The 43402-nt window shown below is 52.0% G+C and carries 21 protein-coding genes; 12 read left to right on the top strand and 9 right to left on the bottom strand.

The window, feature by feature from the left end; all coding sequences use genetic code 11:
* The first annotated feature begins 330 nt into the window (after positions 1-330).
* The gene (locus MXE39_RS06475) at positions 331-1236 is read left to right on the top strand and encodes a DUF1963 domain-containing protein (RefSeq protein ID WP_246977840.1); all 906 of its coding nucleotides are present in this window, start codon (positions 331-333) and stop codon (positions 1234-1236) included.
* 340 nt (positions 1237-1576) lie between these two features.
* Here MXE39_RS06475 and MXE39_RS06470 read toward each other — a convergent pair whose 3' ends face one another.
* The 5 genes from MXE39_RS06470 to MXE39_RS06450 all read right to left on the bottom strand — a co-directional run bounded on the left by MXE39_RS06470 (position 1577) and on the right by MXE39_RS06450 (position 19658).
* On the bottom strand, positions 1577-3313 hold the full coding sequence (locus MXE39_RS06470) for an alpha-glucosidase (protein WP_246977841.1): 1737 nt from the start codon (positions 3311-3313) through the stop codon (positions 1577-1579).
* Between the two features lie 1208 nt (positions 3314-4521).
* A complete protein-coding gene (locus tag MXE39_RS06465; RefSeq protein WP_246977842.1) occupies positions 4522-5976 on the bottom strand; it encodes an MFS transporter in 1455 nt (484 codons plus the stop codon).
* 1279 nt (positions 5977-7255) lie between these two features.
* Positions 7256-8938, bottom strand: coding sequence for an alpha-glucosidase (locus MXE39_RS06460; protein ID WP_246977843.1), 1683 nt, complete (start codon positions 8936-8938; stop codon positions 7256-7258).
* A 5584-nt stretch (positions 8939-14522) separates the two neighbouring features.
* Positions 14523-16196: an alpha-glucosidase gene (locus MXE39_RS06455; RefSeq protein ID WP_246977844.1), complete on the bottom strand. Its 1674-nt coding sequence runs from the start codon at positions 16194-16196 to the stop codon at positions 14523-14525.
* 969 nt (positions 16197-17165) lie between these two features.
* Positions 17166-19658: an AraC family transcriptional regulator gene (locus MXE39_RS06450; protein WP_247073878.1), complete on the bottom strand. Its 2493-nt coding sequence runs from the start codon at positions 19656-19658 to the stop codon at positions 17166-17168.
* Positions 19659-20700: 1042 nt separating this feature from the next.
* On the opposite strand from MXE39_RS06450, the gene MXE39_RS06445 reads away from it, so the two are divergent.
* Positions 20701-22032, top strand: a complete 1332-nt coding sequence (locus MXE39_RS06445; protein ID WP_246977846.1) for an ATP-binding protein — start codon at positions 20701-20703, stop codon at positions 22030-22032.
* Between the two features lie 675 nt (positions 22033-22707).
* The gene (locus tag MXE39_RS06440; RefSeq protein WP_246977847.1) at positions 22708-24012 is read left to right on the top strand and encodes an ATP-binding protein; all 1305 of its coding nucleotides are present in this window, start codon (positions 22708-22710) and stop codon (positions 24010-24012) included.
* 367 nt (positions 24013-24379) lie between these two features.
* On the opposite strand, the gene MXE39_RS06435 is transcribed toward MXE39_RS06440, so the two are convergent.
* Positions 24380-25321 carry a flagellin gene (locus MXE39_RS06435; RefSeq protein ID WP_246977848.1) on the bottom strand — a complete coding sequence of 314 codons (942 nt, stop codon included), beginning with the start codon at positions 25319-25321 and terminating at the stop codon, positions 24380-24382.
* 584 nt (positions 25322-25905) lie between these two features.
* Between MXE39_RS06435 and MXE39_RS06430 the strand changes: the two genes are divergently transcribed.
* The 3 genes from MXE39_RS06430 to MXE39_RS06420 all read left to right on the top strand — a co-directional run bounded on the left by MXE39_RS06430 (position 25906) and on the right by MXE39_RS06420 (position 30678).
* Positions 25906-26877 carry a flagellin gene (locus MXE39_RS06430; protein WP_247073876.1) on the top strand — a complete coding sequence of 324 codons (972 nt, stop codon included), beginning with the start codon at positions 25906-25908 and terminating at the stop codon, positions 26875-26877.
* 335 nt (positions 26878-27212) lie between these two features.
* Positions 27213-28184 carry a flagellin gene (locus MXE39_RS06425; RefSeq protein ID WP_246977850.1) on the top strand — a complete coding sequence of 324 codons (972 nt, stop codon included), beginning with the start codon at positions 27213-27215 and terminating at the stop codon, positions 28182-28184.
* A gap of 529 nt (positions 28185-28713) precedes the next feature.
* The gene (locus tag MXE39_RS06420; protein ID WP_246977851.1) at positions 28714-30678 is read left to right on the top strand and encodes a hypothetical protein; all 1965 of its coding nucleotides are present in this window, start codon (positions 28714-28716) and stop codon (positions 30676-30678) included.
* A 651-nt stretch (positions 30679-31329) separates the two neighbouring features.
* On the opposite strand, the gene MXE39_RS06415 is transcribed toward MXE39_RS06420, so the two are convergent.
* Entirely contained in the window at positions 31330-31506 is a 177-nt protein-coding gene (locus tag MXE39_RS06415) for a hypothetical protein (protein ID WP_246977852.1), read from the bottom strand.
* A 132-nt stretch (positions 31507-31638) separates the two neighbouring features.
* On the opposite strand from MXE39_RS06415, the gene MXE39_RS06410 reads away from it, so the two are divergent.
* From MXE39_RS06410 to MXE39_RS06385, 6 genes are all read left to right on the top strand, one after another.
* Positions 31639-31938: an HMA2 domain-containing protein gene (locus MXE39_RS06410; protein WP_246977853.1), complete on the top strand. Its 300-nt coding sequence runs from the start codon at positions 31639-31641 to the stop codon at positions 31936-31938.
* 4 nt (positions 31939-31942) lie between these two features.
* Positions 31943-32548, top strand: coding sequence for a heavy-metal-associated domain-containing protein (locus MXE39_RS06405; RefSeq protein ID WP_246977854.1), 606 nt, complete (start codon positions 31943-31945; stop codon positions 32546-32548).
* Between the two features lie 353 nt (positions 32549-32901).
* Positions 32902-35547, top strand: a complete 2646-nt coding sequence (locus MXE39_RS06400) for a cation-translocating P-type ATPase (protein WP_246977855.1) — start codon at positions 32902-32904, stop codon at positions 35545-35547.
* Between the two features lie 692 nt (positions 35548-36239).
* Positions 36240-36530 (top strand): hypothetical protein, encoded by a 291-nt coding sequence (locus tag MXE39_RS06395; protein ID WP_246977856.1) that lies wholly within the window; start codon positions 36240-36242, stop codon positions 36528-36530.
* A 484-nt stretch (positions 36531-37014) separates the two neighbouring features.
* A complete protein-coding gene (locus MXE39_RS06390; protein ID WP_246977857.1) occupies positions 37015-37230 on the top strand; it encodes a hypothetical protein in 216 nt (71 codons plus the stop codon).
* Positions 37231-37912: 682 nt separating this feature from the next.
* A complete protein-coding gene (locus MXE39_RS06385; protein ID WP_246977858.1) occupies positions 37913-39139 on the top strand; it encodes a hypothetical protein in 1227 nt (408 codons plus the stop codon).
* Between the two features lie 640 nt (positions 39140-39779).
* Here the strand turns inward: MXE39_RS06385 and MXE39_RS06380 are convergent.
* Together MXE39_RS06380 and MXE39_RS06375 are read right to left on the bottom strand one after the other, a co-directional pair.
* Positions 39780-40265, bottom strand: coding sequence for a hypothetical protein (locus tag MXE39_RS06380; protein WP_246977859.1), 486 nt, complete (start codon positions 40263-40265; stop codon positions 39780-39782).
* 1797 nt (positions 40266-42062) lie between these two features.
* Positions 42063-43028, bottom strand: a complete 966-nt coding sequence (locus tag MXE39_RS06375; protein WP_246977860.1) for a flagellin — start codon at positions 43026-43028, stop codon at positions 42063-42065.
* Positions 43029-43402: the final 374 nt, after the last annotated feature.

The raw sequence follows: 43402 nt of genomic DNA, 5'->3' as shown, positions 1-43402 counted from the left end.
CTGGCTGCAAAGATCCCTGCCTATAAAACTACACTATTTTATCCTCCCTCAATTTCTTATATAAATTTAAATCTATGGCATTGATGGTTTGTTTTTAAACAGACTAATCAAATTGTCGGTCTACATGAATTTTGGGTGCAGCAGCTGCTGCCGCTGCCGCAACTGCTGCCGCTGCCTGGTATGGCAGATCCAGTCCCTGGCACAGGTCCTGGCTGGGCTCTTGTGGGGGCTGCTGTGCCTGGGGGCCATGCAGAGCCGTCGGCACGGCCTGGCACAGGGCGCAGTCTGTGGGCGGGACGGCGGCTCTGTGGTGCGCCTTTGGAGGATACTATGGATAAGGTTAAGCTCAAGGATCTTAAATGCAGCAATGCTCTGGCTGCGCTGGCCCGCAAGGCGATTTTCTGTGACTTTGTTAATCCTGAGGAGGTCGCTAAGAAGGGGGAGCCTGCATTTGCCCGTCCGGCTCATGCCCAGTACTCTGAGGGCGCCATGCTCTCTGCACTGTCTCATCTGGGCGGTCAGCCTCACCTGCCTGAGGGCTTTGTCTGGCCCGAGGCTGAGTATGGCTACAAGGAAAAGGGCATGCGTCCACTGGTCTTTATGGCCCAGTATGACCTGAGGGAGCTCAGCCGCTATGACCTTGAAGGGCTGCTGCCTGATCACGGACTGATGGTCATTTTCGGCTGCGGAGAAGCCTTTGGCTTTGATGGAGAGCACAGTCGTATTTATGTTTTTGACGATGTGTACAGCCTGAAAGTAACACAGCGCCCTGCAGATCCTCCTTGTGAAAAGGTTCTTGAGACTGACAGAATGGAGATTCCTCTGCACCGCATTGTGGTCCGTGCCGGCTGGCAGGTCCCTCATGAGTGGTCCTCCATGTTCGATACTGAAGAAGGTGATGACTGCGATGCAGACTGGGGCATGAGCAGAGAGCAGCTTGAGCAGATCAATGACAGTTATGAGGAGCTCTTTGCTGAGCTTGCTGGGACTGACGGCTATGAAGAGCTTGAGGATGATACCACTCAGTTTCTGGGCTGGGGAGAGTTTATCCAGGGAGACTATACTGCAAACAGGCAGTGCCGCCTGCTTTATACCCAGAGTTCATTTTGTGATGAAAACCTTAAAAAATGGCAGCTTTGCATAGGTGATGCCGGCGCAATCTATTATTTTATCGATGAGGATGACCTTAAAGCCGGTCGCTTTGATCAGGTCCGCAGCTATATGGACTGCTACTGACTGCAGCCCGGCTGCCCGGGCTCAGGCCGACCGGGCTCTGGCCGATCGGACCATGGTGGTCATGCCAGGAGCTGACGCACGGCCCGGCGGCGGCCTGCAGCCAGGAGAGCCAGACTCATGGTGGCAGCTGTGGTACGCTCTGTACGGTCGACGCTGCAGACAAAAGAGGGAGATCCCGCGCATGCGGAGATCTCCCTTGCTCTTTATTGGGCAGCGATCATGGGGCCGTCCCTGACCTTAATCAGGCAAGACTGCGGGTTGATCCGTGTCTGCAGGTGCGGCGGGCTGCCTTTTGGCTGTGCGTGCGCCCGCAGACGGCTGGGCCGGTTGCGGGGCTGCTTTATGCCTGGGCTTTGTGGCGCAGACAGATGACGGCGCTGCCTCCGCAGCCCAGGGTAAGTATGGTGTTTACCAGGCTTACGTTATTGGCAGAAAATACCAGGTCACAGCAATGGTGGTCAGGGGCTCTCAGCGCCAGATCGGAACCCGGGGCCCGGGTCAGATCCATGGTAAAGACATCCTGTCTGGTGTTGACTATGGTCAGCAGGGTGCAGTTTTCATCGTGACGCCAGAAAGCAATCATGCCACTGCCGACCGGGCAGCGGGTAAAGTCGCCCCAGGCCAGCACGTCATGCCAGCGGCTGTCATGTTTGAGCGCAGTGAGCCTTCTGTAGGTATGAAGTACTGAATTTTCATCATGGAGCTGATTTTTGACATTGACGGTACGCCAGTCCTGATGCAGACGCAGCCATGGTTTACCTGAGGTAAAGCCGGCACTGGCGCTGTCATCCCAGAGCATTGGGGTACGGGCATTGTCGCGGCTGTGCCATGCCACGCAGCGCAGAGCCTGCTCATCGCTCAGGCCGCTTTCAAGGGCATGGCGGTATTCATCATGGGCATAGAGATCGTTGAACTCATCAATGCTGGCAAAATGAGTGTTGGTCATGCCCAGTTCATCGCCCTGATAGATAAAGGGAATACCGCGCAGGGTCAGCTGCACTGTAGCCAGTGCCCTTGCTCCCTGGGCATTTTGCAGAAATTCGGGCATGAAGTAGGACACGCCGCGTGGCTCGTCATGATTGTCCAGAATTGGAGCTGTCATGGCGCCGGCCTGCTGATAAAGTTCCTGAGTGGCAAAAACGCAGGATGCAAACTCATCAGGACCCAGAGTTGTAAACTGGGTGTAATGGGGAGCTGACTCGATAACGGCACGGCAGGAAAGGTCAAACATGGTGGAAAAATAGCCATTTGTGCCTGCAAATTCCCTGACACTCTTATCAGTAACAGTCAGAACCTCCCCTACGGTAAAGCAGTCAGCACGATCAAAGGTGCGCTCCTTGAGCTCGTTAAGATATGGTCCAATTCTGTCAAGCAGCAGAGCGTTCATATTGGCCGCATGGCTCATGCCATCACCAGCAGCATCTGGAGGCAGTCCCGGGAAGGAGAGATCCTTGACAATGGAAAGTATGGCATCGATACGAAATCCTTTGACGCCACGGTCTATCCAGAAGTTGACCAGGGAGTAGATTTGCTCACGCAGCTGAGGGTTGTTCCAGTTCAGATCAGGCTGTTCACGGGCAAAGTAATGGCAGTACCACAGATCCTCATCTTCGTGACCTGGCAGCTTTGACCATACCGAACCGCCAAAATAGGAGCGCAGGTTGTCAGGTGGCTGGCCGTCACGGCCTTTTCTGATGTAAAAGTAGTCAGCTTCGGGACTGAGCGGATCGGCGCAGGCCTTCTTAAACCATGGATGCTCTGACGAGCAGTGGTTGAGCACCAGATCCATAATGAGATCGATGCCGCGATCGCGGGCCTTGCTCAAAAGCTCATCAAAGTCATCAAGAGTGCCGAACACAGGGGCGATGTTGCAATAATCGCTGATATCGTAACCCTGATCGACAAAAGGCGAAGGATAAATCGGGCTTAGCCAGAGCAGATCAATGCCCAGATCCCTCAGGTAATCAAGGCGGCTGATAATACCCCGCAAATCACCAATACCATCACCATTGGAGTCCTGAAAGGATTTAGGATAAATCTGATAGGCTGTTTTGCCATGCCACCATTTCTTTTCCATTAAACACCTCTGTGCCTTAGTAAGGCATGTATATCATGCCCACTCTGCTGCGTGCTGAGTGTCCTGTTAATAAAATACTTTACAAAGCATTATTATTATTATTATTATTATTGTGAGCTGTATTGGCCATGAGCCCCATATGGCCAGGCCTGTTAATTTCAAATTTAATCTCTGTCAGATCTCTGTCTGTGTGTCAGTCTTGCTCTCTGACCATGTCTGTATATCACTGTCTGTTCAGTCTGTTGCTCTGCCCTGATTGTATTGCACTCCCTGTATCTGTTTAATTCTTACTTCCTGTTTTCTCTGTCCCTTAATCACATCTTTGCTTAGAAAGCAGGCAGGTTGTGGGCCTGCCTGTACTCAGGCCGTCACGCGTTCAGGCCTGTTAATCGTGGATGTGCCCGGTCTTAACTGCGTAATCCCGGTCACGCTAAAAGTGATGCTCATGCTAAAGCGTCAGCCGAGTGCTGACTTAATGCCCGCTGCTGCAGCGCTTACAGCCGGAGATGAGCACGGAAATGAAACTGTTGTACAGCACGGCCATCTGGCTGTTGCTGGGCACTAAATGAAACTGTTGCCTGGCACGGCCATCTTGCTGTTGATGAGCACGGAAATGAAACTGTTGATTATCACGGCTATCTGGCTGTTGCTGGGCACTAAATGAAACTGTTGCTCAGCACAGCCATCTGGCCGGGGACGAGCACGGACATGGACCTGTAATGATGCCTGGGCGCTACAGCCAGTGTCTGCAGAGCCAGTGACGGTGCTTATGCAGATGATTATGCTGTTCGGGAGGTGGCGACGGTGGTTATGGTTACTGGGCGATGTCGGAGCTGTGTCGGGGTGGTGTTAAGGTGTGGTCGGGGCTGACCTTTGCAGCAGGCCAGGAGGGTCTGCAGGCAGATCGCGGCTGACGCCCCTGGGGATACCTGAGCATATATGGTTAATGGGAAAGTGGAGTAATTCTTTGGCAGGTGGCGCCTGGGCGGAAGCATCTGTGCAGTCAGCTCCTGCGATGGCGCCATTGAAAGCAGGCTGGTGTTGTCAGCCCGCTATGACTTTTGGGGCCGGGTGCCAGTTTGAGTTCTGGTACCGGTCAGAGCCCGGCCAGAGCTGGCCGGGCGGAGGGGCTGCCTGAGCACTGGCTTCAGATTTGGCCTGAGCCTGTGTTTTGGCTGTAGCCTTTGCAGCCCTTTATGGTTGTGGCTTTAGCTCTGAGCCTGCTGATCCCTGCTGCTGTCAGCCTGGGCATCGGTCTGAGCGGAGGCGTCGGCGGCATTGGAGCTGGTGCGGCGCTGCTGAAGCTCTCTGATAACATCAGGGTAGATTTTGTCGAGGCGGTAGCCCAGTACGGAGACAATGCACAGGGCAAAAAGGATGGCAGGGAAGACAGTGGTGGCCAGCAGTATGGTGTTCATGGCGGCATCAGTTTGCTCAGGAGCATTGTTGACGTAACCGCCAACCTGCATCACTGTGGAGGCGATGACGGCACCAAGGCCGGCGGCGAGCTTCATGCCGAAGCTGGCGCCTGAGTAGACCATGCCCTCGTGGCGCTCGTGGTCAATGTATTCGCCATATTCCACGCAGTCAGGGAGCATGGCAAAGACGCAGGCGTAGGTAAAGCCCTGACCAAAACCCCAGATAGCTGCACCGACAAAGGCAACTGTTGCAGAGTAAGGGTCAATAAAGCGCACCATGGCAGCGATGATAATGATGACGCAGGCGATCATCAGAGAGTTACGCTTGCCTGTCTTCTTGAGCATAATTGGCAGCACCAGGATAAGACAGCCCACCTTGAAGATATTCATGATGGTGGCAAAGGTACCGATGTGGTTAGGATTATCAAGGAAGTAGCGGCAGTAGTAGGTATTGGCTGTTGAGAACACCACGTCACCGGTAAAGGTGGTCAGCATGGCCAGAGTGAGCATTACCCAGTATTTGTTCTTGAACAGGCGGCCAATAACCTTGATGGTGGTCTTGAGATCGCTCTTCTCAGGTGGCGGAGTAACAATGCGCTCATGACAGAAAGCAAAGGTCATGAAGAAGCAGGTGCAGGCTACTGCGGCAAGAATCACGAAGGTAATGGTCCATGCAGCCTGATCATTGCCAAAGAACTCAACCATAGGCAGAGTAACGACAAGAGTCAGGGTGTTACCGGCAGTGGCCAGCAGCATACGGTAAATTACCAGAATGGAGCGCTGATAGCTGTCATTGGTCATGGAGGTGGTCATGGAGCCATAAGGCAGGTTAATGGCTGTGTAGACCACGGAAATGGCAAAGTTGTAGCTGACAAAGATATAGACATACTTAAGCCAGTCATCAAGGCCAGGTGGTACCGAGAACATGGCCACCATGGCTATGAAGAAAGGAATGAGCATGCGCAACAGCCAGGCACGGGCCTTGCCGTAAGGGCTTTTAGTGTTTTCAATCAGCCAGCCGACAAAGAGATCGGAAACACCGTCGAGCAGGCGTGAGAGCAGCATGATGGTGGCGACTACGGCAATGTTCACATTGACGTATTCGGTGTAGTAGTAGATAAGAATGGTTCCCGTAGGCGTATAGAGCATCTGGGATGCAAAGTCACCAAGGCCATAGGAAAAGCGCTCGGTCAGGCCTATTTTGGGATCTTTTTGAGGATTGTTGGCAAGAGCTGGGAATAACATCAGCTGACTCCTTTAAGCCTCAGAGTCGGCATATGTCAGACTGCGCTTGAGTCCTGCGTACCGTCAGGCCATCCAGGTAAAAAACCAGGTCCCGGGCCGTCGGGTGCAGCATGTGCAGGATACTGCAGAGCAGTGAGCATATGGCTGCCACCCGGTATTGCAAAGGCAGCAGGTACTGTTCCTGTTTTCCTCATGGCTGCAGCAGCTGCTGGTAGCATAAGGCGGGCACAGCACTTAATCTGCCCTCAGGGCAGCCTTCCTGCAGATACTCGTGAGCATACACAGCGTCATCATGACATGGCAGATTCCTGGACTCAGGCCTCATGGCACCATGGCCCTTTGACCTGATGGTCCCATGACAGCTTGACCTCATGGCCCTGTGACCTGATGTCCCCATGACAGCGTGACCTGATGGCCTGATGTTGCCATGGAGATATAAATACACAGGACTGCAGCAGCCGGGAAGCCCCATGGTCATGAACATGAAGTCATGGCCTCAGGCACAGTGTTGCCTGCTGCGCCATGCCTCATAGTCATGGTATAAGGGCTTGTTACGGCCTGTCTGAAGCAGGTTATGCCCTGTGGCAGGCGCAGTCTGCATGGCATGGCCGACAGGGCCGACAGGCCGGAGCTGCTGGCCATGGTATAGCCATGGCTCTGGTACAGTCCTGGCTCAGGTTCTGCTATGACCTGGTTTTGCTGCTGGCTGTTGCCAGCTGGTGTATTGCTTTTGAGCACCGGCAGGAAGGATTCCTGTAATACCGGTTTGAGACTTTAGACGATTCACACACTAACAGTCTGCACAGTGCAGGGCCGCTGAGCGGCTGCACAGGTCAGGCTGCCTGAGCACCAGGTGGCTGTAGTGCTCACTACAGTTGATGAGCACTGCTGTCACATAAGGGAGTTATCAGGCACAGCTGTTTTAGCAGTAACAGCGCGCTCTGAGACAGCGCCGGTGCGGGCGCTGATATCAGGATCGGGCAATGCCCGGGGCGGACATGCACAGCAAAGCTCAGCATTGCAAAGCCCTGGTGTGTCATGCCTTGCCCTGTCCTTACTCTCCTTGAATTCCCTGACCTGAGATATGGTCAGGGAGGTAGAAACACACTGCCGTAGAGCTAAAAGGTGGAGACTTGCAGTGGTGTTTCAATTAACTTTCATACCTGCCAGTACTGCCCGGGAAGTCTTGCCCGGGCCGTACTGCCTGGGCCTTTGAGCTCTGCCCGGGACGTACTGCCTGGGGCATGGTCCTATGGGACCTGCCCTGGCCGTGGCGCGGCTACTGGGCGGAGCAGGCAATGATGGCTACGCTGGTGGCCGGCAGGATCAGCTGACCATTGTTCAGAGTTACACCATCGGTGGCCAGTACGATGCTGGCATCTGCAGGCACTGAGCGGGTAATGGCAGCGTCTTCAAAGCTGGCCAGCACCTGAATCTGGCGTCCATCCAGTTCACGGGCAAAAGGAACTTCGTATTCAGCCACAGGACTGAGCGGTACAAAGCGGCCATCGGTCAGAATGTCATGCCACTGGCTGTCCTTCTTGAGGGCAATGAGCTTTTTGTAGAAAGACAGTACTGAGTGCTCGTCATTAATCTGTGCAGCAGCATTAATGGTGGTGTAGTCCTGATTGACCTTGAGCCAGGTTTCAGAGGCTGTGGAGAAGCCGGCATTTTTCTCAGCTGACCACAGGAAAGGGGTACGGGCATGATCACGGGACTCGATATTGAGTATGTCCAGTGCCTGCTTAGGGCTCAGACCTGCCTTGAGGGCTGACTTGTAATTGTCGTGGGCAGCCACATCGTCAAACTCATAAATGGAGTCAAAACGGGTGTTGGTCATGCCTATTTCCTGGCCCTGGTAGATAAAAGGCATGCCGCGCAGCAGGACATTTACGGCACCCAGGACCTTGGCGCCCTCAGGAGTCTGAGCATGGCGCGGTACATAGTAGGACAGGCCACGTGGCTCATCATGGTTCTCTACTATTGGGCACATAAAGCCAATGTCATTGACGCGCTGCTGGCTGGCAAAAATGGTATCGCGCCAGCGGGCAATGCTTACCGGACGGAAGCGGTAGTAAGCAGGATAGATTTCGTTGAGCTCACGGGCTGAGAAATCAAAAATGGTGGAGAAAAAGCCCTCAGGACCAATGTAGTTCTTCAGTGAGGCCTGGTTGACACCAAAAGCCTCGGCCACAGAAATAGCCTTGTGAGGCTTGAAAGTGGCGTTATTCATCTCATGCAGGAAGGTAGCGGCCTCATCGGAGAGCTTCGCTGTCATCTTGCCTGCTGAGCACATGCCGTCAGGACCATCAGCTGGCAGGCCAGGGAAAGACAGATCCTTGGCAATGTTCATGATGGCGTCGATACGGAAACCGGCTACACCCTTGTCCAGCCAGAAATTGATCATATCGTAGAGCTTTTTGCGCAGTGGCTCGTAATACCAGTTAAGGTCAGGCTGCTCCTTGCAGAAATAGTGCAGGTACCACAGGTCCTCATCTTCACGGCCTGGCAGCTTTGACCATACTGAACCGCCAAAGTAGGAGCGCAGATTGTCTGGTGGCAGACCGTTCTTGCCCTCACGGATATAGAAGTATTTGGCCTCTTCACTGTTAATGTCAGCACAGGCCTTTTTGAACCATGGGTGCTCGCTGGAGCAGTGGTTGATTACCAGATCAAGAATGATATCGATACCGCGCTCACGGGCACCTGCCAGCAACTCATCAAAATCATCCATGGTGCCAAACAGAGGATTGATGTCCTGATAGTCAGAAATATCATATCCCTGGTCCACCATAGGGCTTTTGAAGATTGGGCTTAGCCATACCAGCTCAACACCCAGATCTTTGAGGTAATCAAGGCGGTTGATAATACCGCGCAGATCACCAATACCATCGCCATTGGAGTCTTGAAATGATTTAGGATAAATCTGATAGGCAACCTTGCCCCACCACTTGTCACTCATGAATGTTTCCTTGTATCAGCTGACTTCAAAGAAAGTCTGTTGCATCTCACCGCAGCCGCAGCAGGCTCGCACCAGTCCCGGATCAGGTCAGGCACAGTCCCTTGCACCGGCACAAGCTCCGGCACAGGCAAAACTTCGGCACAGGCAAAAACAGAATACTTGCGACCATTGCATCCGTACAGAACTTGCTGTCACAGCGCAGGCGACGCCACCTGCAATTGCAGGATCCGCCACAGCTGCAGCTGCGCAGCAGCTGTACTGTCTGTTATGGCTGACGCACTCATACTCAAACTGCAATAGTCCTCATTAAGAGCCCTTATTAACAGCACAGACCGACTGTCAGGCTGGCAGCGGCATGTAAGGCAGCACCGCACCTGCAGGCGCAGGTGTTTGCGCAGAGGGCTCAGTGCGCAGTCAGGGTATGCGCACACACTTAAAATGGTCTATAAAATAATATGGAATGAATTTAAATCAGTTTGTTAAATGCTTTTATAAAGCGATCTGATAAGGAAGCCCTGGATGAATTATCCTGAACCAGGGGCGCCGCTGCATGAATTGCAGATACAGCGGCATGATTTGAAGACAAAGCAAAATCGGCTGTCCGTGCAGGCAGTGCGTACAGTGCAGATAAGGTATTCTCTGGGTGTATGCTCTGGTGCTCTGGACTTTTAGCATAGCTGTACTTTAGTGCACTGCACACTGCTGCTTACAGAGGTGTTGGGCTGTTATCTGCTTTATAAAGCATGTTTTGCCCGTTAATACCAGGTGGCTGATTTGTGCCAACGGTACATATGGTATCAGCTGGTATGCAGTGCAATATTCTGGTCGTCAGGCATTGAGGGGACTGCGGACTGCAGGTCAGTGCCATGGCTGGCATCAGGTGCTTTCATTGCAGACAGAGCTGAAGGCATCGGTCATGAGCGGGAGCGTGACCTGATGCATTAAGGCTTATGTCTTCAGTCCTGATGGTTTTGCAGTATAAATTGCGATATTAACCTCGCTGGAGTCACAGGGCCTGTTTGAAGTAATCTCCGGAAAATTGAGGTCCGGGTCCTCAGGTCCATGCTTAAATAATCAAAAGCCTTCGCGGCCGGTTTTAAGTTCATGGCTTAAAGCGCAGCCACACCTGCGCAGTCGCGTGATTTATTTCCCTGTGTATGGAGGCATTATACGGGGGGCCAGTTGTAAAAAAAAATCAGTATTTGAACAGAAAAATACACTTTTTTAATATGACGTCATAAATTGCGTGATCACGATCACAATGGTCTGAGTTTGAATCAGGGGAGATATTTTGTGTCTGTAAACAGCATATATATGACCTTTTGGCTGTGGTAACGCTTTCATTGTGTTAAATAAGCCAAATCTGTTGACTAATATCGTCTGTGCAATAGTACGCTGTGTATACCTGGAGGCGCAATTTAGTGTACAGGCGATCCGGTAGCGTAATCGTGACTGAGCAGCCATAACTGGCACGCCTCAACTGGCACTCTTCAGAATGCTGCACATAAGTGGCAGATGGCATCATGAAGGCCATTATGGAGGCAAACTTCACAGGCTCTTGTGGCGGCAAATGTCACAGGCTCTGCCCGGCCAGCGTTTACATTGCCACGAGCGTGGTCCTCTGGAGCTGTGCAATGAGTCACGAACATCGGGACGTAAAATCAGATATGAGTCATCAGGCATGTGAGCGGGTATGAAATGCCACATGGATCTGGCGAAACTGGTGTGACAGTTATGGTATGAGATGCTCCTGAAGAACAGGAGCAGGAGCAGGGGCAGGCACAGGGACAGGAAAAGACTCAGATTAAAGGCCAGGCACAGTCACAGTCACAGGGACAGGAAAAGACTCAGACTAAAGGCCAGCCACAGGCACAGGCACGGTAGCAGGCTCAGACTCAGGTACTGGCTTCTGAACAGGGCCAGGGACAGACTCAGGTCCTGGGGCACACTCAGGGTTTTGGTCAGGCTCACGCCGGGTCTTATGCCAGTGCTCAGGCCTGGGGAGGGCAAAGCGCTGCTGGTATGGCGGCAGCGCATCTGTCTGCCTGTCATTGCAGTAAGGTGGGGATAATAAGAGACAGGCCGTCCTTGCAGCTGCTATCGGGCCTTAATGAGGCTTTGAGGTGTTAATTTGCAGTAATGCCCTGGGGCAAACAATGCACTATGATGGCTATGTGAGGTAAAGAAGAGACTTTGCTGTGTGCTCTGTGCTCTTTTCTGCTGCCGCTTTGCTGATATGTCGTGTTTTAGTGATGTATCTGTTCTTTTCTGTCTGATCACAGGGCAAAGCAACTGCCAGCAGCTGGAGCATCCGTGCACTTATTATGGAATAAGATACACAGTACAGTGTTATGTACAGTGAGCTGTAAGTTTGCAGTATAAGCACAGGCCAGTCTGCCGGGATACAGAAGCGGGAAATGCAGAATGGCAGCCTGCGCAAGTGCTTCGGGCGTCAGCCGGACTAAAGTCCCTAAATCGCTGCCGGAGCCTGTACACCAGTGTCCCGGCAAGCTGCCAACCTCACATTCGTGAGACGGTGAATACTGATATTTCACCTTGTTGAGCTTGCTTACCTGTCACCATGTTTCTGTCTGCCCTGCCAGTCTGTCTGTCAGTCTGCAGGCTTCTTCTGAAATAACTCTGTCTACGCTGCACAATCCTGCCTCAGAACTCAAATAAATTGTCTGTTTGTCTGTACCATCAGCTGTCTGAACTTTTGTACGTGCATAGTGTCAGTTTGACTGGACATTATGCCGTTGTCATGTGTTCAGCAGTGCTGATGCAGAGTGCTGAGGATATATGTGTCCTGCATAAAACCTTTTGTAAAGGCATACAGCCGCAGCCTTGCTTCCATGTGGGGAGCAGGGCAGGGAGTTAAAGAAGAATGCTGGAAACAATAACGGGCAGGGGACAAGAGCCACAAGTACACCTGTCGGTGTACGATAGCGCAGGCCGGCACAGCATTATGGAAGACAACTGCTGTTTATACAGAGCATAGTGCTGTGGTATCTGCGCTGGAGAAATATCAGGATAAAATCCTTTTTATAAATCTGAACTGAACATGGAGCACAAACGGTCAGCTGTTGCCAGTCAGGGGCCGTCAGCACTGGGCAGACGGGGGGACGGTAACAGGTGACATCCATGCTTCCGCAGGTTGCGGAACTGACATGAAAGCCTTTCACTTCAAATCATCATGTACAGGCATTTTCAGACATGCTCAAAACATGAATGAGGCTTACAGACTGTTTGCAGTAAATTTCTTTTAACCTGGATCAGTCAGCAAAATTATGTTGGTGATTATGCAATATCTTTACTGCAAAGAAAACTACCGGCGGGGCTAATGTAAAAATAAATTTTACATGCCTCTGATTAAGGCAGTATGCGGTCTGTGGAAAATCACAGCCTTTTCTGTTGCTGCAACAGTAATGCAAAAAATGCAAATCTTGTGAAAAATTGCAGCGAGATTTGTTGCATCTATACAGGGCACACTGAAGTGTGCTCACCCGGATCATCACAGCAAATTTAAGCAAGTTATTACAAGGCTCATGCAACTGCAGCCGGAAATAACCTGCAAAAACCAGTTAGACTGTCATTTATCGGCGTCCGGTACCCATTTTCATGCTGAGCACGAAAACGCATCACATTAAATGACAGCTGGAAACAGGTATATGCCTGAGAGCGTCCGGGCCTGAATGCACTGAGCAAAGCCTCATGACAGGAGCGGCCACATGTTACTCCATACAGGAAATCTGACACGCCGGCAGGAACGATTTGCCAGAAAGCAAGCCGTACACTTAACGATACAGGTCAGTCCATGAGGCGTTTGAGCTTACTCAGGCAAAGCACAAGAATTATCTGCCAGGTTACGCATGATGATCCCCGGTGGCGCACAGTATCAATCATGGACATAAGTGCATTTTCTCCTGGCATTGCTCGCCATTACCAGTACAGGATCATGACCAAGAATGAATGATGTAAGGGCACAGTGACGCCGGGGCCGAGCATGATTGAAGGATAGTCAGGGCATTGGCGGTGAGCTGTAAAGTCACACTGTGATCTGAGTTGTGAATATGGCCACATGAGGTTAAGTCATGCGCTCATAAATGGGCACAAGGGACGGGCGCAGCTCAGGTAAACACCGATAAGGGGTATACACATGGCGGCAGCTGTCAGGAGCATACCAGTGAGGAGACATAAAGGCAGGGGAATAACAGGTATCTGCCGCTTCAGGGACAGAATGGACGGGCGCGGCTCAGGTAAGCACTGATAAGGTGTATACACATGGCGGCAGCTGTCAGGAGCATGCCAGTGAGGAGACATAAAGGCAGGGTAATAACAGGTATCTGCCGCTTCAGGGACAGAGGTGACGGGCGCAGCTCAGGTAAACACCGATAAGGTGTATACACATGGCGGCAGCTGTCAGGAGCATACCTGTGAGGAGACATAAAGGCAGGGGAATAACAGGTATCTGCCGCTTTGGGGACAGAGTGGACGGGCGCAGCTCAGGTAAACACCGATAAGGTGTATACAAAGGACGGGCGTAGCTCAGGAGCATACCAGTGAGGAGACATAAAGGCAGGGTAATAACATGTATCTGCCGCTTCAGGGACAGAAGGGGCGGGCGCATTTTAGGTAAGCACTGATAAGGTGTATACACAGGACGGGCGCTGTTCGGGAGCATATCAGTGAGGAGACATAAAGGCAGGGTAATAACATGTATCTGCCGCTTCAGGGACAGAGGTGACGGGCGCAGATCAGGTAAGCACTGATAAGGTGTATACAAAGGGCGAGCGCTGTTCGGGTACCTGCTGTTGAAGGTACCAGCTGGACGGGATGAGCTCAGATGTTGACGCTGGCGTGTGATGGATGAGGTCGAGGCGCCGTCATGATGGCGACAGCTGAGAATGACAGAGGCGCGGGGACAATCGGTACGAGGACTTCACTGCGGCAGGAAGTGATACTCTCCTGGCCTTGATAAGGCTCATGTGGAGAGCAGGACTGGCTTACATACAAACAGAAAAGCCTGGGCGAAAATCGGCCCAGGCCTGCTACTGCAAAATGAAAACTGGATTTGCCTGTATAGGTGATGCATGACAGATGTCTGGCATTGACTTACTCAGGCTTAACGCAAAACTGATGGGGCATAACGCCGTGATAATGTCAGCAGGCAGGGAGCATAACAGTCAGGGTCATGTTAATACTGAACATCATGGTGATGCCGTGCATGGGGTTACCCCGGGGAATATGACTGTTCATTCCTTGCTGCTGTGGCTGTAAATCTGTGTGTCCTGAGCTGTCCCTGGAGCAGTGTTGTGTCCAGAATGATGTATGGAAGTTGTCATTGCGCATGAATGCATGCCGACCAGCTTAAGCTCAGTTTATTGTAAGCCGTGGCATGCTGCTGCCTATGGCGCGCCAGACGATAGCGTGCCAGACATGCTGCAGTATTTTGTGCCATGCCCTGGAAGGATTAGCCTTGTATGGGCATGCCTGGGCATGGCATTACATGGTCTGCCGGGATGGCCGGTGCCGGGATGGCCGGTGCTGGCCGGCAGACTTTCCGGGTAGTGCCGGACCTGCCTGGTTAGAGCAGGACTATGGCTGAGCTGCCTTCGGCAACGGTAAGCTGGTTGTTTTCAACTTTGACGCGGTCGGAGCTTAGCAGAATGGTGGAGCTTTCGTTGACCGGGAAGTGCACAGGCCAGGCACCGAAGTTGGCCACTACCATAATGGTTCTGTCGCTGGTACGGCGCAGATAGGCAAGAGTGTGACCGTTAGGATCGTCCATAGGTACGAACTCACCATAGGTAAAGATCTCTTTGTACTGAGGATCACGACGCAGCTTAATCAGCTTGCGGTAGTAGTTGAGAACAGAATCAGGGTCCTTGGCCTCAGTTGCAACATTGACAGTATCCTTGTCCTGGTTGACCTTCATCCATGGTTTTACAGTGGAGAAACCTGCGTATTCACTGTCATCCCAGCTCATTGGTACACGGCCATGATCACGTGCCTGATCATTGAGCACCTGCATGGTCACTGTCTCGGACAGACCATGGGCCTTGCACATGGCATACTGATCCTTGCTCTGACAGTCATCAAGTTCATCAATATTGTCAAAGCGGGTATTGAGCATGCCCAGCTCCTGACCCTGGAAGATAAAAGGAATACCCTTGAGAGTAAGGTTAACTGTACCCAGTGCCTTGGCTCCCTTTGCGTTGTGCCACATAGGAGGCAGCCAGGTGGACACGCCGCGTGGCTCATCGTGGTTTTCAATTACCGGGGCCAGAAAGCCGCAGTCTCCTGCAGTTTCCTGAGCGGCAAATACCACCTCACGGTAACGGGCAACACTGAGCTTTTCAAAACCGTAGAAGCAGTAGTGGCCGGTCAGGGCCTCACGGGCGGAGAAGTCGAAGATAGAGCTGAAGACACCGTTGTCACCGATGAAGTCGGCTACGTTTTCCTTTGAGATGCCAAAGACTTCGCCTACAGCAAATTTGTCATGCTTGCGGAAAGTCTGCTCATTCATCTCATGCAGGAAGTTGATAGCCACATCGACATTGTCACTGTTCATCTTACCGCAGGAGCACATACCGTCACCCACATCATCAGGCTCATACTGAGGGTAGGAAGGATCCTTGCCTATACACATGATGGCATCGACACGGAAACCGGCAATACCCATGTCTACCAGCCACCAGTTCATCATCTCGTAGATTTTCTGGCGCAGCTCAGGATTGAACCAGTCAAGGTCAGGCTGCTTTTTGTGGAAGAAGTGGCAGTAGTACAGATTGTCATGGCCAGGCAGCTTATCCCACACTGAGCCGCCAAAGTTGGCGCGCAGGTTGTTAGGTACCTTGCCATCCTTACCCTCACGGATAATGAAGTAGGAAGCTTCCTTGCATGATGGATCAGCACAGGCCTTTTTGAACCACTCATGCTCATCAGAGCAGTGGTTGACCACCAGATCCATAATGATGCCTATGCCGTATTTGTCGGCCTCAGCCTTAAGGCGTTTGAAGTCCTCCATGGAGCCAAATACAGGGTCAATGTCCTGATAATCAGATATGTCATAGCCCATATCGGCAAAAGGGGACTTGTAAATAGGCGAAATCCACAGCAACTCAATGCCAAGCTCAGCAAGATAAGGGATCTTTTCAATAATACCTGGCAGATCGCCTACACCGTCGCCATTGCTGTCCTTAAAGCTGCGTGGATAAATCTGATAGGCTGTCTTTCCGTGCCACCATTTCTGCTGCATAGTAATTATTCTCCAGAGCTGTACACACCTGATGTTCGTATCTGTATCCCGATACGGCCTGCACCTGTTATTACTGACTACCCGCCCACTGGCTGTAAAACTGACCATTGTTCCCTGTCTGAAAAGACAGGACTGCTGCAGCCCATATGGACGCTGACCATATGGCTGTCCATAGCTGTACTGCACTGACAGCTGTATGAGCAACGCAAAGCAGACCTGTGCTGGGCAATTACCCATGGCGGGGCCGGCTGTCAGGCAGTTACCAGAGCCAGTGCCGGAGCCAGAGCCGAATAAGCGTATCAGGGCCGTGGTTATATTGCAGGTAAGACGGACACATTGAAGATGCGATATAAGGGCCCGTCCATGAGTAGATTATAGGGGCGGGCCTGGTGCAGCTGTTATGGCTTTTTGGCCAGAATATACACAATATTAACCATTTATTTGTCTGTGCCGGGGAATTGAGTGATCTGCGTCACATGAGGAGAATTGCAGCTGATCCAGATCATCTTGGACAATTTTCAGGTCAAATAGTCGATTTTTTGAGTAAAAACTGCATTGAAGTGACATATAAGCGTGGCAAAGCAACACTGATATGTCATTAAGATGCTCTACCATATTAACTTTGCTCCTGGTCAATGGAGCACTGGCAGTAGTAGGCAGGCGGCAAGTGATAAGTGGCAGGCGTAAGGCGGTATGTGGAAGGCGGAATGTGGCAGGGGCAAGGTGGCAGGCGTCAGGCGGAAAGTGGTAAGGGGCAGGATGCAGGATTAAATAATCACTGGCAGGTGCAGTTGAGCACGATGGTTGCGGCAGCGGTGGCGGTGGCGGTGGCGGGGCAACTTGTGGAGCTGGTAATAGGTGGGCTGTGAGATTAATGGCTCAGTAAGAGCAAAGCCCGGATCTCTCAGGATGAAAGTCTCCGGGCTTTGTAAAGTGTTCTGGTAATGGTGTGTCAGAGCAGCATTGGATCTACAGACCAAAAGGATCGTTGCGGCGGCGCTCCAGCTCTTCGATTTTGGCTCTGATTTCTGATGGAGTGGTTGGCCTTGATGGTTTGTTTTTAATGGCTTCGGCGGCGGCTGATGCTGCCCTTGAGGTTTTGCTGCTCTTAACTGTTTTAGTTGCTGTCTTTGAAGATGAACGGGTGGTGCGGGCGCTGCCAGAGGAGCGGCTGGCTCTTACAGTGCGACCCCTTACAGTGCTCTTGTCTGAACCGCGTTCACGGGAGAGCAGATTGCCATTGTCATCAAACCAGAACTCTTCTTCCTCACTGCGATGTGCGGTGTTGTTCTTATAGGCCGATGAAATACGGCTCTGTCCAGACATTACACGGGTGCGCGGGCGCTCGAAGTTGCCTGAGTCAAAGCATTCCTGCAGGGCAAAGGTAGTCCTGCGGGCAATGGAGTTTTCACGGCGCTCAGGGTAAGTTTCCTCTTCCTCATCATCGCTGTCGTCTTCATCGTCCCAGTCATCGGAAGAGGCATTGTCCTTAAGTCGGCTCTGATCAGTGACTGCCTGATTGCGGGTATCGTCCTCGTCATCTTCATACAGGTCATCTTCGTTGTCTTGAGCATCAAGATGATTGATGGAGTGATTGCGCAGCGCTGCCTTGAGATTCTCCTTGTCCTGAAGTGAGTTGTAGACATCGTGAGTGCTTACGGCCTCGTCTGAGCTGCCGCTGGCTGCAGCCTGACCTGCTGACGCAGCAGCGTCTGCAGCACCATCAGCTCCTGATGCTGCTGCGCTGTGCTTCTGGTCGCTGGCTGGGCCTTTGCGGGCAGACGATGAAGATTTGCCGGTCTTATGACCTGAAGAGAGGTTTTCAGACTCGCTGTCATCAAAGAAAGTGCTCCCTGCACCAGCAGTTCCTGTCCTTGCTGAATCAGCTGCGCTGGCTGCGCCAGCTGTTCCGGCAGCGGCAGTGGCTACAGCATCTGCAGCGCCGCCTGCACAGGATGGTTCAGACGAAGCCTGGGATCTGTGTGATGCGGCGGCAGATGCGGCTACATCAGCAGAGGCAGGTCCTGATCCGGTGCGGATATCGATAGTTCCGTGGTCGCTGCGGCGGCCACTGTTCATGCGCACAGACTTGCTGCTGCGGGTGACATTGAGGTCCGAACCCTGATCTCCTGAGGTGTGGTTAATGTCAGTGGAGCTCAGTGATGGAGAAAGATCCTGAGCGCTTACCTCCTCGTCCTTGCTGCGGGCCATGGTCTCTTCAATATGACGCTTGCGGTAGCGCAGGGGGGTTACTCCAAATTTGTTTTTGAAGCTCTTGAAGAAGTAGCCGGCATTTTCAAAGCCGTTATCAAAGGCAATATCGGATATGGCCCTTGAGGTAAGCTCAATTTCCTTGGCCGCACGACGCAGGCGCAAATCACCAAGGTACTCTGTAAAAGACATGCCAGTGACTCTGCGGAAATAGCGGCAGAAATACTGATCGGTAACACCCATGCGCACGGAGGCGTCCTTGATGGTCATAGGGCCGGCAAAATGGGTATCAATATAGTTGAGCAGATCCTTGAGCTTGTCCTGCTTGGTCTGCACTGTGTTCTGAGCACTTTCTTTTCGGGAAAGCAGGCCATATTCATGGTACAGAGCAATAATTTCCAGCAGCTTGGCCTTTATGAGCAGACGGTGAGAGGCGTTCTGCGTAGCTCCATGACGTGCGCAGTAGCGGTACAGTCTGTCAATGCGACGGAATACCGGATGCTCAGGAGTGATTACTGGAGGAATAGGGATATTGGATGACAGCATGGCATCAAAGATTTCTGACTGTACTTCATCGTAATGAGTCATGACCAGCATGCGCGGATCAAAGACAATGGCGCTTTCCTCACACTCTGGAGGCAGCTCGAAGGTGTGCATGACATTACCTGGCAGCAACAGGAAAGCTTCGTTTTCCACCACCAGATCATTCATGTCTACGGAAATCTTGAAAGTGCCACGGGAAAAGCGCACCAGCTCCATTTCCTTGTGCCAGTGCAGAGGCACACGTGAGGAGAACTTCTGGGGCTCCCATATGTAGGCTGCAAAAGGGAAAACAGAGGTGCCATGGCGCACATGCTCATTGAGCTCGCGGCTGGGAGCGTTCTGAGCCTTGCCCTTTCCTATGGCCTGAGTGGCCGGGCGCTGCTGAGCAGATCCGCTGCGTCCAGCGGCGGCACCTGTACCAGCCCCGGTCCCGGTACCTGCACCAGCCTTGCCGGCTGCGGCATCGCCTGAGATATTGGCCGAGCCCATGCTGTTGGCAATCCTGATATCGTCATAGGCATCGCGTCCGGCATTAACAAAAGGAGGGGCCGGACTGTCGTCTGTATCAGCATGTGAGCTGTCCGGGCGGCTTTCTTCGTACTGCTCGGGATCCATATACTCTTCTTCGTAGTATTCCTGCTGGCCGGAAACATTGCCCATGCCTGCATCTGTGGCTTTTTCAGCGCCTTTGCTGACTGCTTTGCCCATATCTGCACTCTTAATCTGTTGTACTGACCTTGCCTGTCAGCCATAAACGACAGTTTTATTGTCCACCACACATCTTTATTCCATAAAGGCTGTCGAGGCCCTCAGAGGAAATAATCTGACAGGATAGCCGATTATGGCACAAACTATACTGTATTAACCATAAAATGACTGATACAAGTACAAAATTGTGAGGTGAGACAAATACTGCAGCTAGCAGAAATTCCGGCAAAAGCCATAGATATCAGTAAACATACCATATGCATACTATTTAAAATGTCCACATTTGACCAGTCATAAAACTGCTAAAAATGCATAATATTAACTTCCAAAGTCACGCCTGAAGCAAGAATTGAACATCCCATGCCTGCAGACTTGACCTGACCAGCCGCACAGGCCGGCCTTGCCAGCAACGGAACTTAAGGCCATACCCATGCAGTTCACCAGTCACGAGTCAGCAATCCGTCCACAACAGTTCAGCGTGCACGGATCATGGTTACCGGGCATAGCCGTGTATCCATGGTTCATGGACCAGAGACAGTACCACCAGCAGAACAGCTCCTGACATCAATTACGCCAGACGCAGTAACACCACGAGATCAGGGACTGCTCATTAGCTCGTTGCCCGTACAGGGCCATGCACCGGCAAGCAGATATTGTCAGGTCATGAGAGCAGGTCGCTTTTAAGGTCACTGGCAAGTCTTGACCACGAGCCGTTCACAGGTTTGCTGGCAGATCGTAACTGTGCTACGGCATGAGCAGCAGGATGAGCCGGGAGTATGCTCCGGGCATGAGCAGCAGGAATAGCTGGGAGTGTGCTCCGGTGTGAGCGGCAGGAAGAGCCGAGAGCGTGCTCCGGTGTAAGTAGCAGGAGGGGTCGGGAGTGTGCTCCGGCATGAGCAGAAGGAAGAGCCGGGAGTGTGCTCTGGGGCAAAAAACCGTATTTATCAGCTAACATTAAATTCCAATACTGTGATCCAACAAATTGATCCATATAGTTGGGCGGTCTATATTGGGAAGACATGTACAGCTGTTCGGAGGTTATATGCTGGTAAGTTTTACGATCGATAACTGGATGTCATTTCGTGATCCTGTCACCCTGTCTCTGGTAGCCGGTGACGAGACTCAGCACCGCAACCACATTCCTGAAATCAGGGATTTTGAGACAGCTGTTGTACCGGTATGTGCCCTGCTTGGCGCCAATGGCTCAGGCAAGACCAATTTCTTCAAGGCACTTAACTTTGTTAAGACCATGGTGGTAGAGGGTACAGCTCAACATGAGGGGGTAGACGTCTGTCCTTTCCTTCTGGACAATGGTTCAGCCGAGGAAGAGTCAACTTTCCATATCGCTTTGCTGATAGATCAGTCATTTTACGAGTACAGCTTCAGCGCCTCCTGTGAAGCCGGAATTATTGAAGAAAAGCTGGTACTGGAAAATGCCACCGGTCTGCACACTCTTTTTGTCCGTCGTGGCAATCAGATCAAGCTCGACTCTGCCCTGCAGGGCAGTGATGATCTGATGACTGTATTCAGGAATACCCGCAGTAATCAGCTTTATCTCAACGCTCTGCGCGAAACTGACTTTGAATTGTTCAAACCTGTCTACAGCTGGTTTGACAGCCGTCTGGTCATGTTGCGTCCTGACTCCCGCTTTGATCCTTTTATTGCCTTCAATTGCGAAGGTCAGCACCTGTTATCCCGTATGAGTCAGCTGCTGAGCATGCTTGATACCGGTATTACCAGCCTCGGAGGCAAGCCAGTACCGCTGGAGCAGGTTGATTTTACCGACTGTCTTAAGGGGCGCCTGTACAAGGCTGTGCATGAAAACTGGTCTGCCATTGTAGACACTGGCACCAACGGTCAGATTTACTTTGTCTACAATTATGGCGGCTCACTCTTTGCCATCAGACTGGAGAGCACTCACAAAAAGCCGGATGGCACCGAGGTTGTCTTTAACCTCAATCAGGAATCAGGCGGTGTGCAGCGTCTTATCAATCTGCTGCCTGCCTTTATTGAGCTTATGGACGCCGACTGCAACAAGGTCTATGTCATTGACCGCTTCTTTGACAGCATGCATACCCTGCTAAAACGCCGCCTTATCAATCTCTTCTTCTTCAACTGCGGCCCTGACAGCCGCCGCCAGCTGCTCTTTACCACTCACGATGTGGAGCTGCTTGATAAGGAACTCTTCCGTACCGACGAAATCTGGCTTGCCGAGCGTGATGAGGAGGGGGCCTCCCATCTTGATACTGTCTTTGAGTACAGGGGCAAGAAGATTGACAAGGATCTGCGCACCAGCTACCTGCAAGGCAAGATGGGCGCCGTCCCTGACCTGCCTGGCAAGGGCGTTATCTGCAAGGCCCTCAAAGAGGACTGATGCATCAGCTCCTGACACCATGAGCTGAGCAACCACTGACAGGGCCTGAGCGGCTATACTGATGCCCGCCTGATGCCCCTGGAGACCGGCATACGCCGGACTGCAGACCATACCATGTGTCAGCCAATGTGAGCCTGCCCTGCTGAGGCATGAACTGCACATCAAAAGGATGCCCTTATGGCATCCTTTTGTGTTAGTGGGGCCATGGAATGTCTTATTTGAATGGGCTGGCACGTAGGACAGCAGCTGATATGGTGTATCCGGGCAGGCAGGACAGAGGTGAATGGTGCAGGGCCAGACAGGTGGGACAGCAGCGGATATGGTGTAGCCGGGCAGGCAGGACAGAGGCGAATGGTGCAGGGCCAGACAGGTGGGGCAGCGGCGAATATGGTGTAGCCGGGCAGGCAGGGCTGCGGCCAATACGCCGTGGCCAGTTGCGGCTTCGGGCGGCTGTGGCCTTACAAAGCGCAGGGCAGCCGGGACTGTGTCTGATATCTGTCTTATAGCATGGCATAAATATGGGAGTCGTGTGATGTGACTATGAGTTGCAGCATATGCCTATAGGATCGGCGCTCAATTGAGGTTAGAATAGAAGTTTAGCCGTGTCCGGGATCCGGACACGTCATATGAGGATTAATCACCGCACGGTTTTGGGATCTGGAAAGGAGCCGGGAATTGTTAATTAGCTTTACTGTTGAGAACTGGATGTCATTTCGTGACAAAACCACCTTTTCCATGGTGGCCGGTGAAGATGAACAGCATCTGGACAGAGTTCCTGAGCCCCTTGGTTTTGAGTCCAGGGTTCTTCCTTTTGCAGCCATTTTCGGCAGCAACAGTTCCGGTAAAAGTGCTTTCTGCCATGCCCTTGGTTTTCTGAAGAATCTGGTAGTGCATGGTACCCGTGCCGGTGAAGCTACTGGTGTGATGCCCTATCTTGCTGATAACGAGTACACTCAGCGTCCTTCCTCATTTTGTATTGAGGTGCTCATAAAGGACGTACTTTACGAGTTCAGCGTCAAGCTCAATGCCCGCGAAATTCTCGAGGAAAAGCTGGTCCGTACCGTAGATGACCGTCAGAGCGTTCTTTATTTCCGCTATGACGGTGAAATGCATTTCTCAGATCAGCTCTCCGAGCTTGATTTCCTCAACTTTGCTTTCCGTGGCACCAGATCCAATCAGCTGTTCATCACCAATACCGTCATGCAGAGCATTTCCGTGTTGCGTCCTCTGTACGACTGGTTCAATGACAGCCTGATCCTGCTCACCCCTGACTGTCCTTTCGAGCCTTTCTACTCTCTTTACGATGAGGCTGATACTTTCCTGGCAGCCATGAACCAGGCCCTGTCAGTAATGGGCACCGGCATTGTCCGTCTTGAGCTCCGTGATGCTGTATGGGAGAACCTGCAGCTGCCGGGCAATCTCAAGGATCAGATTGAAAGAGATGCCTCTGAGGGCCGCTACGTGCATTTTGCTCTGGCATCCAGCCATGAGCGCTACATTGCCACCCGTTCTGAGGGGGTTATGCAGTTAAGACGTATGGTTACCGTACATGCTGGCCGTGGCCGCAGCGAGTTTACCCTTGAGCTCAGTCAGGAATCTTCAGGTGTCCGTCAGCTCCTCAATCTGCTGCCTGCTTTCATTGATCTGTGCATCCAGGGAACCGACCGTCTGTACGTGGTTGACGGTTTTGAGCACAGCCTCCATCCGCTGCTGGTGCGCTCCATGATTAAGGGCTACCTTGCTTACTGCACAGAGCTCAGCCGCATGCAGCTGGTTATGACAACCCATGATGTCGAGCTGCTGGATTTTGAGGTGGTTCGCCCTGATGAGATCTGGTTTACTGACCGTTCCAGCGGCGGCGCCACTTTCCTCACCCCTCTTATTGAGTGCCCTGAGTCCCGCAATGTCGAAGATCTGCGCGAGGACTACCTCAAAGGTATCCTGGGCAGCATTCCAAACTTCAAGTACCGTGGCCGCTAACCGTTAGCCCCACTGGTCATTAGCCATTGGCCATGGGCCAATGGCAGAAGCCCATGAAAAGTGGCAGGTGTCCATGACCAATGGCAGATGCCCATGAAAAGTAGCAGGTGTCCATGACCAGTGGCAGAAGCCCATGAAAAGTGGCAGGTGTCCACGACCAGTGGCAGATGTCCAGGTACCGGACCTGCAGGCCTGTCGTTCTGAATGCCGGGCAAGAAAAACAAAGGCTCAGATGTTTACGCATCTGAGCCTTTGTTTTTGGGCGAACCATGATGCCTGCCTGGTCATGTACCTGGTGCCATGGGCTATGCCCGGCTTTGACCCTGGGGCATGCCATGGCGTGGCAGTGCTGCTTTGAGCCCTGGATTTAGCCGAGCAGGGAAAGACCCAGCTGTGGGCGGGTATTGGCCTGCATCAGCATGGATGAGGCAGCCTGCTGAATAATGCTCTGCTGGCTGAGGCTGGCTGTTTCCTCGGCAAAGTCAGCGTCCCTTATGCGGCTGCGGGCATCAGCCTGATTGGCTGCAACATTTGCCTGGTTGCGAATAGATGACTCCAGTCGGTTCATCAGAGCACCCAAGGAGGCGCGTTCGGCCTCAACACCATTAATCATGGTGGTCAGGTGCTCAATGGCTGACTGAGCAGCATCAGGGCCGGTATGCAGCTCAGCAATAACATTGCCGTGGTTGTCAAATTTAAGGAAAGTGTTGGTTTCAGCATCACCAAGACCGGTATTCCAGGCAAGAGCCTTGAAAGTACCATTGGTGACGCGCACAGTGATGGTGTCGCCCTTATTGGCACCTACCTGAAGATCGAGCTGTCCGTAGTATTGGCCATCATTACCGGTCTGGTTGGCCTTTGGTGGACCGTAAAGAGAATCGCCGTCGGAACCATCGAGAATGGTCTTGCCGCCGTAGCGGGTTTGTTTACCAATACGGTTGATCTCAGTAAACAGGGCGGTCATCTCTTTGTTGATAGCCTGGATGTCTTCCTGAGTGTTGGTGCCATTAGCGGCCTGCACCGCAAGAGTGCGTGCTTTTTGCAGCATAGCTACACTTTCTTCAAGAGCACCTTCAGCTGTCTGCAGCAGAGCAATGCCGTCAGATGAGTTTCTGTTGCCCTGATTAAGGCCATTGACCTGAGTAGTCAGCCTTGAGCTTATCTGAAGTCCAGCTGCATCGTCTTTGGCTGAGTTGATTCTCATGCCCGAAGCCAGTCTCTGATAGCTGGTAGTCAGCTGACTCTGAATATTATTCAGAGATCTCTGCCCATGAAGGGCACTGACATTGGTATTTACGTATACCGCCATATAAACCTCGGCAAATTGCATAGGCCCGCAGTATCAGCTTGTGCTGTCTCTGGCGGGCAGCCTGGTCTTTTTTGCCAGGGCCACAGTATTTATCGTCAAAAGGTAATCCGACTTTACAGTAAAGCTCGATTTATCGGCAATATTTGCAGTTTGCGTCATGAATGCACATTATCAATGCAGTCAAAAAATCGGCTTGCTTATTGCATGAGATGGTTTGGGTTTCCCGGACGGCAATTTATGAACACATTGCCAGTCAGGAAAATACCACTGGACGCATAGCAGTGTCCCGGTCAGACATCAGACTGCATTTGAGTTTTGAGGATAAGGATGCAGTCCTTAGCACAGCAGTGCAGCAAATCATCAGCACTGCAATGCTTCGATAAGGAAGTGCCCACCTGAGCTTTCAGGAGGCCGGTGTCCGGCTTGACTGCGCGTCACAGAGCGCACATTGCCAGCCCCTGGGCCTAAGACAATGTCAGGCGCCGCAAAAGCACCATAGAGCGTGCATATCGAAGTATTTTAATCGTGTTCTGGCAGTCTCATGAGTTGAGCTTACTGCGGTCTAAAGAGAGAGAGTATTAGTCATGGCCTTATTTGTTAACACTAACGTAAAGTCAATTCACGTTCAGAGAAAGCTCGATAATAACACCAACACACTGGATACCAGCTACCACAGACTGGCCTCCGGCCACCGCATCAATACCGCTCAGGATGATGCTGCAGGTCTGCAGATTAGCGAGCGTCTGACAACTCAGATTAAGGGCCTTGATCGTGGCAACCGCAACTCTGACGAGGGCCTTGGCTTCTTACAGACTGTTGACGGCGCTGTAGACGAGATCGTAAACAGCCTCCAGCGTGCCCGTACTCTGCTCGTACAGACTGCCAACGGCACCAACTCCCATGCCGATATCGAAGCACTGGGCAAGGAGCTCTCCAGCATCTTCCTGCACTGCTCAGCCATTGCAACCGACACCACCTATGCCGGTGAAAAGATCCTGATGGGCTACAGGGTAAACAAGGGTGAGTCTATTTACGAGCCTGCAACCCCTAATGCCAAGAACTTCGATGCCGGTGCTCTGCGTCTGCAGGTAGGTGCCAATGCCAATACCTTTATCGATGCCCGTATCGAAAACTTCTTCCTTCCAGAAATTATTCGCACCTTTAAGCCAAATGGTGGAAAGGACTCAATTGAGGATCTGGCTGGAGGCGTATTCGATATTACAAAGGGTGCAGACGGTACAGCCGATGCCATGACCCTGGACATCAAGACTCATGATGATGCCCGTAAGGCTCTGGCTGTAATGGACTACATCATTGGTGAGGTTGATTCCCGTCGCGGTGATGTTGGTTCCTACATGAACCGTCTTGAGTCCACCATGCGCAATCATGCTAACGGCTTTGAGAACCACAGCGATGTCCGTTCCCGTCTGCGTGATACCGATTTTGCATCTGAAACTGCCCTTCTTACCCAGAAGAGCATGATTCAGCAGTCTTCACAGACTATTCTTACTCAGGCCAACCAGAACCCAAGTCTGGCTATGGCTCTGCTCAAATAATTTTTGATAACTGACTGAGTTTAAGGCTTACATGGCCTGGCCCATGTAGGCTCATTGCAGGCACCGCTCTGTTGTGTCTGTAAGGCCCTGATCAGTATCGTTACCGCACCTTTGCTGCTCCGCCTGCACCTTTTGACCACTGTTGAGAGGACTGGCGGAGCATGTGCGGTATTGATGACAGCCTGAGTCGCATATGGCTCAGTCTGTAACCCTGCACGGGCAGTGCGGCCAGGAGTGCGTCGGGCGCGTGTGCCTGTGCATTTCTCTTTCATTTCAACAAGCTATTAATATCTGTCACCTGTCCTTTAAGACAGCAGACTGAGAGAGTATTGATCATGGCTTTATTCGTTAATACCAATGTCAGCTCTATTAATACCCAGAATAAGCTGAACATTAATACTGTGGCATTAAATACCAGTTATCAGAGGCTCTCTTCTGGACTGCGTATTAATACTGCCGAGGATGACGCCGCCGGTCTCCAGATCAGCGAGCAGCTCACCACCCAGATCAAGGGTCTTGATCAGGGTAACCGCAACTCCGATGATGGCATCGGCTTCCTGCAGACCGTAGACGGCGCTGTAGACGAGATCGTTACCAGCCTCCAGACTGCCCGTACCAAGCTGGTTCAGGCCGCCAACGGCACCAACTCCAAGAACGATCTGGCCGCTCTCAAGACCGAGCTGGATAGCCTGTTCCTCCACGCCTCTGCAATTGCCACTGACACCACCTACGGCGGCGAAAAGATCCTCATGGGTTATCAGAAGGCACAGGGTGAGTCTATTTACGAGGCTCCAAGCGCAAACGCTGGTAACTATGATCCTGGCAAGCTGCGACTTCAGGTAGGTGCCAACTCTGGTACCTTTATTGATGCACGTATTGAGCACTTCTTCCTCCCAGAGATTATAAATACACTAAAGCCTAATGGTGGCAGAGATACAGTTGAAACCCTTTCAAAGGGTGCTTTTACTGTTCAAAAAGATGCTAATGGTAAAGCCAATGGTATGACTTTCAAGATGGACAGCCAGGAAGATGCCCGTAATGCTCTGGCTGTAATGGACTACATCATTGGTGAAATTGATTCACGTCGTGGTGATGTTGGTTCCTACATGAACCGTCTTGAGTCCACCATGCGTAATCACTCCAACGTTTCCAGCAATCATTCTGATGTCCGCTCACGCATGCGTGACACCGACTTTGCCGCTGAAACTGCCAACCTGACCCAGACCAACATTCTGCAGCAGTCTGCTCAGACCATTCTGTCTCAGGCTAATCAGCGTCCATCTCTGGCAATCTCACTGCTCAACTAACTGGCAGGCTGAATCAAAGCTTTTTACAGGCGGGCTATGTCCCGCCTTTTGTGTTTCTGCAGCGCACAGATCAGTGTTAAGAACGGTTCCTCGAGTAAACTGTCATGCACTGTCGATTACGTTTCGTTCAGTTCAGTTCAGTTCCGTTCCATTCAGTTCCTGATACCGCATGGACTATTTACACTCTGAATATTGCTCTGTATTTTGCTTTGTAAAGTGGAAAATTTACTGCAATAACAGCTTTTGTAGGGCGACTTTGTCGGGGTTGTGGTAGCGGGGTATTGCAAGGCGGGCCTGTGGCACGTAAAATGCGTGTGATATGGATTATTCCTAGGCCGTATGCGGTCTGGCTATATAGTAATGATAATGAGAGATTATGGGCTGATGCTCTGCCGGTAACTTAACCTGCGTGCCAGCGCATGCATGGTAGCACCTGGTTAAGAGCCTCTCAGTCTGCTGTTCGTTGGTTGTGTGGTTCTGGCAAGTCATGCTCAGGCGGGACTGCCACAGAATTTTTCAGGAGATGTCAGTGGGTCATATTTCTGCATCACAGTTCAATCTTGCTGTATGCAGGCTCATGGGTTTTGAAGGCCTGAGCCCTGCAGAGTCAGGCAAGGAGATTACATGCCGCATCGTGCTGGATCGCATGGAGAAATTTTCTGATTTTCGCTATATCAGTGCCCGTATGCTTACGGCTGCTCTGGAAGGCGAAGATCTTGATGCCCTTGATTATGACTACCCACCGTCACCAAATCAGGCTCTGATTGACATCATAGACTCCCCACTGGACAGCCTCGACAAGATCAGCATTGATTCTGAGGTCAGGGCTCTTTGTGAACTGATTGGCGTGGAAGTATCACGTCAGCAGACCCGCTTTATGTTCCCTGTCATGTCCAAATGGCTGGATACCTTCTTCCAGCAGGAGCGTGAAAAGGAGCAAAAGGAAGCAGAAGAGCGCCGCAAGCTGCGTCATGCGGCCAAGGAAGCCCGTCGCGCAGCCCGTAATGCCGAGCCTGATTCTCCTCTGGCGAAGGCCGCCGCTGAGGCTGAAGCTGCAGCTGCTGCAGCTGAAGAGGCAGCAGCCGCCAAATCTTCAGGTACTGAGGGCTCTGAGGGGGCAGGTGCTGCACGCAGCCGCATGTATGAGTCACTGGACAAGCTCAAAAAAGAACTGGGTGAAAAGCACCGCTACAAGGGCCGTACCCTCAACCTGCGTATGCTCAAGGGCTGGGACAGCAACTGGTCTTCAATCTTCATGACCATCAACACTCTGCGCAATCAGCTTAGTGTTGAAGATGACGGTCTTACCGACATGCTGCGCGATGTCTTCGTCTATGAGTGGTTTGACAAGCTTCCTGATGACCAGCGCGCCCGCTTTGCTCCTGTCGAAAACCTCGATGACCTTTACAACAGCCTGATACTGACTGATGTGGTGCTTTTCCCTGATGGCAAGAGCGTAGTCTGGTACAAAATGGAGAATACCATGCTGGGCTCTCTGTATGAGGGTTTTGGCGTTGATGTGGATCCTCCATATCAGGACGGCTATGCCATCGGCATCAAGCATATCTTTGTAGGCTCACTCAAGGACCATCCTTCGGTCAAGCATTACCGCAGTATGCTCGACAGTGATGCTCTCAAGGAAATAGCCTCATCTGCTCACTACACACCTGGCGACAATATCTCACCTTTCAGCCTTGAGGAAACCTCAAGACAGATGACCTTTATTAACAACGGTTATCTCATTTTTGACCTTGATCTGCTCAATGATTCAGGTCAGAGCATCGAGGTTCTGGTACGTGAGGGTGAGCTCCTTGGCAGTGACAATATTGCCACCCGTCTGCGTTCGCTTAAAGAAAAGGATCTGAGCGACTTTGACAGCCTGAGTACTGACATTATCAACTCCATTGCCGAGCCGCTGGTGGAGATGAAAAACGAGCAGGAAAAACGCCGTCGCAACCGTGATCCTGAGTATGCTGACTACACCTTCAAGGACAGCATGCTGCCATCTGATATCACCGTCCCTCGTCTGCTGCGCAACTATAAGCTCAACATTGAGCGCATCATCATTGATGATGAAAACAGCCTGCGCTTCATGATTCCAACTAATCTCTTTGCTTTCTCTGACAAGGCTGATGATCAGTTTGTTGAGGTAACTGATACCCTTGGTCTGGTTCACGCTGATGCCATTGTGGTCACCCTTTCCGTAAATGGTGATGGTCTTGATATTACCAGCATCGACCTTGCTGACTGCGTACAGATCCCTTACGGTTCCCATAAGAGTGCTGAGATCAAGGCCTATGCCTCTGATATTGCTGACAGCCTGATGGCTGATATCAATAACGCCCTGCCTGAGGGCTGGAAAGAAAGCTGGCAGGAGGCTAATGCCAAAGCAGCTGAGTCACGTCAGACCCAGGCAAAGGAAAAGAACGGCCTGCAGCGCCGCTCCAATGGCACAGCTCAGCGCAACAAGAGCAAGAATAAGCGCAAGCGCTAAGCCAACCAGCCCGCTTTACAATCACGGACACCAGGTCAGGCCCTGCCATTTATGGCTTGCCTGACCTGACTGAGTTCGCACAAAAAGACCATATCTGCAGTAAAAATGCTGTGGATATGGTCTTTTTGTTTTTGCTCAGTGGATGACTGGCCGCAACAGGGGTTGTGGACCGGCCCATCCTTGACGCCGGGGCTGGTAACAGCCAGCTCGGCGGGGCCAGACCAGACCAGGCCATGGCATGGTGACTGATGGCGCGGCTTCAGCCAGATCGGCGGGCCAGACCATGGCATGGTGGCATGGCCAGGCTGAGCCATGGACTGGGGGCGTGGCCTTGCGGCGGCATTGCATTGCATTGCATTTAGTCTGGCAGTGCTGATTGGGGTGAGTAAGCCTGGTGAGATTGGTGTAAGATAGAGCTAACACAATTAAGCTATATGCAATTAGAGTTAGCTATAGTTGATTGAGACAGTTAGGTAGTGCTAATATCTATCAGCTGTCTGTTTTTCATATTGCTGCATGTCTGTCGATCCCGCAGTAGAAATATGGAATACTGTGCAGTATGTATGACAGAACAGTTCAGGACCTGTTTGAACTGTTCTGTTCTGGTCTGGTCACAGCCTTGAAATAAGGCAGCTGCAGTCTTTGCTTCCATTACGCCCGTTTTTTTCGAGGCAAATTTATTGGAAATGCATTGATGTATTTATAATTTGCAGCAAAGGTGTATGATTGTGTTGCTGCATGGCCCAGGTTTACAGGCTGCATAATGTTTTTGGCCTGCCTGTCAGCTTTACTTGCTGAATCTGGCTTGGGCACAAGTAAAATCATCATGCAGTACTTTGCTCTTATGCAGACGACTGTGCATTTGCGGACCTCAGGATTCCATGTTGTGCTGCCCTTGCGGCACAGTAGAGTGAGGTGGACCGGGCCCGGTTTTTTTTACGCTGGTACAGGATAGAGAATATGGCAGGACTTATTGCCCGATTATTACCTGAGAAGGGCAAAGCCCGTTATCTGGTCAACCAGGTTGAGGTTGCCAGCTGCATAGAGGGACGTCTGAGAGTAATTTATGACGACCTTAAACACGATGAACAGCTGCGTTCTCAGGTAGAGCAGGAGCTGTCAGCCATTAAGGAAATTCAGTCCTTCACCATAAACCCTGTAACCGGTTCGGTGCTGATTAATTACGATGCAGCCCGTGCTGCTCAGAACAGTTTCCTGAAAGAACTGCTGATCCTGGCAGCACGGAAAGCAAAGAGGTAGATTTATGACCAATTTAGGAATGGCCCTTGGAATCAAAGTAGGCGCCTCCATACGCTCTGTGTTGGGCTCAATTTTCTCAGCTCAAAACTCAGGTCTGGTCATTGCTCATGCCCTGCCAGGCCGTCGCCGTTACACTGCTCAGGCATTAAAGGGCCAGTCAAGGGAAACCTGCACTGCCATAGAGCAGGCCATTTTAGGCGTGGAGAATATTAACAGCTGTAAGGTTAACCCTGTCACTGGCAGTCTCACCGTAACCTATTCCATGGACGAGGACGATGCCCGCTCTTTCTTTGAGGGGCTGTCCCATTTCCTTACCGGCAATCATGCCCAGCACGAAAAGAGCGTGATTCCTACTTCCATGATCAATGCCACCTACCGTCTTAACGATGAAGCCCGCGCTGCCCGTGAGCGCATCAAGGACTTCTTCAATCATGCTGAGCCGCTCTTTATCAGCCGTATTGCTGGTCTTGCCTTCATAGGCTATGGCGTCTATCGCATGATCTATGGTGGTGATCGTCCGTCATCTACCCAGGTGCTCTTCTGGGGACTTGGTCTGCTGATGCGCCAGTCTCACAAGGACCCAAATCCGCTCAAGCCAAAGATTGGCTGACCAGGTGACAACCACAGAGCTGTTTAAGGTCCCAGGTATTGACAGACAGACTCTCAGAGTGCACTGCAGTACAGTTACGCGGTGAGCTCTGGGGCCGCAGGGGCTCACATGCTTTGTATGCTGCTGTGTAAGCCATTGATGAAGAAGCAGCATGACAGGCCTGCACTTCTGCCATGCGGGCAGTTTGCAGTAAAGGCGTCCTCAGTGGCCGCCTCAGAATTTCAGATTAGTGAGTTTTACATGGGAGCAACCGCAGCGCCATGAGCGCTGCGGGCTGTACCCATGACTTCCTTATGATGGCCAGGAGCCATTAAGGATATTCAATGCAAGCCTTAACATACCAGGTGCCAGGTGTGGATACTGCGCTCGATGCTGCAGCCCTTGAAGCCCGGGCCCGTCGTATTCCCGGTGTTATTTCCGCTCTTTATGTCAAGGAGCACTCCCATCTGCGTCTTATCACCAGCGACAAGACCTCCTCTCTCAAGGTAAAAGCGGCTCTGTACCGTGGTCTTATGCAGAGCTACTTCTGCTCAGCCCGTGACGTCATCAGTCAGACCAGTCGCACCTTAAGCGCTCCGGCAGTCAGCAACAGAGCGGGTATCTCTGATTCGGCTCATGGCGCCCTGCGCTGGCAGACTGAAGATCAGGCAGCTGGCAAGGTCGGCCGTCGCGGCCAGGGCCATAGCAAGGGCAAGAGCCCAGGCCATAGCCATGGCGTGGGCCGTGGGGCCGGTGCAGACAGCGTCCACCATGGTGATGATATTGCTGCTGAATTTGAGCACCACAAGAAAAGTGCCATTTTCTCCCTGCTTTCCCTGGGTGCTTTTGAGCTGCTGCGCCGCTTCAATCCAACCCTGTATGCATCAACTACCCTGTTGCGTTCTGCTCTGGTACTTTTCATGTCCCGCGACCTGCTCAAGTCAGGTATTGCTGAGGCTTTCAAAGAGCGCCGTCCTAATGCTGAGACTCTGACTGTTACTGCCATTGTGGCATCGGTAGCAGCCTCCAAACCTGAGTCCTCACTGAGCCTGCTGGCTATTTCCCATTTTGCTGAAGGTCTGACTACTCTTGCTGCCAAGAAGGCCCGCAAGAACATCTCCGATCTGGTATCTCTTGATACTCAGGAGGTATGGCTGCGCGATGAAAAGGGCTTTGAGCGCAAGGTTCCTGTGGAAATGGTCAGACCGGGCATGATTGTCTCCATCCATGATGGTGAAAAAATCTGCGTAGACGGCGAAATTGTCCGTGGTCAGGCTGCTGTGGATCAGGCCGCCATTACCGGTGAATCCATACCTGTTTCCCGTAAGCCAGGTGACCGCGTCTTTGCCGGCTCCACTATCCGTCTTGGTGACATTGAGGTCCGAGTAGACCGTGTAGGTGATGACACCTCCATTGCCCGTATTGTGCACATGGTGGAAGATGCTCAGAACCGCAGAGCGCCTGTTCAGAACTATGCCGATCGCATGGCTTCAGCTCTGGTGCCGGTATCATTCATTGCCGCCGGTATTGTCTATCTGGTAACCCGCGATTTACAGCGTGTGCTCAACATGCTCTTTATCGACTTCTCCTGCGGTCTCAAGCTTTCAACTGCCACTGCCATGTCTGCAGCTATTTCCCGCCTTGCACAGGATGGTGTGCTGGTAAAGGGCGGCAGTTTCATTGAACAGGCAGCATCTGTTGATACCGTGGTGCTGGACAAGACCGGAACCATTACCCGTGGCCGTCCTGAGATTGTCAATGTTGAGCTGACCGACAGTTTAAGTGTAGACACTCTGCTGTCACTGGCTGCCTCAGCTGAGGCTCACTCCTCTCACCCAATGGCCATTGCCATTCTTGAGGAGGCGGCCCGCCGCGAGCTGGAGGTGCCTCACCATATCGATACCACCAATATTATTGCCCGTGGTATTGAAGCCCAGATTGGTGAATTTAAGGAATTTGCCGGCGGTACCGTGCTGGTAGGCTCACGTCAGTTCATGGTGGATCGTGAGATCAGGGGCCTGGACAGCTACGTTGAAAAGCGTATGACTGCTACCGGCTCACTGATTTATGTAGCTGCCAACGGTGTTCTGTGTGGTGTAATCGAGTCCTCTGATCCGGTACGTCCTGACTTCCGTCGTGCCCTCAACCGTATGCGTTACTCTGGTATCGAAGAGATTGTGATGCTTACCGGTGACAATGAGAAGACTGCCTCCCGTATCGCTGCCAGCCTCGGTCTGGACAGCTACAAGGCCGAGGTCATGCCTGAGGACAAGGCCGGCTTTGTTGCAGGTCTGCAGCGCACCTCTTCAGTACTGATGGTAGGTGACGGTATTAACGATGCTCCGGCTCTGGCATATGCCGATGTGGGCGTTGCTATGGGTACTTCCTGTACCGATACTGCTATGGAGACAGCCGATGTCACCATCAACTCCGAAGATCCTCTCAAGCTCCCTGAGTTCATTGCTCTGGGCAAGCGCACCATGCGTATTGTTCAGCAGAACTTTGCCGTCACCATTGCAGTAAATGCTGCAGCCATGACTATGGGCGCTCTTGGCTTTATCAACCCGCTGCTGGCCTCAATCGTTCACAATGCCTCCACTCTTGGTGTAGTGCTCAACTCAACCCGTGTACTCCACCGTCCACGACCACGCTGGCAGCCTGAAGAGCAGAACATCAGAGGTGCCGCTCTGGCCCTGAGCGTCGAGCAGCTCGACGCCGCCAGCGCCACAAAAGCCGCTCATACAGCCGCACCAGCTGCTCTTGCAGCAGCACCAGCTGCACCTGCTGCCTCTGCAGCCGGCACAACTGCTGTTATGCCAGCCGGAACCTGCAATGCTGTGGTCGCCAAAGACGGTGATGAGGTCATTAACCCTGAGATTATCGAGAATAATGAGGGCTCCCTGATTGATACCGTTGCCTCTGTGATCAGCTCTGATTCAGACAGCTGTCAGCACGGCCATGGTCAGGGACGAGGTCAGGGGCGTGGCCGAGGTGGTCACGGCCAGGGCTGCAAGGCCTGATAAAAGCAGCAACAGCCCGGCAACCCCAGGCCTGAACCACGCCCCGATTCTGTTATGCCTGAATCGGGCATGACCTCCAGCCTCTGTGTGCCGTGCTATTAATGCGCGATGTGCTGAATCTGCCTTGACCAGAGCCATTAAGCCTGGCTATGAGGCTGGCAGTTGCCCAGGTTTATGCCTGGGGCAAGGACTGAGTAAGCCGACTGAGTTATCTGCCTCAAATACGGCAGCTTGCCTGTTGCAGCCTGAACGGTACGGTATTCACTGACTGTTCTGCTGCGACAGGCTTTGCTGTAAATACGCTTTACAAAATATTTATGGTTGCATTTTATGTGACAGTGTGCAGCCTTATCACAAAATTCAGGCAGTTATGGGAGCTGTTTTAGCCGCCCCAACTGCCCATCAGGTGTCCGTTACCTGCAGACATCTGCTCTTCACCTCTCAATTACATATTCCCCTGATTATTATCAATAGTTCATCACAGCATTACGCTGATTTACAGTTTTATGCTGCTTCACCACTAGATGCTGTGAAGGGGATGTTTGTGGGGTTATGCCTCAGGGTATGAGCATGTGACTGCCGGTGCTGTACGGACATATTAGATATACAGCCCGGTACAGGTGCAGGCTGCTGCGGCCGCTGCAGCCTGGGATCTGATGATTTCCGTACCGGGACTGACTGAGGAAACAACCATGTTTGATCGTAACATTCTGATCGGCTTTGCTGCCGGTCTGTTAGCCGGTGTAGTTGGTTACAAGCTCTACAGCGATAACAAGAGCTCTATCGATGCCCGTCTCAAGAACATCGGTGCCGGCTGCGCCTGCCCTGGTTCTGAGCAGGACGAGTGCTGTGACTGCAGCAGCGCTGAGCTCTCCCTTGAGGAGCTCGAGGCTCAGAAGGAGCGTCTTGAGGATCTGATCGCTGAGCACAAGGCTCAGGTCGAGCAGGCTGCCAAGGGCGCTCAGGCTGCCGAGGCCAAGTAATCTCACTGGCCCTGCAGCTGCCGCTGACTGCATCAATGTGCTCAGACATGGGCAGACACCTGCCCTGACGTGAGCAGGCACCTGCTCAGACATGGGCAGACACCTGCCCTGACGTGAGCAGGCACCTGCTCAGACATGAGCAGACATGTGCACGAACCTGGGCAGATATCTGCCCTGATCAGGCCAGAGATGTTGCCAGGTCGGGATGCCAGGAGCTCACTTTATGTCAGCCTCATCCTGCCCCTCGGCGGATAAAAATGGCAAGCTGAGAGCTGCTGAGATGGCCCCGGCTTGTTTTTGATCTGGCTGCTACCATGCACCCCTGCACCACCTGACAGATGTCAGGCGCCGCATTGCACAGGCAAGTGCATAAACAAGCGCGAGCGCACCTGCGCTGGTGAAGGCATGCACGCATGCATATGCAGACACAGAGGCGGCTTTAGCGCTGTAGATATGAGCTATCACGAATCACTGGAATAATTGCATGTTTACCTTATTAACTAACAAAACTTTCCTTGCTGGCGTTGCTGTAGGCGTAGTTGTTGGCTATACCGCACACAAGTACGTAAATGCCGATAGCAAGCAGATTGACACCAGGAACCTGTCCAAGGACCTGCTGGGCCTTGCTGCCAAGATTGGCGGCGTAGCTGTTGCTGGTAAGGCCTGCAGCATGGGCATGGGCATGATGCGCAACCGCTAATCACAGGCCCTGACTGCACCAGTACAGCTCCCTGGCAGCCGGTAATCTCAGACTGACCATAGCCATCCCTAAGGAGACTGCCCATAAGCACAAGCCAGTGGTGCAGTAACCTGTAAACGATCCCCACAGTGTCGTGCACTGGTGGGGATTGTTCATTTTGGACCTTCAGCATCAGGCATGTCTGGAGCAGCTGCGCAGCGCAGCAGCCGTCCACAGAGCGCACAGCACCTCAATCATACGCAGCTGCGAAGCCGCACAGCACCTCAGTCATGCGCAGCTGCGAAGCTGCACAGCAGTGCAGCATGAGTGGCGTTATGGCAGTAACCTGTACAGGGGCAGTGCACGCAGGCACGGTGACCCACGAAGTCCTGCAGTCATGCGCAGCTGCGAAGCTGCACAGCAGTGCAGCATGAGAGGCATCATGGCAGCGACCTGTACAGGGTGCCGTGCGCGCAGGCACTGTGACCCACGAAGTCCTGCATGCGGGCTGACCTGCAGAGAGCTGTTGATGGTGCTGGTATGGGCCAAAAGCGGGCTCTTTTCGCAAGTTTTATTTCAGCTACTGGACCGGCATGCGGGGGTGCGTTATTCTGTGATGTGCCTGACGGCAGCAAGTCGCAGGCAGGGCCGGAGTGACATACCGGCAGCAGGAGTAAAGGTTGACAGCTAAAGGAGATCGGCCATGGCAAAAGGCATGTGCATTCAGGCTAGAACAGGTGAGGCAAGAGCATCTTTTGCTTACATGTTCCGCATTGAGGTCGACGGAGAGCTGTTTTTAATTGGCAATGAGCATCCTGAAAAGTGGCGCTACCAGCCTGTGGGCGGTGGCTACTGTTATTTTTCCGGATGCCATGAAAAGTTCTGCAATGCCTTTTCTCATCATGCTGCCCCTACCAGGCACAAGGTACCAAACTCATGGCTCAAGGGTGACGGCTCTACTGATCCTCAGGAGGCAATAAGACTGTCCGCTGAGGAGGCCCGCCGTGCTGCAGCAGCAGACGATGCCGCAGGCGGTGATACCGCTGGCGGCGATGCCATTGACTGCTCTGTAGGTCTTGCCGCTACTGCTAATGGTGATGAGTCCAGCTCAGCACTGCGACCTTCGGTCACCATCAACAATACCCTGCGTGATTTGCGTCTGCTGGTTCCGGCTGCCCGTATGGCTGAGCTCTTTGAATGGTTCTGCTCAGCTGAGGACTGGCTCTACCCTCCTGAGAAGCTTGATACCTTTGAGTATGCTTCTGACCCTGATGTAGCCTCTATTGGTGCTGAGATAGAGCGTCGTGAGCGTGAGCGCCTTGCCGCTTTCTTTGACAATCTGGTCACTTTAACAGCCGATCTGGCCCTGACCCGTGGAGAACTTGATGTAGTTGGCTGCCGTACTGTTGAGGATGCCCGCAAGATTCTCTACCGTCTTGGCAGTGAGCTGCCTCCGGTAAACTTCCCCTGCCAGCGTGAGGTCATCAGCGACCTGTCCCGTGAGTTCATCGAGGAGCTGCTTAACAGCCACATAATTGCACCTGAGGACCACAAATACTTCCCTTCCATCACTTATGAATATCTGGGCTATACCCGCGATATTTTCTATGACGAGCGCTTTTGCTGTTTCTCTTTTTTCATGGCCGACGTGCTCGACCTCAAACTTACCGAGTCTCAGCTCGAAGTCTTCCGCCGCATGAAAAAGCGGGGCAATCCTAACTGGATCTTTATCCCGGAAAAGGAAATTCACAATCACCTGGTATACCGCCACGAATCCCCTGATTGTGTGCCTTTTCCACCAATTGCCGATCATACCGCCAAAATTCTGCGCAACACCCTGCGCGGTGGTTCCTTCTACCGACGCTGCCGTCATCGCCTGTACAAAGTAAAGCTTTTCGACCAGTCAAAGACCGGTACAGCAGCTTCCTGAAGACCAGACATCAAAGCGTCAACATGCTCTGTAAAACAATAAAAAGTGTATTTTTATTTTCCTGCAGGTCATGAAAACACAAGTACGCGCAGCACAGTCCATGCACAGCCATGCCTGGCCCCGCATGACAGTGCAAATTAATGCCGAGCCTGGCCCAGCAGGGCATGGCAAATCACTGCCCTGCATAGCCATGCATTACAGGGTATATCACTGCAGTTTCAACGGTGGGCAAAGCACAGAGTAGCCCAGCCAATCTTCACGCCAAGCCACGGCACGGCACATTTCTGCTTACAAAATGCAGTACGCTGTAGCGCCAATGCGCTGCCTTGACCACGTAATGACGCAGTCATGCACAGCTGATGCTGATGCTGATGCTGATGCCCGCATGCTGCACCTCCAGTCTATGTCACAGTAAACGCAGCAGGCGTTGTATCAGCGTCAGCAATAATGCCCCGTATGGCAAAGCCCAGAGGCAGATGCGACAGGTATGGGGCACAGCGGCTGGTGCCGTTCGCAGCGGATGCGCAGGCGGCAGCGGAGGCAGCCGCCGCATGGGCGGCGCCAAAGAAAAAGGCAGGCTCCTGTAAGGAGGCCTGCCTTAATCTATTACAGCTTGTGAGAGCTGTTATGGCTTAAGTGATTAGAAATTAGGGAAAAGGGTCTGGTCCTTGGCCTTAATGGTGGTCAGCAGACGCATGCCGGCCTGCGGGTTGCCCAGTACGGTGATGCTGGAGACGTCCTTGCCATTGGTAGCTGAGCATGAGAAGCCACGGATGCCGTTGAGGGAGAACTCAAAATAAACTACGCCATTCTTCTGCTCGATAGGACCTACGTTAGCATGCTGGGATTTTAAGGTTGAAGCCAGATTGTTGATGAGTACAGAAGGTTTGATCTGTCCGGAGCCTACCACAATGTTAATGCTGGACTTGGCATTTGGGTTAATGAAGGTGACATTAACTGAATGCTCCATGTTATGAGGCCGTCCTGATACTCTCCAAGAATTGCCCAGATCGACTGTGAAGTAGTGGGACTGGAATACTTCTGCCTGTGCTGTCATTGGTGACAGGATCATTGCAAAGCAAACCATGGCACTGAGGAAGAAGTGTTTAAGGGAGAATCTGGTCATGGCGACCTCCTTAAGACTGCTGGCGGCCAGGGAGGCCGGCAGATGGTTGTGGTCTTACATACGGCTTATAAACAAGACAGTCTGAAAAGAAAAATAAGCGCAAACACCGGGGGCTCTGGGAATGAGGTAAGCCCGGGAGCGGTCAACACAGGAGGATGTAATATCTTTTGATGTCTCTGGCTCTGGATAAACAGTTTTGAGCCTTTGTATTTGTTAACGGCACTATTGACTTGAACTTAACAGTAATCTGCAAGAAAACTTAATTTTAAATTTCGCATAGCTACGGGCCTGGCGCCGTGTCTATAGATGCATAGAAAGGGCCGTCGAAAAGCACTCACAGAATGCGTAAACCAGTGTTTGGCAGTGACTGGAACAGTTGCAGACAAAATCGTCATCTGTACAGACAGTATAGCCCATTCTCAATATAAAATTACCCATGAGATGTCCATCATGAGTTGTGCATCATACTTTTTACAGACATTGTGTCATGGCTGATAATTATGGCCCGTAAAACGTTTTCACAATCATGCTTTTAATACCATTACATCCCTCCGGACAACCCCGGCTTAGTGCCCACTATAACGCCATGTCCAACTGCTACATACATATATGTATGGCTGACTGCAAAATCTCAACTGACTTCGTGCTGCATCCCTATCATGTTTTAGACATTACCTTTGCCATGCACGTAAGGCATCCGGATCTGCGCCATATTTATCCAGAATCCCGGAGACACAACGACGGCCCAGACAACCTGCTAAGTAATGGACCAGCAGCTCTTGTTCTGCCCGGCATGATGTACGTGTACAGGCCTCAAAGACCTCATTGGTCTCACTGCAAAAGTCCCTGATCACCATAATACTCTGTAATCAAAAGCGGCAGCATCAGTCTGTCCTTGTCGGGATGAGGAAGGCAGGCTTATTAAGATTGTCTTTATGTTGAGTTTTATAAAGTATGTCTGATATTAAGCTTCCAACCTGCTCTTTACTCATATCTGAGCACTGCATGAAGGTAATGAGAGCAAACGTCAGGTAAAGGCCTGATAAACAGAGAGCTGCCTGCAGGCAATCTGGTTATATATTGGATCAGGCAATGCCGGTATAGCCCCAGTACGGGACTGTTTTGCTGTTATGGCGCTCAGTCGTAGCTGGAGGCAGCTGTTTGCGCTGAGAGCAGCAGGGCGCTGCAGCGAGCTGTGCAGGCGTTAACGAGCCGGCTGGCAAGGGCAGACCTCAGTCCTTTCATGGCAGGAAAGCTATGCTGCAGGCGCATGACTTAGCCAATGCTGCATGAACATGCCTTACTTAGCCATGCCGCATGTACATGCCTGACTTAGCCATGATGGATGTACATCCTGACTGTCTATGGAGATGATTTCAGGGAGGGAGGGTTTAAGTGAGGCCGCTTAAGTGAAAGAATTGAATCAGGTACGGTTTTATGAAGGGAAGTTTGAGTAAAGGGCGATTTGAGTAGTGCCTCTGATGGGAGAGCCCAAATGCAAAGGCCCACCAGCGGTGGGCCTTTGAGCCTGAAAGGCAGGCTCTGGAAAGTGGCAGCAAGAGCTTATTGGGGCTGCCGGTATTGAGGCCGTGCAGCCCGCCAGTACGTGGCTGTTACTGGCATGGAGCAGAGCCCAATGTCTTGCGGAGGTGGTGGCTGTTCACCACCTGTACCAGCTTACTGCTATGTACATGCTGTCCGATACAGAAGCTGGCTTTTCAGCATGCTGGACCAGGTGGCCGGTCAGGAGAACTTCCTTGTCAGGGAGCAGTGGGCTGTTGCTGCCTTGGGCTGATTTTAGTTGAGCATGGACAGAGCCAGCTGTGGACGGGTATTGGCCTGCATCAGCATTGACGTTGCGGCCTGCTGAATAATGGTTCTCTGGGAGAGCGCAGCTGATTCATCAGCAAAATCGGCGTCTCTTATGCGGCTGCGGGCATCGGCCTGATTGGCAGCTACATTTGCCTGGTTGCGCATTGAGGACTCAAGGCGGTTCATGTAGGCGCCAACCTCAGCACGACGGGCATCAACCTCGGCAATCAGAGAGTCGATGGCTCCAAGAGCGGCGCGTGCCTTGTCATGAGAGTCAAGAACTACTGTGAGAGATTCAGCAGTGCCGTCCTGACCCACTGCGACATCAAAAGCACCTTTGGATGCATCAGCAACAGAATCTCGACCACCTCCTACCTTGGTGGTAATCATCAGTTGAGGAACAAAGAAGTTTTTAATGTTTGCCTGGATAGTATCGCCACTGTTGGCGCCTACCTGCAGGTTCAGCTTACCGGCATCGTAGTTCTTGCCATTGGCTACGCTTTCGTAGATGTCATCAGGACTGGTCTGATGTCCTATCAGAATCTTCTTGCCTGCATAGGTGGTATCAGTACCAATAGCTGAAGCAGTGAGCAGAGTAGATTGGATCTCAGTCTGAAGTGCTTTGAGGTCGTCAGCGGTGTTGGTGCCATTAGAGGCCTGAACCAGCAGGGTGCGGGCATGCTGCAGGCGGCCACTGATCTCTTCTACTGCGCCATCGACGGTCTGCAGCAGGGCAAGGCCGTCGTTGGCATTGCGGTTGGCCTGATTAAGGCCATTGATTTGTGTAGTGAGCCTTGAGGATATCTGCAGACCGGCTGCATCATCCTTTGCAGAATTGATGCGCATGCCAGAGGACAGCCTCTGGTAGCTGGTGGTCAGCTGGTTCTGGACATTATTGAGGTAGTTACGTCCCTGAAGCGAGCTGATATTGGTATTTACGTAAACAGCCACGTTACTTTCCTTTAAATAAGCATGTTAGGCATGGGGCGCAGCAGGTGTTTTCACCTCTCCTGAGCTGCTGGTACTGAATGAATCTGTCATACCAAATAGATATTGCTAAATGTGCCTGGATACACACTGGGATCTGGCACCCTTAGCCACCTTATATTTTACCCTGGTGCCCGCTTTTTCTCTAATTTTTAGCACGAAATATCACTATTATTTTTTCATTTCAGAAGGCACCGAAAAACTAAATATTTGCCCAGTGTGACGCGTGCATTAAGCACGTGCAAGAGCCCTTGTTTAAGCGCATTGCACGCTCCTGAGATCATTGCCATGCGGGTTTAATGTTGTATCAAGTTATACGTGCGTCAATCAATGTGTTA

The organism is Anaerobiospirillum sp. NML120511, assembly GCF_023050955.1.
In the GTDB taxonomy this organism is placed as follows: Bacteria; Pseudomonadota; Gammaproteobacteria; order Enterobacterales; family Succinivibrionaceae; genus Anaerobiospirillum.
This window is presented reverse-complemented; position numbering and strand designations above follow the sequence as displayed.

Coding starts and splice junctions, on each gene's coding strand:
- MXE39_RS06415 (WP_246977852.1), bottom strand. CDS start 31,506: ATGATGATTTTACTTGTGCCCAAGCCAGATTCAGCAAGTAAAGCTGAC.
- MXE39_RS06410 (WP_246977853.1), top strand. CDS start 31,639: ATGGCAGGACTTATTGCCCGATTATTACCTGAGAAGGGCAAAGCCCGT.
- MXE39_RS06455 (WP_246977844.1), bottom strand. CDS start 16,196: ATGCAGCAGAAATGGTGGCACGGAAAGACAGCCTATCAGATTTATCCA.
- MXE39_RS06395 (WP_246977856.1), top strand. CDS start 36,240: ATGTTTGATCGTAACATTCTGATCGGCTTTGCTGCCGGTCTGTTAGCC.
- MXE39_RS06405 (WP_246977854.1), top strand. CDS start 31,943: ATGACCAATTTAGGAATGGCCCTTGGAATCAAAGTAGGCGCCTCCATA.
- MXE39_RS06435 (WP_246977848.1), bottom strand. CDS start 25,321: ATGGCGGTATACGTAAATACCAATGTCAGTGCCCTTCATGGGCAGAGA.
- MXE39_RS06385 (WP_246977858.1), top strand. CDS start 37,913: ATGGCAAAAGGCATGTGCATTCAGGCTAGAACAGGTGAGGCAAGAGCA.
- MXE39_RS06430 (WP_247073876.1), top strand. CDS start 25,906: ATGGCCTTATTTGTTAACACTAACGTAAAGTCAATTCACGTTCAGAGA.
- MXE39_RS06470 (WP_246977841.1), bottom strand. CDS start 3,313: ATGGAAAAGAAATGGTGGCATGGCAAAACAGCCTATCAGATTTATCCT.
- MXE39_RS06460 (WP_246977843.1), bottom strand. CDS start 8,938: ATGAGTGACAAGTGGTGGGGCAAGGTTGCCTATCAGATTTATCCTAAA.
- MXE39_RS06425 (WP_246977850.1), top strand. CDS start 27,213: ATGGCTTTATTCGTTAATACCAATGTCAGCTCTATTAATACCCAGAAT.
- MXE39_RS06380 (WP_246977859.1), bottom strand. CDS start 40,265: ATGACCAGATTCTCCCTTAAACACTTCTTCCTCAGTGCCATGGTTTGC.
- MXE39_RS06390 (WP_246977857.1), top strand. CDS start 37,015: ATGTTTACCTTATTAACTAACAAAACTTTCCTTGCTGGCGTTGCTGTA.
- MXE39_RS06475 (WP_246977840.1), top strand. CDS start 331: ATGGATAAGGTTAAGCTCAAGGATCTTAAATGCAGCAATGCTCTGGCT.
- MXE39_RS06465 (WP_246977842.1), bottom strand. CDS start 5,976: ATGTTATTCCCAGCTCTTGCCAACAATCCTCAAAAAGATCCCAAAATA.
- MXE39_RS06445 (WP_246977846.1), top strand. CDS start 20,701: ATGCTGGTAAGTTTTACGATCGATAACTGGATGTCATTTCGTGATCCT.
- MXE39_RS06450 (WP_247073878.1), bottom strand. CDS start 19,658: ATGGGCAAAGCAGTCAGCAAAGGCGCTGAAAAAGCCACAGATGCAGGC.